The organism is Kocuria sp. KRD140 (genome assembly GCF_017168375.1).
Taxonomy (GTDB): Bacteria; Actinomycetota; Actinomycetes; order Actinomycetales; family Micrococcaceae; genus Kocuria; species Kocuria marina.
Genome location: NZ_JABFAW010000002.1, coordinates 128087 through 185757, shown reverse-complemented (window position 1 = coordinate 185757; position 57671 = coordinate 128087). Strand labels below are relative to the sequence as shown.

The 57671-nt window shown below is 68.3% G+C and carries 51 protein-coding genes, 4 tRNA genes and 1 pseudogene (2 of these 56 running past the window's edge); 38 read left to right on the top strand and 18 right to left on the bottom strand.

The genetic code is table 11. From position 1 onward, the window contains the following. From atpB to murA, 9 genes and pseudogenes are all read left to right on the top strand, one after another. On the top strand, positions 1-786 hold the 3' portion of the coding sequence (gene atpB, locus J1M36_RS03090) for a F0F1 ATP synthase subunit A (RefSeq protein WP_064845326.1). 6 nt of this gene lie to the left of the window's left edge; 786 of the gene's 792 nt are visible here — the last part of the coding sequence; its start codon lies beyond the left edge, outside the window; its stop codon occupies positions 784-786. Positions 787-899: 113 nt separating this feature from the next. Further along, positions 900-1100 carry an ATP synthase F0 subunit C gene (atpE, locus tag J1M36_RS03085; RefSeq protein WP_035964663.1) on the top strand — a complete coding sequence of 67 codons (201 nt, stop codon included), beginning with the start codon at positions 900-902 and terminating at the stop codon, positions 1098-1100. Between the two features lie 49 nt (positions 1101-1149). Then, positions 1150-1701, top strand: coding sequence for a F0F1 ATP synthase subunit B (locus J1M36_RS03080; protein WP_064845325.1), 552 nt, complete (start codon positions 1150-1152; stop codon positions 1699-1701). Further along, entirely contained in the window at positions 1701-2513 is an 813-nt protein-coding gene (locus tag J1M36_RS03075) for a F0F1 ATP synthase subunit delta (RefSeq protein WP_064845323.1), read from the top strand. Before J1M36_RS03080 ends, J1M36_RS03075 begins: the two co-directional genes overlap by 1 nt. Positions 2514-2682: 169 nt before the next feature. Further along, positions 2683-4308 (top strand): F0F1 ATP synthase subunit alpha, encoded by a 1626-nt coding sequence (gene atpA, locus J1M36_RS03070; RefSeq protein ID WP_064845322.1) that lies wholly within the window; start codon positions 2683-2685, stop codon positions 4306-4308. 57 nt (positions 4309-4365) lie between these two features. Next, positions 4366-5277: a F0F1 ATP synthase subunit gamma gene (locus tag J1M36_RS03065; protein ID WP_064845717.1), complete on the top strand. Its 912-nt coding sequence runs from the start codon at positions 4366-4368 to the stop codon at positions 5275-5277. A gap of 42 nt (positions 5278-5319) precedes the next feature. Beyond that, on the top strand, positions 5320-6786 hold the full coding sequence (gene atpD, locus J1M36_RS03060) for a F0F1 ATP synthase subunit beta (RefSeq protein WP_035964656.1): 1467 nt from the start codon (positions 5320-5322) through the stop codon (positions 6784-6786). 2 nt (positions 6787-6788) lie between these two features. Then, positions 6789-7067, top strand: a complete 279-nt coding sequence (locus J1M36_RS03055; protein WP_064845716.1) for a F0F1 ATP synthase subunit epsilon — start codon at positions 6789-6791, stop codon at positions 7065-7067. A gap of 131 nt (positions 7068-7198) precedes the next feature. Then, positions 7199-8464: pseudogene (gene murA, locus J1M36_RS03050) on the top strand (UDP-N-acetylglucosamine 1-carboxyvinyltransferase); the annotation flags it as partial. 238 nt (positions 8465-8702) lie between these two features. Here the strand turns inward: murA and J1M36_RS03045 are convergent. From J1M36_RS03045 to J1M36_RS03035, 3 genes are all read right to left on the bottom strand, one after another. Next, positions 8703-8906: a cold-shock protein gene (locus tag J1M36_RS03045; protein ID WP_064845714.1), complete on the bottom strand. Its 204-nt coding sequence runs from the start codon at positions 8904-8906 to the stop codon at positions 8703-8705. A gap of 292 nt (positions 8907-9198) precedes the next feature. Then, complete coding sequence (nucS, locus tag J1M36_RS03040) at positions 9199-9894, bottom strand: endonuclease NucS (RefSeq protein ID WP_206478634.1); 696 nt, start codon at positions 9892-9894, stop codon at positions 9199-9201. Between the two features lie 199 nt (positions 9895-10093). Beyond that, on the bottom strand, positions 10094-11275 hold the full coding sequence (locus J1M36_RS03035) for an AI-2E family transporter (RefSeq protein WP_342358278.1): 1182 nt from the start codon (positions 11273-11275) through the stop codon (positions 10094-10096). Between the two features lie 150 nt (positions 11276-11425). Between J1M36_RS03035 and J1M36_RS03030 the strand changes: the two genes are divergently transcribed. From J1M36_RS03030 to J1M36_RS03015, 4 genes are all read left to right on the top strand, one after another. Next, a complete protein-coding gene (locus tag J1M36_RS03030) occupies positions 11426-12385 on the top strand; it encodes a tetratricopeptide repeat protein (RefSeq protein WP_206478632.1) in 960 nt (319 codons plus the stop codon). A gap of 186 nt (positions 12386-12571) precedes the next feature. After that, positions 12572-13573, top strand: coding sequence for an ABC transporter ATP-binding protein (locus J1M36_RS03025; RefSeq protein ID WP_206478631.1), 1002 nt, complete (start codon positions 12572-12574; stop codon positions 13571-13573). After that, a complete protein-coding gene (locus J1M36_RS03020; RefSeq protein WP_241246781.1) occupies positions 13555-15300 on the top strand; it encodes a hypothetical protein in 1746 nt (581 codons plus the stop codon). Before J1M36_RS03025 ends, J1M36_RS03020 begins: the two co-directional genes overlap by 19 nt. Before the next feature lie 24 nt (positions 15301-15324). Further along, complete coding sequence (locus J1M36_RS03015; protein WP_206478630.1) at positions 15325-15675, top strand: DUF3039 domain-containing protein; 351 nt, start codon at positions 15325-15327, stop codon at positions 15673-15675. A gap of 58 nt (positions 15676-15733) precedes the next feature. Here J1M36_RS03015 and J1M36_RS03010 read toward each other — a convergent pair whose 3' ends face one another. Continuing rightward, positions 15734-15913 carry a hypothetical protein gene (locus J1M36_RS03010; RefSeq protein WP_193519867.1) on the bottom strand — a complete coding sequence of 60 codons (180 nt, stop codon included), beginning with the start codon at positions 15911-15913 and terminating at the stop codon, positions 15734-15736. Here J1M36_RS03010 and J1M36_RS03005 point away from each other — a divergent pair, their 5' ends adjacent. Beyond that, entirely contained in the window at positions 15914-17701 is a 1788-nt protein-coding gene (locus tag J1M36_RS03005) for a DEAD/DEAH box helicase (protein ID WP_206478629.1), read from the top strand. It begins immediately after the preceding gene. 79 nt (positions 17702-17780) lie between these two features. Here J1M36_RS03005 and J1M36_RS03000 read toward each other — a convergent pair whose 3' ends face one another. Continuing rightward, a complete protein-coding gene (locus J1M36_RS03000) occupies positions 17781-18398 on the bottom strand; it encodes an isochorismatase family protein (protein WP_131332682.1) in 618 nt (205 codons plus the stop codon). A gap of 14 nt (positions 18399-18412) precedes the next feature. Further along, positions 18413-19753 carry a nicotinate phosphoribosyltransferase gene (locus J1M36_RS02995; protein WP_085106334.1) on the bottom strand — a complete coding sequence of 447 codons (1341 nt, stop codon included), beginning with the start codon at positions 19751-19753 and terminating at the stop codon, positions 18413-18415. 112 nt (positions 19754-19865) lie between these two features. Between J1M36_RS02995 and clpS the strand changes: the two genes are divergently transcribed. From clpS to J1M36_RS02955, 8 genes are all read left to right on the top strand, one after another. Continuing rightward, positions 19866-20168 carry an ATP-dependent Clp protease adapter ClpS gene (gene clpS, locus J1M36_RS02990; RefSeq protein WP_183085797.1) on the top strand — a complete coding sequence of 101 codons (303 nt, stop codon included), beginning with the start codon at positions 19866-19868 and terminating at the stop codon, positions 20166-20168. Next, a complete protein-coding gene (locus J1M36_RS02985) occupies positions 20168-20743 on the top strand; it encodes a DUF2017 domain-containing protein (RefSeq protein ID WP_193519865.1) in 576 nt (191 codons plus the stop codon). Before clpS ends, J1M36_RS02985 begins: the two co-directional genes overlap by 1 nt. 68 nt (positions 20744-20811) lie before the next feature. Next, a complete protein-coding gene (murI, locus tag J1M36_RS02980; protein WP_098054744.1) occupies positions 20812-21702 on the top strand; it encodes a glutamate racemase in 891 nt (296 codons plus the stop codon). A gap of 25 nt (positions 21703-21727) precedes the next feature. Then, a complete protein-coding gene (locus J1M36_RS02975; protein WP_064845704.1) occupies positions 21728-22567 on the top strand; it encodes an MBL fold metallo-hydrolase in 840 nt (279 codons plus the stop codon). 10 nt (positions 22568-22577) lie between these two features. Beyond that, positions 22578-23387 carry a ribonuclease PH gene (rph, locus tag J1M36_RS02970; RefSeq protein ID WP_085106331.1) on the top strand — a complete coding sequence of 270 codons (810 nt, stop codon included), beginning with the start codon at positions 22578-22580 and terminating at the stop codon, positions 23385-23387. Next, positions 23377-24078: an RdgB/HAM1 family non-canonical purine NTP pyrophosphatase gene (gene rdgB, locus J1M36_RS02965; protein ID WP_206478628.1), complete on the top strand. Its 702-nt coding sequence runs from the start codon at positions 23377-23379 to the stop codon at positions 24076-24078. Before rph ends, rdgB begins: the two co-directional genes overlap by 11 nt. A 3-nt stretch (positions 24079-24081) precedes the next feature. After that, positions 24082-24942 (top strand): phosphotransferase, encoded by an 861-nt coding sequence (locus J1M36_RS02960; RefSeq protein WP_206478627.1) that lies wholly within the window; start codon positions 24082-24084, stop codon positions 24940-24942. Positions 24943-24981: 39 nt separating this feature from the next. Continuing rightward, entirely contained in the window at positions 24982-25563 is a 582-nt protein-coding gene (locus J1M36_RS02955) for a 3'-5' exonuclease (protein WP_193519864.1), read from the top strand. Positions 25564-25591: 28 nt separating this feature from the next. Here J1M36_RS02955 and J1M36_RS02950 read toward each other — a convergent pair whose 3' ends face one another. From J1M36_RS02950 to J1M36_RS02940, 3 genes are all read right to left on the bottom strand, one after another. Next, positions 25592-26800, bottom strand: a complete 1209-nt coding sequence (locus J1M36_RS02950; RefSeq protein WP_206478626.1) for an ADP-ribosylglycohydrolase family protein — start codon at positions 26798-26800, stop codon at positions 25592-25594. Positions 26801-27010: 210 nt separating this feature from the next. Beyond that, positions 27011-28120 (bottom strand): hypothetical protein, encoded by a 1110-nt coding sequence (locus J1M36_RS02945; protein WP_241246779.1) that lies wholly within the window; start codon positions 28118-28120, stop codon positions 27011-27013. Further along, positions 28117-28623, bottom strand: a complete 507-nt coding sequence (locus tag J1M36_RS02940) for a DUF6318 family protein (RefSeq protein WP_206478625.1) — start codon at positions 28621-28623, stop codon at positions 28117-28119. The genes J1M36_RS02945 and J1M36_RS02940 overlap by 4 nt, the downstream gene beginning before the upstream one ends. Before the next feature lie 586 nt (positions 28624-29209). Between J1M36_RS02940 and J1M36_RS02935 the strand changes: the two genes are divergently transcribed. The 3 genes from J1M36_RS02935 to J1M36_RS02925 are packed head-to-tail and all read left to right on the top strand — an operon-like array spanning position 29210 to position 35013. Continuing rightward, entirely contained in the window at positions 29210-30433 is a 1224-nt protein-coding gene (locus J1M36_RS02935) for an exonuclease SbcCD subunit D (RefSeq protein ID WP_206478624.1), read from the top strand. Between the two features lie 11 nt (positions 30434-30444). Continuing rightward, a complete protein-coding gene (locus tag J1M36_RS02930; protein ID WP_206478623.1) occupies positions 30445-33717 on the top strand; it encodes an AAA family ATPase in 3273 nt (1090 codons plus the stop codon). Between the two features lie 9 nt (positions 33718-33726). Beyond that, on the top strand, positions 33727-35013 hold the full coding sequence (locus tag J1M36_RS02925; protein ID WP_342358277.1) for a hypothetical protein: 1287 nt from the start codon (positions 33727-33729) through the stop codon (positions 35011-35013). Positions 35014-35092: 79 nt separating this feature from the next. On the opposite strand, the gene J1M36_RS02920 is transcribed toward J1M36_RS02925, so the two are convergent. The 8 genes from J1M36_RS02920 to bcp form a co-directional block, all read right to left on the bottom strand. Next, the gene (locus J1M36_RS02920) at positions 35093-35776 is read right to left on the bottom strand and encodes an MBL fold metallo-hydrolase (protein ID WP_131332689.1); all 684 of its coding nucleotides are present in this window, start codon (positions 35774-35776) and stop codon (positions 35093-35095) included. Beyond that, positions 35773-36870: an S-(hydroxymethyl)mycothiol dehydrogenase gene (locus J1M36_RS02915; RefSeq protein WP_206478622.1), complete on the bottom strand. Its 1098-nt coding sequence runs from the start codon at positions 36868-36870 to the stop codon at positions 35773-35775. Before J1M36_RS02915 ends, J1M36_RS02920 begins: the two co-directional genes overlap by 4 nt. 257 nt (positions 36871-37127) lie before the next feature. After that, positions 37128-38207, bottom strand: a complete 1080-nt coding sequence (locus J1M36_RS02910; protein ID WP_206478621.1) for a YihY/virulence factor BrkB family protein — start codon at positions 38205-38207, stop codon at positions 37128-37130. 313 nt (positions 38208-38520) lie between these two features. Then, complete coding sequence (locus J1M36_RS02905; protein WP_231885488.1) at positions 38521-38871, bottom strand: MarR family winged helix-turn-helix transcriptional regulator; 351 nt, start codon at positions 38869-38871, stop codon at positions 38521-38523. Between the two features lie 307 nt (positions 38872-39178). After that, on the bottom strand, positions 39179-40663 hold the full coding sequence (locus tag J1M36_RS02900; protein WP_098054729.1) for a malate:quinone oxidoreductase: 1485 nt from the start codon (positions 40661-40663) through the stop codon (positions 39179-39181). Between the two features lie 115 nt (positions 40664-40778). Then, positions 40779-42386, bottom strand: a complete 1608-nt coding sequence (locus J1M36_RS02895) for an ABC transporter substrate-binding protein (RefSeq protein ID WP_286738145.1) — start codon at positions 42384-42386, stop codon at positions 40779-40781. 52 nt (positions 42387-42438) lie between these two features. Further along, a tRNA-Leu gene (locus J1M36_RS02890) sits at positions 42439-42523 on the bottom strand. Positions 42524-42678: 155 nt separating this feature from the next. Further along, entirely contained in the window at positions 42679-43152 is a 474-nt protein-coding gene (gene bcp / locus J1M36_RS02885; RefSeq protein WP_064845691.1) for a thioredoxin-dependent thiol peroxidase, read from the bottom strand. Positions 43153-43439: 287 nt separating this feature from the next. On the opposite strand from bcp, the gene J1M36_RS02880 reads away from it, so the two are divergent. Next, positions 43440-43955 (top strand): MarR family winged helix-turn-helix transcriptional regulator, encoded by a 516-nt coding sequence (locus J1M36_RS02880; protein ID WP_064845690.1) that lies wholly within the window; start codon positions 43440-43442, stop codon positions 43953-43955. 127 nt (positions 43956-44082) lie between these two features. On the opposite strand, the gene J1M36_RS02875 is transcribed toward J1M36_RS02880, so the two are convergent. After that, positions 44083-44155: transfer RNA gene (locus J1M36_RS02875), tRNA-Lys, on the bottom strand. 165 nt (positions 44156-44320) lie between these two features. Between J1M36_RS02875 and J1M36_RS02870 the strand changes: the two genes are divergently transcribed. The 12 genes from J1M36_RS02870 to J1M36_RS02815 form a co-directional block, all read left to right on the top strand. After that, on the top strand, positions 44321-45298 hold the full coding sequence (locus J1M36_RS02870; RefSeq protein WP_206478620.1) for an NAD(P)-dependent oxidoreductase: 978 nt from the start codon (positions 44321-44323) through the stop codon (positions 45296-45298). Between the two features lie 364 nt (positions 45299-45662). Beyond that, positions 45663-47540, top strand: coding sequence for an acetolactate synthase large subunit (locus J1M36_RS02865; RefSeq protein WP_206478619.1), 1878 nt, complete (start codon positions 45663-45665; stop codon positions 47538-47540). Positions 47541-47543: 3 nt separating this feature from the next. Beyond that, positions 47544-48053: an acetolactate synthase small subunit gene (gene ilvN, locus J1M36_RS02860; RefSeq protein WP_064845687.1), complete on the top strand. Its 510-nt coding sequence runs from the start codon at positions 47544-47546 to the stop codon at positions 48051-48053. A gap of 98 nt (positions 48054-48151) precedes the next feature. Continuing rightward, the gene (gene ilvC / locus J1M36_RS02855) at positions 48152-49177 is read left to right on the top strand and encodes a ketol-acid reductoisomerase (protein WP_085106315.1); all 1026 of its coding nucleotides are present in this window, start codon (positions 48152-48154) and stop codon (positions 49175-49177) included. Between the two features lie 144 nt (positions 49178-49321). Beyond that, positions 49322-50875, top strand: a complete 1554-nt coding sequence (gene metG / locus J1M36_RS02850) for a methionine--tRNA ligase (protein WP_206478618.1) — start codon at positions 49322-49324, stop codon at positions 50873-50875. A gap of 212 nt (positions 50876-51087) precedes the next feature. Next, entirely contained in the window at positions 51088-52176 is a 1089-nt protein-coding gene (locus J1M36_RS02845; RefSeq protein ID WP_131332697.1) for a 3-isopropylmalate dehydrogenase, read from the top strand. A 108-nt stretch (positions 52177-52284) separates the two neighbouring features. After that, positions 52285-53382, top strand: coding sequence for a branched-chain amino acid aminotransferase (locus tag J1M36_RS02840; protein ID WP_206398982.1), 1098 nt, complete (start codon positions 52285-52287; stop codon positions 53380-53382). Between the two features lie 117 nt (positions 53383-53499). Beyond that, a complete protein-coding gene (locus J1M36_RS02835; protein WP_206478617.1) occupies positions 53500-54273 on the top strand; it encodes a fumarylacetoacetate hydrolase family protein in 774 nt (257 codons plus the stop codon). Positions 54274-54467: 194 nt separating this feature from the next. Continuing rightward, positions 54468-55988, top strand: coding sequence for a glutamate--tRNA ligase (gene gltX / locus J1M36_RS02830; protein WP_206478616.1), 1521 nt, complete (start codon positions 54468-54470; stop codon positions 55986-55988). 143 nt (positions 55989-56131) lie between these two features. Further along, a tRNA-Gln gene (locus tag J1M36_RS02825) sits at positions 56132-56203 on the top strand. 164 nt (positions 56204-56367) lie between these two features. Beyond that, positions 56368-56440, top strand: a tRNA-Glu gene (locus J1M36_RS02820). Positions 56441-56560: 120 nt separating this feature from the next. Continuing rightward, a protein-coding gene (locus J1M36_RS02815; protein ID WP_206478615.1) for a dynamin family protein crosses the window boundary here: on the top strand, positions 56561-57671 show its 5' portion. It continues 644 nt past the right edge of the window; the window shows 1111 of its 1755 coding nt (coding positions 1-1111); it begins with the start codon at positions 56561-56563; the stop codon falls past the right edge of the window.

Here is a 57671-nt window from a genome sequence, read left to right as displayed (position 1 = left end):
CCCGCCCTGAGGATTCCGGCCGAATTCGTGGCCCCGTCCACGGAAGATGCGCATCTGCCCCCGTTCTTCGAAGTGGGTTCCTTCGCCCTCGGTAAGCACTCGTTGCTGATCCTGTTGTCGGTGGTTCTGATCGCCGCGTTCTTCATGTACGTGGTGCGGCGGCGAGCGCTGGTCCCCACCAAGGGCCAGTACCTGGGTGAGATGGGCTACGGGCTCGTGCGTAACCACCTGGGTCGCGACATCATCGGCGAGAAGGACTTCCGCCCGTTCGTGCCCCTGCTGTTCACCTTCTTCTTCTTCATCCTGGTGAACAACCTCTTCGGGTCCATCCCCGTCCTGCAGCTGCCCACGTTCTCGCACCCCGGCACCGCGTACGTCTTCGCGGCCATCGCCTACGTCGTGTGGGTCGGGGTCGGCATCAAGCGCCACGGTCTGGGCCACTTCATGGCCAAGATGACCATGCCGCCGAACGTCCCCAAGGTCCTGTACCTCATCCTGATCCCGCTCGAGTTCCTCTCGAACATGATCATCCGCCCCGTGACCCACGCACTGCGTGTGTTCGCCACCATGTTCGCCGGCCACATGGCCATCATGGTCGCGGCGGCCTTCATGGCGTACCTCGCCACCGAGGTGGGCGGCGCCCTGGGCATCGGCGGCTCGATCTTCGGTCTGGTCCTCGGACTGTTCATCTACTTCCTGGAGGTTCTGATCCAGATCCTGCAGGCCTACATCTTCACCCTGCTGTTCGCCGTGTACGTACAGGGCGCACTGCAGGAGGGGCACTAGCCCCACGAAGGAGCGCGACCTCCGGGCCGCTCACGTGACCATCGACCATTCACGGTTTCCCGTAATGGCACCACGGCCCGCTCCAGCGGGCACCCAGAAAGGAAATATCCATAATGGAAGGTTCGCTCAGCGTTATTGGCTACGGTCTCGCTGCCATCGGCGGTGGCATCGGTGTGGGTCTCATCTTCGCGGCTTACATGCAGTCCGTGGCCCGTCAGCCCGAGTCCCAGCGCGTGATCCAGCCCATGCTGTTCATGGGCTTCGCCGTGGTCGAGGCGCTCGCCATTCTGGGCTTCGTCCTGGCGCTGCTCTAAGGGCTCTCCCTTTCGCACTCGCCCTAACTAGAGAACAGGAATCGCGCTCATGAACGCAATGGTGTTGGCAGCTGAAGAGGGGCAGAGCCCTCTGCTCCCCAACGGCTGGGAAATGCTGATTACCTTTGTGGGGTTCGCAATTCTGCTCTTCATCGCGTACAAGTTCATCGTCCCGGCGTTCGAAAAGGTCTTCAGGGACCGCGCTGACGCCATCGAGGGTGGACTGGCCAAGGCCAAGGCTGCTCAGGCCGAGGCCAAGGCCGCTCGCGACGAGTACAACCAGCAGCTCGAAAGTGCCCGGCTCGAGGCCCAGAAGATTCGTGAGGAAGCTCGCTCCGAGGGCGAGAAGATCCTGGCGGACTTCAAGGATCGCGCCAACCTCGAATCCGCGCGGATCACCGAGAACGCGCACAAGGCCATTGAGGCCGAGCGTGCGGCCGCTGTGGTCTCACTGCGTGACGAGGTGGGCACTTTGGCAACACAGCTCGCGTCCAAGATCGTCGGGGAGTCCTTGAACGACGACGATCGCGCCAACCGCGTGGTCGATCGTTTCCTGGCTGATCTCGAGGCCGAGCAAGGTCGCACGGGAGCTGCACGGTAATGGCAGAAGCATCGAACGAACCCTATCGTCCGCTCTCCGTGGACGTTGACCGCTGGGCATCTGCCGCGAGTCCCGAGATCGCACACCAGTTGTTCGAGATCCTGGACATCGTGGACGAGAACGGCGCACTGCGCCGCGCTCTCACGGATCCCTCCCGGCCCGCAGAGGACCGCGCCCGGTTCGTGCACACGCTGCTCGACGGCCGCGCGCACGAGGTGGCCGTGGACGTCGTCGCCGAACTCGCATCCCAGCGCAGCGCCACCGAGCGCCAGCTGGGTGACGGGATCGAACGCACGGCCGTGTTGTTCGCGGCCGCGTCCGCCGAGAACCGCGGCGGCGTGAACGCGCTCGAGACCCTCGTGGACGAACTGATCCGGTTCAAGTCCGTACTGGATCACTCCACCGAGGTGCAGAACGCGTTCTCGGACTCGCGCGCGAGCGCGCAGGCCAAGGTCACCCTGGCCCGTCGTCTCATGACGACGAGCTCGGAGGAGGTGTCCTTGCTGATCGAACGCGCGGCGAGCGAACCCCGGGGCGCACTACCCGGTCGCCTGCTCGGGCACTTTGCCGAGTGGGTCGCGGACCGTCAGCAGCGCTGGATCGCGCGGATCACCACGGCTCGTCCCCTCCGGGAGGACCAGACGGAGAAACTGCGCCAGGGTCTGAACCGGCTGTACGGACGGGACCTGAAGCTCACCACGGAGGTGGACCCGTCGTTGGTGGGTGGCCTGCGGGTGCAGGTGGGCGAGGAGGTCATCGACGGATCGGTGACCCACCGGCTGGAACAGTTGCAGCAGCGGATCGCAGCCTGATCCCCGCGCGCAGCGGGGATCGCGGGGAGTCGGTCGATGCCGGCATCTCGTCACGTTGCCCCCCGACCGCTGGGGCGGCCGCACGGCGATGGGGCAACGCATCGCGACAAGTACAACCGTGGTCATGGCTCGAGCGATGATCACAAGACGTAGAGAGCAGGGACAGTAGATGGCCGATGTGACCATCAATGCCGATGAGGTCCGTAGTGCGCTGAATGAGTTCGCGGCGTCCTACGATCCCGGCAATGTGGAACGAGTAGAAGTCGGACGCGTGTCGTCCGCCGCGGACGGTATCGCGCATGTGGAGGGCCTGCCCTCCGTCATGGCGAACGAGTTGCTCAAGTTCGAGAACGGGGTGCTGGGCCTGGCCCTGAACCTCGACACCCGCGACATCGGCGTCGTGGTGCTCGGTGACTTCCAGGGCATCGAGGAAGGCCAGGAGGTGCACCGCACCGGCGAGGTGTTGTCGGTGCCCGTGGGCGAGGGCTACCTCGGCCGCGTCGTGGACCCCCTGGGCGAGCCCCTGGACGATCTCGGACCCATCGCCACCGAGGGTCGCCGCGAACTGGAGCTGCAGGCTCCGGGCGTGACCATGCGTAAGTCGGTGCACGAGCCGCTGCAGACCGGCATGAAGGCCATCGACGCCATGATCCCGATCGGGCGTGGCCAGCGTCAGCTGATCATCGGTGACCGCCAGACCGGTAAGACCGCGATCGCGGTGGACGCCATCCTGAACCAGCGCTCCAACTGGGAGTCCGGTGACGTGGACAAGCAGGTGCGCTGCATCTACGTGGCCATCGGTCAGAAGGCCTCCACGATCGCCGCGGTGCGCCAGACCCTCGAGGACAACGGCGCCCTGGAGTACACCACGATCGTGGCCGCTCCCGCGTCCGAGTCCGCCGGTCTGAAGTACCTGGCCCCCTACTCGGGTTCCGCGATCGGTCAGCACTGGATGTACGGCGGCAAGCACGTGCTCATCGTGTTCGACGACCTCTCCAAGCAGGCCGAGGCCTACCGTGCGGTGTCGCTCTTGCTGCGCCGCCCGCCGGGACGTGAAGCGTACCCGGGTGACGTCTTCTACCTGCACTCGCGCCTGCTCGAGCGTTGCGCCAAGCTCTCCGACGAGCTGGGCGCGGGCTCCATGACCGGGCTGCCCATTATCGAGACCAAGGCGAACGACGTCTCGGCGTTCATCCCGACCAACGTCATCTCCATCACCGACGGTCAGATCTTCCTGCAGTCGGACCTGTTCAACGCCAACCAGCGTCCCGCCGTGGACGTGGGCATCTCGGTGTCCCGCGTGGGCGGTGCCGCGCAGGTCAAGGCCATGAAGAAGGTCTCCGGCACGCTGAAACTGGACCTCGCGTCCTACCGATCCATGCAGGCGTTCGCCATGTTCGCCTCGGACCTGGACGCCGCGTCCCGTCAGCAGCTGATCCGCGGTGAGCGGCTCATGGAGCTGCTCAAGCAGCCCCAGTACACGCCGTACCCCGTCGCGGACCAGGTCGTGTCCATCTGGGCCGGTACCACGGGCCAGCTCGACGACGTCGACGTCGCCAACGTCGCGGACTTCGAGCGCGCGCTGCTGGACCAGGTCCGGCGCACGACCAACGTGATGGACTCGATCAACTCCACGGGCAAGCTCGAGGACGACGCAGTCGAGGCGCTCAAGACGGCCGTGGCCGAGGTCAAACGGGACTTCCACGGTTCCAAGCACGGGATCGAGGCCGGGGTCGAGGAGCACGAGTCCCTGGGCGCGACCGCTGTGAACCAGGAAACGATCGTCAAGAAGTAACCGTTCTCGTGGTGCGCCGGAATCCGGCGCACCACGGCGGTGCCGAAAGGAAATTTCATGGGAGCGCAGATTCGGGTCTACCGACAGAAGATCGCGTCCACGTCGTCGATGAAGAAGATCTTCAAGGCGATGGAGATGATCGCGACCTCGCGCATCAACAAGTCCCGTCAGAGTCTCGAAGCCGCGTACCCGTACGCCAATGCGCTGACCCGCGCGGTCTCCCAGATCGCCACTCAGCACAACATCTCCCACCCCCTGACCACCGTCCCCGACGATGTGCGGCGTTCGGCCGTCCTGGTGTTCACGTCGGACCGCGGGCTCGCGGGGTCCTACTCCTCCAACGTGCTCAAGCGCACGGAGGAGTTGCTCGAGCTGTTGCGTTCGCAGGGCAAGGAAGCGCGCGTGTACCTCGTGGGCCGCAAGGCCAAGGCGTACTTCGACTTCCGGCACCGTGACTACGACGAATTCTGGACGGGCAACACGGACAACGCCACGACCGAGCGCGCCGAGGAACTCACGGACAAATTGATGCGCGACATCAACGCCCCGTACGAGGACGGTGGCGTGGACGAGGTGCTGCTCGTGTACACGCAGTTCAACTCCATGGTGAACCAGGAGCCCCGGGTGTTGCGCCTGCTGCCCCTGGAGGTCGTGGACGCGAACGACCTCGGGGACGAGATCTCCGAGCGTTACGAGGCCCTCGAAGAGACGCAGAACAACTTCGAGTTCGAGCCGAACGCGGAGGAGCTCTTCAACCAGATCCTGCCCCGGTACGTGAAGGCGCGGATCTACTCCGCCCTGTGCCACGCGGCGTCGAGCGAGCTCGCATCCCGCCAGCGCGCCATGAAGGCCGCCGGGGACAACGCGACCGAGCTCATCAAGAAGTACACGCGCTTGATGAACAACGCCCGCCAGGCCGAGATCACCACCGAGTTGACCGAAATCGTCAGTGGCGCCGAGGCACTGTAGCCCGCGCTGCCCGCCCTTGCCAGCCGAAACGAAGTGAGAGAAATGACTGCCACAATCAACGACCAGGCCACCCAGCCGGTCTCGGAAGGTGCCACCGGCCGCATCGCCCGGGTGATCGGGCCCGTGGTCGACGTCGAGTTCCCCGAGAACCAGGTCCCCGACCTCTACAATGCGCTGACCGCGGACTACGAGTTCAACGGCCAGCCCCGCCGGATCACCTTCGAGACGGCACAGCACCTGGGCACCAACGTGGTGCGCGCGATCTCCCTGCAGCAGACCGACGGTCTGGTGCGCGGGACCCCCGTGCAGGACACGGGCGCCCCCATCTCCGTGCCCGTGGGTGACGTGGTCAAGGGCCACATCTTCAACGTACTAGGTGACGCGCTGGACCTGCCCACCTCCGAGCTGGACATCCAGGAGCGCTGGCCCATCCACCGCAAGGCCCCGTCCTTCGCGGAGCTCGAGGGCAGCACCGAGATGATGGAAACGGGCATCAAGTCCATCGACCTGCTGACCCCCTACATCAAGGGCGGTAAGATCGGCCTCTTCGGCGGCGCGGGCGTGGGCAAGACCGTGCTGATCCAGGAGATGATCACGCGTGTGGCCCGCAACTTCGGCGGTACCTCCGTGTTCGCCGGCGTTGGTGAGCGTACCCGTGAGGGCAACGACCTGTGGGTCGAGATGGAGGAGGCAGGCGTTCTCAAGGACACCGCCCTCGTGTTCGGCCAGATGGACGAGCCGCCCGGAACGCGTCTGCGCGTGGCCCTGACCGGTCTGACCATGGCGGAGTACTTCCGCGACGTGCAGAACCAGGACGTGCTGTTGTTCATCGACAACATCTTCCGGTTCACGCAGGCCGGTTCCGAGGTCTCCACGCTGCTGGGCCGCATCCCCTCCGCCGTGGGCTACCAGCCCACCCTCGCGGACGAGATGGGTGTGCTCCAGGAGCGCATCACCTCGACCCGTGGTCACTCCATCACGTCCATGCAGGCCATCTACGTGCCCGCTGACGACTACACCGACCCGGCTCCCGCGACCACGTTCGCGCACCTGGACGCGACCACCGAGCTCTCGCGTGAGATCGCCTCGCGTGGTCTGTACCCCGCGATCGACCCGCTGTCCTCGACCTCCCGCATCCTGGACCCGCAGTACGTGGGCCAGACCCACTACGACGTGGCCACCCGTGTCAAGGGGATCCTGCAGGAGAACAAGGAACTGCAGGACATCATCGCGATCCTCGGTGTCGAAGAACTCTCCGAGGAGCAGAAGGTCGTGGTCTCCCGCGCCCGCCGCATCGAGCAGTTCCTGTCCCAGAACACCTACACCGCCAAGCAGTTCACCGGCGTGGAGGGCTCCACGGTTCCCCTCGAGGAGACCGTCGAGGCCTTCGGCAAGATCTGCGACGGCGAGCTGGACAACGTCCCCGAGCAGGCGTTCTACAACGTCGGCGGCCTGGACGACGTCATGCGGCGCTGGGACGAGATCAAGGCCGAGACGGGCGAGAAGTAATCATGGCCGAACTCATCGTGGAAATCGTCGCCCTGGATCGCAAGATCTGGACGGGTACCGCGCGCCTCGTGCGGGTACGCACCACCGAGGGCGACATCGGCATCATGCCGGGACACGAGTCCATGGCGGGGCTGCTCAAGCCGGGGGAGTTCGCCATCGACCGTGTGGACGGCGACCGTCTCGTGGGCAGCATCGACTCCGGGTTCGTCTCCGTGGACAACAACCGTGTCACGGTGGTTGCGGACGAGGTCTCCCTGGATTCGGAGGCGCGTTCCGCTTGAGCGGTATCGCGTGACCGGTCGACGTCGACCCTCGTGCCTTCGGGTGCGGGGGTCGACGTCGTTCGCCTACCGTGGTGCGCTGGCCCAGGTGTCACGGCGGACTGTCCCGTACTCGTGATCGAGGAGAATGCATGGAAGAGAAGATCGAAGTACACGGGCCCACGAAGGTCAACGGTGAGCTGCCCGTGTACGGCGCCAAAAACAGTGTGCTCAAGCTCATGGCTGCGGCGCTGCTCGCCACGGGCCGTTCCACGATCACCAACGTCCCCGAGATCCAGGACGTCACGATCATGGCGGAGCTGTTGCGCCGGCTCGGGTGCGAGGTCTCGTACGAGCCCTCGGCGCACAGCGTGACCATCGACGTCCCGGAGGAGCTCGGTCACCAGGCCGACTACGACCTCGTGCGGGCCATGCGGGCGTCCATCTCCGTGCTGGGCCCGCTCATGGCGCGCTGCCTCCAGGCCGAGGTCGCCCTGCCAGGCGGGGACGCGATCGGAACCCGGGGCCTGGATATGCATCGCGCGGGACTCGAGGCCATGGGGGCCCGGCTGACCATCGAACGCGGGTTCCTGCGAGCTAGTGCACCGGACGGTCTGACGGGTGCGACCTATCGACTGGGCTACCCCTCCGTGGGGGCCACCGAGAACCTGATGACCGCAGCCACGACCGCCCGGGGCGTCACGGTGCTGGACAACGTGGCCCGCGAACCGGAAATCGTGGACATCGGCCGGATGCTGCAGGCCATGGGTGCACGGATCGAGGGGCTCGGTTCCACCACGATCATGGTCGAGGGGGTCCCGCGGCTGCACCCGGTCACGCACCGCACGGTCCCGGACCGTATCGTGGCCGGGACGTGGGCCTTTGCCGCCGCGGTCACGGGCGGTCGCGTAGAGATCGCGGGTGCGGAACCGGAACACCTGGACGTGGTGCTGGCCAAGCTGCGCTGCGCGGGTTGCGAGATCAACACCGCCGATGGGCGGTTCGTGGTGCGCGGTCCCGAGCGGCCCAAGGCCATCAACGTCTCGACCCTGCCCTATCCGGGGTTCCCCACGGATCTGCAACCGTTCGTGGTGGCGCTCAACGCGGTGGCCGAGGGTAGTGGGATCATCACGGAGAACGTGTTCGAGGCCCGGTGGGGATTCACTGCGGAGCTTGAGCGGCTCGGTGCGCGTGTGCGCCTGGACGGGCATCACGCCCGGGTGGACGGCGTCCCGTCGAACAAGCTGTCGGGTGCTCCCGTGGAAGCCATGGACATCCGGGCCGGCGCGGCTCTCGTGATCGCGGGGATGGCGGCCCACGGGGTCACAGAGGTCTCCGGGGTGGGGCACATCGACCGCGGCTACGAGCACTTCGTGGACCATCTGGCCGGAGCGGGAGCCAAGGTGCAGCGCCGCATGGCTCGCAGTTGGAACCCCCCACCCCTGCTCCTACTCAGCAAAAGCAGATTTTGGCGCGCTGAGCTGCTTCTGCTCCACTTAACATTCTGTGGAGTGGGATTGCCGCGGCGTGCGAACGTCCCGTGCGTCCCGGCATCTGCCCCTCAGCTCACCCGGCCCCGCGACTCGCTCGCGTCACAGCGGGCACGAGAAAACCCCCGCCACCTCGAAAGGCGACGGGGGTTTCGTCCGGGGAATGTCAGATGACGTTCACGCCGGTGGCCTGCGGGCCCTTCTGGCCCTGACCGATCTCGAACTCGACGCGCTGGTTCTCTTCAAGGGTGCGGAAGCCGCCCGACTGGATTTCGCTGTAGTGCACGAAGACGTCGCCATCAGCGTCGTCCGGCGTGATGAAGCCGAAGCCCTTCTCTGCGTTGAACCACTTAACGGTGCCCTGAGCCATAATGGGGCATCTCCTTCTGGAGTATGTAGTGCGTGCACACGATTGTGCACCTGAACCGGTACCGCGAGAAGGCTGTGGATGCGGCTCACAAGATGTTGTGCCACAGCGCCAGTCAGAACTTCACGCTCGCTACCATTCCTGCGAGCATGTCAAACATGATGCGAGAACAGCTCAAGCATCACACACTGCCGCCCCAGGGTCAATCGGCATCAGGTGATTTACTACGAGGTCCGAGAATATGACCGGTTTCCTCCCACGCGATCCGCAGACGGGTTCCGGCATAGGGGGCTGATCAGAAGAGGCGGGACTGGGTGTCCACGTTGCCGCGCATCTCGTCGTAGTCCAGGGTCAGGCACTCGATGCCGCGGTCGCGCGCGAGGACACGGGCCTGCGGTTTGATCTGCTGGGCCGCGTAGACACCTCGCACGGGGCTCAACAGGGGATCGCGGTTGAGCAGTTCGAGGTAGCGGGTCAGCTGCTCCACGCCGTCGATGTCACCGCGGCGCTTGAGTTCCACGGCCACCGTGGCCCCGCCGGCGTCCCGCGCGAGGATGTCCACGGGGCCGATGCTCGTGGGGTACTCGCGACGCACCAGGGAGAACCCGTCCCCGAGCAGGGTGATCTGCTCCGCGAGCAACCGCTGCAGATCGGCCTCCACACCGTCCTTGACCAATCCGGGGTCCGTGCCGAGGTCGTGGGTGAGCTGGGAGTGGACGGTCATGATGTGGATGATCAGCCGGTCGTCGGACTTGCCCGCCTGGACCTCCCACACCTCGCTCACACCGTCCGCGGAAAGCTCGTCGGAGGGTTCGCGCACGTGCATCGTGGCGGGCGGACTCATCCAGTTCAGCGGTTTGTAGGATCCGCCGTCGGAGTGGATCAGCACCGAGCCGTCCGCCTTGAGCATGATGAGCCGACGAGCCAGGGGCAGGTGCGCGTTCAAGCGCCCTTCGTACCGTACCGAGCAGTCTGCAATCACTAAACGCACCAGGACAGCCTAGCGGTCCGGTTGCCCCCGGCTCACGCGCTCTTATGCACCGGCGACGACGCCGCGCGTCGGCATGGGCGGCAACGGCACGGAGCTGCCGCCGCGGACGACGGCCCGCACCTGCCTGCTCGGACGACGACGCGCCCCCACCTGCACGGGCGACGACGCGGCGCGGCGGGGTGCAGCGGCGTCGCCGCCGTCAGCGCGCGTCCTGGCGCGGGACGAAGACCTCGCGCACCAGCAGCAGTCCCGCGGCCGCGGTGGGGATGGCGATGAGTGCACCGAGGATGCCCCACAGCGCACCGCCGGCGGCCACCGCGATCACCGCGACCGCGCCGGGAACGGCCACCGCGCGGGCCATGATCCTGGGCGAGACCACGTAGGCCTCGAGCTGGAGGTACGCGAAGTAGCACAGGGCGTACGGGATCGCGGTGTCCCACCCGCCGAGCGTGGCCATGAGCGTCACGAGGATGCCGGCGAGCACGCCACCCACCAGGGGGATGAACGCGAGCAGCGCGACGAACAGGACCAGCAGTGTGGCGTAGGGGACCCCCGTGACGTTCATGAGGATGAACGCGACGAGCGCGTTGAGCAGTGCCACGCACGCCTGACCCATGACGTAGTTGCCCACGCCCTTGGTCATCTGGTCGCCCAGGTGCTTTACCCGGGCGCGCTTGCTCGCGGGGGCCAGGCGATAGCACCAGGCCTTGATCATGGGCAGCGAGAAGAGGAAGTACAGGCTCAGCGCCATGACGATGAGCGTCCCGGTCACTGCATTGATCACCACGCCGCTCACGCTCACGACCGAACCGAACATCCCGCCCAGCAGGTTCTCGTCCGTGGCGAGGCGTTCCTGGAAGGCCCCGGTGGTGTGTTGCACGGACGCGGCGATGTCGAAGCGGTCGTCCAGGCCCTGGAACAACTCGGAGTTCATGAACTCGGTCACGAGCTCGGGGGCGCGGGCCACGAGTTGCTGGGCCTGCTCGATCATGCGGGGGACCACGACCATAATGAACGCGGTGATCACCAGGGCCAGGGCCAGGATCACCACCCCGGCGGCCACCGCGCGGGGCAACCCCTTGGTCTCGAGCCGGCGGACCAGGGGATCCATCCCCAGACAGATGAACGCGGCCGTGACGATCCACCCCACGAGTCCGCCCACGTTGGTCAGCACGTAGTAGCCCAGCAGCGCGATCCCCACGCCCACGGTGAGCAGGAAGCCCGTCTGGATGGGATGCGTCCGCGTGTTCACGGGGTGGTCCCACGGCGCACGCCGCACGGGCTCTCCACCCGCAGCGGGTTCGGGCGGCACCTCGAAGCGGTGGCGGGTCGGACGGAAACGCGCGGGGGGCCGACCCTGCGCTCCTGGGGATGTGCTCACGCCGGAAGCGTACAACGCCGGGCCGCCGGGACTTCCAGCGTTCCCGGTGCACATAATGGGAGCAAAAGACACCCGTCCGTGCGCCCGGGAACAGGGCGCACGATCGAGTCCGCGTCCCATGTCGCGGACTCGCCGTCGAAGGAGGTTCCCATGAGCGAATTCCCCCGTTCCACCCCGGACCAGCAGCCCCCACGGGACGAGCAAGCGGTTCCTGCGTCCGTGCGCGGCGCCGTGGATCTCGGCGCGTCGGGCGGTGCCCGGACGGGTGCCCCGAACGACGACGCCGCGGCGGCGTCCGCGGGCGCCGGTAGCTACCGCGTGGAGCTGACCACCGCGAACTTCCAGCGCTACGCCGAGGCGTCCGCGACGTACCCTGTGGTCGTGGTGCTGCACGCGCCCCAGAGCCCGGAGTCGGAGACGTTCGTGGGCGTGGTCGGGCGGGTCGTGGACGAGTTCCGGGGTCGGCTCATGCTGGGGACCGTGGACGCCGCCGCGGAACCGCAGATCGCGCAGGCGTTCCAGGCGCAGACCGTTCCCACCGTGCTCGCATTGCTCGGTGGGCGCGTGGTGCCGCTCGTGAACTCCACGGTCTCGGAACAGCAGTTGCGTGAGCTGCTGACCGAGCTCGTAAGCCTCGCGCAGCAAAACGGCGTCACGGGGACGGCCGAACCGGTCGCGGCGAACGAGCCCAAACCCCTGCCCCCGCTGCACCAGGAGGCCCTGGACAAACTCGAGGCCGGGGACCTGGCCGGCGCGGAGGCCAGTTACAACAAGGCGCTCGCGGAGAACCCGGGTGACCACGACGCCAAGCTCGCACTCGCCCAGGTGCACCTCTTGCAGCGCGTGAGCGCGATGGACGCGACCGCCGTGCGGGAAGCCGCGGCCGCTGATCCCACGAACGTGCAGGCCGCTCTGGACGTCGCGGACCTGGACCTCTCCGGTGGGCACGTGGAGGACGCGTTCCGGCGCCTGCTCAACCTCGTGCGCACCACGGCCGGGGACGACAAGGATGCCGCGCGGGCGCGTCTCGTGGACCTCTTCGACGTCGTCGGCGCGGAGGATACCCGCGTGGTGGCCGCGCGCGCCCAGTTGATGCGGGCGCTCTTTTAGGCTGCCGCTGATGTCCGGGCTGCGGCTGAAGTCGACCGGTACGGGCGGTGGGCCTTGCGGCAACGCGCGGCCCCGGACGGGCGTCGTTCAGCGGCCCCGGTGAAGGGTTAGCGGGATCCTCGGGTCGACAGTGACGAGGTCCGGTGAATCCGCCATGCCACGCGGGTCACTCAGTACATTGGTGACATGAGTAGCCCAGTGAACGGACCCACGACCCCGCGCCGCGAGCCCGCCCCCGGTGCCGGGGGACCCGTGGCGAACGACCCCTCGACCGAGCAGCAGGGAGCACCCCGGCACGCGGCGCCCTCTGAGCATACGGCACCCCCTAAGGCCGCCCAGTGGTATGCGGCGCCCCATGCCACCACGCAGTACGCGCCCCGAGACCCCGCGCCGCACTCCGGCACGGGGACGCCCGCGCTCGCCGTGCGGGACCTCACCAAGTTCTACGGCCAGTCCGGCCGACCCGCCGCGGATCATGTGAACCTCACGGTGCCGCGGGGCTCCTTCTACGGCCTCGTGGGGCGCAACGGCGCCGGCAAGACGACCACGTTGTCCATGGCCACGGGATTGCTGCGCCCCTCCGCGGGCTCGGTGCTCGTGGGCGGGGGAAGCCGCGAGGAGCTCGTGGACGTGTGGCGTGATCCCGTGACCGCCAAGCGACGCATGGGTGTGCTGCCCGACGGTGCCCACCTGTTCGACCGGCTCACGGGACGCCAGCTCGTGACCTACTCGGGTCTGCTGCGCGGGATGGACCGCGAGCTCGTCGCGCAACGGACCGAGGACCTCATCGTGGCCATGGACCTGCAGGACGCAGCGGGGCGCCAGGTGCAGGACTACTCCGCGGGTATGACGAAGAAGATCGCCCTGGCCGCGGCCATGATCCACGCACCGAGCCTGCTCGTGCTGGACGAGCCGTTCGAGTCGGTGGACCCGGTCTCCGCCGCGAACATCCGATCGCTGCTGCACCAGTACACGAATTCGGGCGGCACCGTGGTGGTCTCGAGCCACGTGATGGACCTTGTGCAGCGCATGTGCGATCACGTGGCCGTGATGGACCAAGGCCGTGTCCTCGCGCAGGGGACCATGGACGAGGTGTGCGCCGGCATGTCCCTCGAGGACCGGTTCGTGTCCTTGGTGGGCGGACGCACCGAAGCGGGGGAGGGGTTGCAGTGGCTGCGTCCCGAGTGAACGACCCGCGCGACGCCGCGGCTCCCGACCACCTCGACACCGCATTCGCAGAAGGCCCCGCACAGGACGTCGCGCCCGACGCCGCCGTTCCCGCCTCCGTGCGCCCCTCGCACGGCGGGGGTGAACCCGTCACGCGCAGCATCGGGGCGTTCGAGGAGGCCCGGCGGTTGGCCGGGCTGAAATGGCGCGTGCTCATCAACACCCTGACCCGCAGCACGTGGATCCTGGTGGGCACGATTCTGGGTGGCCTCTACGCACTGTTCCTCCTGGGGATGGCGCTGACCGCGTTGATCGCGCTCGGGGGTGAAGCCCTCGAGACCGTGGTGGTCGCGTCGGTCCTGCTGGGTTCCCTGCTGCTCGTGGGCTGGTGGCTCGTACCGCTGGTCTCGTCCAAGGCCGACTCCACGCTGGACCCTTCCCGGCTCGCCCTGTTCCCCCTGAGCACCACGGGTCTGGTGGCCGGCCAGGTGGCGGGCGCGGTCGTCGGGATCCCGGGGGTGCTGACCGTGATCGCCCTGCTCGGCTGGCTGTTCTCGTGGCGCGGTTCCACGGTGGCGCTCATTGCGGCAATACCGTGCGCGATCATCGGCGCCCTGCTCGCGTTCGTCGGTTCGCGCTGCGCTACGGCCCTGGGCGCGAACGTCGCGAAGGGGCGGCGCACGAACGAGATCATCTCCATGGTCGTGCTGGTTCTCGTTGTGCTGCTGGGGCCCCTCATCTCCTTGTTCGCGACCGGCCTGGGCCAGGTGTGGCAGCTGCTGCCCACATGGGCGGGAGTTCTCGCGTGGACCCCCCTCGGTGCTACCTGGGCGGTCCCCGGCGACGTCGCGTCGGGTCACTGGCTCGCGGCCCTCGCCCGAGTGACGATCTCCCTGGTCACGCTGCTCCTGCTCGTGGTCGTTACGTGTGCGGGTCTGCGCCGCGCCCTCGGCGACGCCGCCGGCGGAGCCGCCCGGGGGACGTCCCGCCCGCAGGAGGGCGTCGGTCTGTTCGACCGGTTCCCGGCGAACCAATGGGGTGCGGTGGCCGCACGGTGTCTCACGTACTGGCTCAAGGACCCGCGCTACTCGGCGTCGCTGCTCATGATCCCCGCGATCGGGGCGGTCTTCTGGTTCATCGCGGGTGAGTCGGGGTTCAGTCTGTGGGCGCTGCCCCTGTTCGTGTCGCTGCTCATGGCGTACGCGATCTCCGCGGACGTCTCCTACGACAACACCGCGTTCAGCCTTCACGTGCTGGCACCGGTCTCCGGGCGTGCGGATCGACTGGGGCGCGTGGTGGCCCTGCTGATCGTGGCCGTGCCGCTGGTGCTGCTCTCGATCGTGCTCTGGCTCGCGGGCGTGCAACGCTGGGACGCCCTGCCCGCCGTGGTGGGCGTGTGCGTGGGGATCCTGCTCGGTGGCGCCGGCGTGGTCTCGATCGTCTCGGCCCGGTACACGTATCCCACGCCGCCCCCGGGCGCGTCCCCCATGAAGACACCCCAGGGGTTCACGATCCTCAACATGGTGGTGCAGTTCGTGATCATGGGTCTGATGGCCCTGCTCGCGCTCCCGGCCGGGATCCTGCTGATCGTGTACCTCGTCACGGGAGCCGCCGTGTGGTGCTGGCTCGCGCTCGCGGTGGGCCTCGTGGAAGGCTTCGTGGTGTTGTGGATCGGCGTGCGTTCGGGCGGTAAGTGGCTGGACGCGCGCGGGCCCGAACTGCTCCAGGAGGTGGCCGCCTACCGGTGAGCCGGGCCCGGTGCTCGGGGTAGAGTGGAGGACATGGAAATCACCGAAGCCCAGGAATTCACGGGTCCTTCCGTGCGCTCCTCCCGGGTGATCAGCAACGGTCTGTTCGGCACGAAGCCCGAGACCGTGGGTGGCACCTCCACGATCGAGCGCGAGGACACCCGGCAGCTGCAGGAACCCGGTGATCACGAGCGGTTCGCGCACTACGTCCGGAAGGAGAAGATCATGGAGTCGGCACTGTCCGGCGAACCCGTGATCGCCCTGTGCGGCAAGGTGTGGACCCCGGGTCGGGATCCCCAGAAGTTCCCCGTGTGCCCGGAGTGCAAGGAGATCTACCAGGGCCTGCGTCCCGGCAAGGACGAGCCCGAGAACTGACCACCCTTCCCTTCTCGTGAGGTCCCGCGCCGGGCGGGACCACCGGCGGCGCCCGCGCTCAGCGGGCGCCTTTGCCGTGCGGGGTCGCGCGGGCGTCGTCGTCCGTGCCTCGTACGACGGCGATCCGAGCGTCGTCGTCCGCGCGAGCGAGACCCCCGATCCGTGTGACGGGACCGGAGTGGATGCGCGCCAACGAGCGCGCGGAGAGGACGAGCACCACGTGTCTGACAGCGATCAAATGTCCCTTTTCGGAGCCGCGGCGGATCTCCCGCCGGCCTATCCGGACCGGGCGGCGTGGGGGACCGCGCCCAAGTTGCGCGCGTGGCAGGCGGAGGCGATCCACCGCTACGAACAAGCCCAACCGCGTGATTTCATGGCCGTGGCGACCCCTGGTGCGGGTAAGACGACCTTCGCGTTGACCGTGGCCAAGAAGCTGCATGACGCGGGGACCGTTCAGCGCGTGACCGTGGTGACCCCCACGGAACACCTCAAGCGCCAGTGGGCCGACGCCGCGGCGCGCGTGGGACTCGCGATCGACCCCAACTTCAAGAACGCGGACGGCCAGCACGGCCGCGGCTACATGGGCGCGGCCGTGACGTACGCACAGGTGGCCAACAAGCCGCTGCTGCATCGCGCGCGCACCGAGGCCGGGCGCACGCTCGTGATCATGGACGAGATCCACCACGCCGGTGACTCCCTGTCCTGGGGCGACGGGCTGCGCGAGGCCTTCGAACCCGCGACCCGCCGGCTCGCCCTTACGGGTACACCGTTCCGCTCGGACACCTCGCCCATCCCGTTCGTGAGCTACGAGGAGGACGGGGACGGGATCCGCCGGTCCACGGCCGATTACACGTACGGGTACGCGGACGCCCTGCACGATCACGTGGTGCGTCCCGTGATCTTCATGGCCTACTCGGGTCAGATGCGCTGGCGGACCTCGGCCGGTGAGGAGATGGCCGCCCAGCTCGGGGAGGGGTTCACCAAGGACATCACGTCCCACGCGTGGCGTACCGCCCTGGACCCGCACGGGCAGTGGATCCCGTCGGTGCTGCGCGCCGCCGATCAGCGGCTCACGCAGGTGCGGCGCACCGTCCCGGACGCCGGGGCGCTCGTGATCGCCACGGACCATCAGGACGCCAAGGCCTACGCCGAACAGTTGCACGCCATCACGGGGGAGCGGCCCACCGTGGTGCTCTCGGACGACAAGACTGCGTCCAACAAGATCGACGAGTTCTCCGAATCCGACAAGCGCTGGATGATCGCGGTGCGCATGGTCTCCGAGGGCGTGGACGTGCCCCGGTTGGCCGTGGGCGTGTACGCCACGTCCACCTCCACGCCGCTGTTCTTCGCCCAGGCGGTGGGTCGTTTCGTGCGCGCCCGCAAGCGCGGGGAGACCGCGTCCGTGTTCCTGCCCTCGGTGCCCACGCTCATGGCGCTCGCCAACTCCATGGAGGAGGAGCGGGACCACGCGTTGGACAAGCCCAAGAACATGCCGGGGGTCGTGGACTTCGACCAGCCCATGGAAACGGGCTGGGACGACGACCTGCTGGATGAGGCCAACCGCGAGGACAAGGCGTCGTCGTCCCTGGCCCAGGGCAACTTCCAGGCCCTGGACTCGGACGCGTCCTTCCACGGTGTGCTCTTCGATGGCGGCGCCTTCGGCGGTGGCGCGGCGGTTGGTTCCGAGGAGGAAGCCGACTACCTGGGGATCCCCGGGTTGCTCGACGCGGACCAGGTCTCGGCCCTGCTGCGGGAGCGGCAATCGCGCTCGGCCCAGCGCAACGGTCGGAGCGGCCATGACGCACCCCAGACCCCCGCGGTGCCGGATCACCGCCGCCTGAAGGACCTGCGCTCGCAGCTGTCCAAGAACGTCTCCGCGTGGTCCGCGCGCACCGGAACACCGCACGGGGTGATCCACAACGAATTGCGCACCAAGTGCGGAGGCCCGGCCGTGGCTCAGGCCTCCGAGGACCAGCTGACCGCACGGATCGCCCTGTTGCAGCGCTGGTTCATCGGCCGGAAGTAGCCGACGCCGCGTAGTGGCCGACGCGGCGACGCGGCCAAGCGACGCAGCGGCGCGGCTCGCACGGCGGCGCGGCGGGCGTTCAGTCCAGGTCGGTCACGACCTCCGCGCCCGCGGCCTCGAGTTCCTCGACCGCCCGCTCACCGGACTCGGCTGCCACGGGCGCGGTGAGCGGCAGCAGCACCCGGGTCTCGTAGCCGGCCTCCACGGCGTCCTTGGCGGTGGCCAGCACGCAGTGGTCCAGCGCGAGACCGACGACGTCCACGGCCTCGACGCCGCGTTCCTGCAGCCAGTCGTCCAGGCTCACGCGTTCTTCGTCGGAGTCCTCCTCCGGTTCCCCCATGGGGACGTCCACGTCCGGGGCGGACAGGCCCTCGAAACCGGAGTAGGCGGCGTCGTATGCGCCCTTACGGAAGTACTCCGTGACGTACTCGGTGTCGAGATCGGGGTGCGTGTCAGCGCCGGTGGTCTCCGCGACGCAGTGCACGGGCCAGCTCGTGACGAAGTCGGGGGTGTCGCTGAAGTGCTCCCCGGGGTCAACATGCCAGTCCTGGGTCGCGGCCACGGCAACGTAGTCGCCGTGGTGGTCCTCGAGGTACTCGGAGACCTGCGCGGCGACCGCCGCCCCGCCTTCGACGGCCAGGCTGCCGCCCTCGCAGAAGTCGTTCTGGATGTCCACGATCAGCAATGCAGTGCGCATGGCTACCTCCCTGGTCAGTGTGCGGTTCCGGGTTCGATCACGGTGGGGATCACGGGCTCGCCCTCGGAGAGTCGGCGCGCCGCGCGGGGCAGTTCGGCCACGGAATCGACGTGGCGCTGCCGGGCACGGGTGACGGCCTCGGGGCCCGTGTAGCCGTCGTGCAGCTCGCCGCCGGTGACGTAGTCCACGAGCAGGGGGCGGTCATCGCCGTCGTCCTCGGGCATGTGCGACACGCCCACGATCTCGTGTGTGGCCACGCCCTGGGGATCACGACGGCGCAGCGCGTACTTCTCGCCGCCCACCGACTTCTTGCCGGAGGACGCCTTGGCCACGGGTTCCATGGCGCCCGAGGCGCCCTCGCGCGAGACGAGCTTGTAGACCATCGACGACGTGGGGGCACCCGAGCCCGTGACGAGGCGCGTGCCCACGCCGTATGCGTCCACGGGAGCGGCGCGCAGGGCGGCGATCGCGTACTCGTCCAGGTCGCTGGTGACCGTGATCCGGGTGTTGGAGTTGCCGAGCTTGTCGAGCAGCGCGCGCACGGACGTGGCCTGCGTCACGAGGTCGCCGGAGTCCAGGCGTACGCCCCCGAGGTCCTTGCCCGCGATCTCGACGGCGAGCGTGACGGCCCGTTCGACGTCGTACGTGTCGACCAGAAGGGTCGTGGACACACCCAGCGCGTCCAGTTGGGCGCGGAACGCCTGCTCCTCGGAGTCGTGCAGCAGGGTGAATGAGTGGGCCGCGGTGCCCACGGTCTTGACCCCGTAGCGGAAACCGGCCTCGAGGTTGGAGGTCGAGTCGAAGCCCGCGACCACGGCGGCGCGGGCCGCGGCCACGGCCGCCTGCTCGTGGGCGCGGCGCGATCCCATCTCGATGCACGGGCGCTCTCCCGCGGCACCCACCATGCGGGAGGCCGCCGAGGCCACGGCGGAATCGAAGTTCAGGACGGAGAGGATGTAGGTCTCCAGGACGCACGCCTCGGCGAACGAGGACTCCACGCTCAGCAGCGGCGAGTGGGGGAAGTACGTCTCGCCCTCGGCGTAGCCGCGGATCTGGCCGGTGAAACGGAAGTTCTCGAGGTACGCCACGGTCTGGGCGTCCACCACGGCGGTGTCCCGCAGGAACCGCAGCTGTTCGTCGGTGAATCGGAACTGCTCGAGCCCCTCGAGCACCCGGCCCATCCCGGCGAACACCCCGTAGCGGCGGCCGTTGGGGAGTCTGCGGGCGAAGACCTCGAACACGCTGCGGCGGGACGCGGTGCCTGCCCGGAGCGCGGCCTGCAACATGGTGAGCTCGTAGTGGTCCGTCAGCAAGGACGTGGGCTGCGGGTGCCAGGAATAGGTGTGCTCGTTCACGTGGCCAGCCTAGTGGGCCGTCCGTCGTGCGCACATCCGTGTCCCCGTGACTACCATGGAGGCGATGTTCACTACGCACCGCGCCGTCCCCGCCCGGATCCCGGCCGTCCTGATGAGCTCCGCGCCGGCGGAGTCCCCCGTGCTCGAACGGGAGGAGCAGGCGGTCACGGCCATGAACGTGCCGTGGAACGTGGTGGTGTGGGACGATCCAGTGAACCTCATGAGCTACGTGGTCTACGTGTTCCGCACCCACTTCGGCTACTCCGACGCCAAGGCCCGCACACTCATGCTCGAGGTGCACAACCGGGGCCGCTCGATCGTGTTCACGGGAACCCTCGAGGAGGCGGAGACGCACGTGAGCTCGCTGCACGGCTACGGCCTGTGGGCCACGTACGAGAAGGCGGGGGAGCACTGATGGCGCACGGGTTCAAGCGCACGCGCAAGGGCATCGTCGGTCGGTTCGAGGCCCCCGAGGTGCGGTTGTTGCAGAAACTGTTCTCGGACGTGGGGGAGACCCTGGCACCCGCAGCGCGCGAGGACGGGCCGGCTCGCAACGACGACCCGCTCGAGGCGCTGCTCGGCTGGGACGAGGACGTGGCCGAACCCACGGACCCGGCGGTGCGCAGGCTGCTGCCCGCGGCGTCGTCGGACCCGGAACAGGCCGCGGAGTTCCGGCGACTCACGGACCGCTCGCTGCGCGAACGCAAGACCGCGGCATTGCGTGCGTCCTCCCTGGCCCTGGAATCCCAGCCCGTGGTGCTGAGCGTGGCGCAGGCACAGGACTTCGCGCGCTCGCTCAACGACGTCCGCCTGGTGCTGGCCTCCCGGCTGAACATCGACTCGACCGAGGCCGCCGAGCGCGTGGCCGAGCTGACCGACTTCGGCCGGGCCGAGGACGTGGAGCAGTACATGGGTGTGGTCTACAACTTCGTCTCCTGGCTTCAGGAGACCCTCATGAACGCGCTGCTGAAGACCCTGCCGCCCCGGTGACCGGGGATCGCCAAGGTCACACGTCTCATGCGCGAGGGCGCGCGCGAAAAGCACTACAGTTTTCCGGTATGCAGGTGCACGAACGTCCCACCGGTCCCAATCCCAACTCGCCCATCGGCGTGTTCGATTCGGGTGTGGGCGGGCTCACGGTGGCGCGGGCGATCATCGACCAGCTGCCCAACGAGGAGATCCTCTACGTCGGTGACACCGCGCACGGCCCCTACGGGCCCCTGCCGATCGCCGAGGTGCGTTCCAACGCCCTGCGCATCATGGACGACCTCGTGGACTCCGGGGTCAAGCTGCTCGTGATCGCGTGCAACACCGCGTCCGCCGCAGTGCTGCGGGATGCGCGCGAGCGTTACACACGCGGTTACAACATCCCCGTGACCGAGGTCATCCAGCCCGCGGTGCGCCGCGCGGTGGCCACCACGCGCTCCGGTCGGGTGGGGGTGATCGGCACCGAGGCGACGATCGGCTCGCGCGCGTACGACGACACGTTCGCGGCCGCACCCCAGCTCGAAATCACGTCCGTGGCGTGCCCCGAATTCGTGGAGTACGTGGAGCGCGGCGTCACCACGGGGCCCGATCTGTTGCGCACCGCCCAGCACTACCTCCAGCCCCTCAAGGACGCGAGCGTAGACACCCTGGTGCTCGGGTGCACGCACTACCCGCTGCTCACGGCGGTGATCTCTTACGTCATGGGCGAGAGCGTGAACCTGGTCTCGTCCTCGGAAGAGGCCTCGCGGGACGTCTACCGCTGCCTGCTGGACAACCACCTCGAGCGGGATCCCGAGCTCGCTCCCCACCACGAATTCCTGGCCACGGGGGACCCCGTGAGCTTCGAGGTCCTCGCCCAACGGTTCCTGGGCCCCGAAGTGGTCCGCGTCCGGCACACGGCGTCCGTCGCGGAGCAGTACCCCACCGGTTCCCTCGCCACGATCCACGCGGCTCAGCGCTGAGTCGGCACCAGAAAGGCGATCACCCATGATCCTCACAGTGATCGGTAACACCGGAAGTTTTCCCGGGCCCGATGCCCCCGCCTCGTGCTACCTGCTCTCCGGCGAGGACGCGCACGGGCGCACGTGGCGCATCGTGCTGGACATGGGCAACGGTGCCCTGGGTGTCCTGCAGCGCCACATCGACCTGCACGAGATCGACGCGATCATGCTCTCCCACCTGCACCCGGACCACTGCGTGGACGTGGGCGGTCTGCACGTGGCTGTGAAGTGGGATCCCCGCGGATGGCAGGGCGGTCGCATCCCGATCTACGGTCCGTCCATGCTGCACGGATACCTCAACCAGCTGCACCTGTTGCCGCCCGAGCACTCGATGGACACCGAGTTCGACTTCCACGTGTGGCAGGCCAACCAGCCCGTGACCGTGGGTCCGTTCACGGTCACACCCCACCCAGTGAACCACCCGTGCCCCGAGCCCTATGCGCTGCGCGTCGAGTACCGCGGGGCCCAGGGCACGGAAGTCCTCACGTATTCGGGGGACACCGACGTGTGCGACGAGCTCGTGGCAGCGGCCCGCGACGCGGACGTGTTCCTGTGCGAGGCCGCCTACCAGGAGGGCCGCGAGGACCATCTGCGCGGGATCCACCTCACGGGCAAGCGCGCGGGAGAGACCGCGACCGCCGCGGGTGTGCGTCGGTTGCTGCTGACCCACCTGCCCGTGTGGAACTCGGTGGACACGGCCACGGCGGAGGCCGTCGGAGCGTTCTCCGGTCCGGTCACGGTGGCCCGTGTGGCCACGAGTTACGACGTTGCCGGGCCGACCGACCAGTCGTTCACTGCATTGGCAAGCGCGGTGACCGGGGACTAGGCTGAAACCCATGACTTCGCCTACCGAGCCGGCACGATCCACCGAGAATTCCACGGGCGAGGGTGGCTCCGCCGCATCGGGGCTGGTACGAGCGGACGGGCGCGCCGTCGACGAACTGCGGCCCATCACCATCACCCGCGGTTGGTCCGAACAGGCCGAGGGTTCCGCCCTGATCGAATTCGGCGGCACCCGTGTGCTGTGCACCGCGTCCCTCACGGAGGGCGTGCCTCGCTGGCTCAAGGGTGAGGGCCGGGGTTGGGTCACCGCGGAGTACGCCATGCTCCCGCGCGCCACCTCCACGCGCTCGGCCCGCGAATCGGTCAAGGGCAAGGTCGGTGGCCGCACCCATGAGATCTCGCGTCTGATCGGCCGCTCCCTGCGTTCGATCATCGACCTCAAGGCCCTCGGGGAGAACACCGTGGTCCTCGACTGCGACGTCCTGCAGGCCGACGGCGGTACGCGCACCGCGTCCATCACCGGCGCGTACGTCGCGCTCGCCGAGGCCATCCGCTGGGCCCACGACAACGGCATCCTCAAGCCGCGGGTCAACCCCCTCATCGACACGGTCTCGGCCGTGTCCGTGGGGATCATCGACGGTGTTCCCATGCTGGACCTGCCGTACGTGGAGGACGTGCGCGCGGAAACCGACATGAACGTCGTCGTGACCGGCTCGGGGGACTTCGTGGAGGTCCAGGGCACGGCCGAGGGCGCACCGTTCAAGCGCGCCGAACTGGACGTGCTGCTCGACCTCGCCGTGGCTGGGTGCGCCCAGCTGGCCGAGATCCAGCGGGAGACCCTGGAGGCCACCCGTGGCCGATGACGTACGCGGTGCCCGCGTGGTGCTCGCGACACAGAACGCGGGCAAGGTGCGCGAGCTGCAGGCCATGCTCCGCGACGCGGGGCTGACGGATCCCGGGATCGTGGTGGACGCGCGCACGGCCGGGCTGAGCGACGTCGTCGAGACGGGCGTCACGTTCCAGGAGAACGCGCTGCTCAAGGCGCGTACTGCCGCCGCGGAGACGGGACTCATCGCGCTCGCGGACGACTCGGGACTCAGCGTGGACGTCATGGGCGGCGCCCCGGGCATCTTCTCCGCGCGGTGGAGCGGGGTCCACGGCGACGACGCCGCCAACCTCCAGCTGCTGCTCGCCCAGCTCGGGGACATCGCCCCCGAAAACCGCCGCGGCTCCTTCCTGTGCGCCGCCGCGGTCGTCGCACCGGACGGCGCCGAGCACGTGGTCACGGGTGAGCTGCCCGGGAACATTCTGCGCGAACCCGCGGGGGAGAACGGGTTCGGCTACGACCCGATCTTCGCCCCGGACGGCCAGGACGGCCTCAGCTGCGCGCAGTTGAGCCCAGAGCACAAAAACAGGATCAGCCATCGTGCGCAGGCCATGGCCGCCGTGTTGCCGCACTTGTTGCAGCTGCTCACGGGTTCGAGTGGGACCGCGCGGCAGGACGGGCCGGAAGCCGCAGTGGCGTCCCCCCTGGAACCGGAGCCAGAGGACTGACCCATGACTTTCGCGTGCGGACACCTACCTTTCGCTCCGGCTGTCGAGGCCGTGTTGGCGGAGGCCAGGGTGCGCGTGGATCGCTCCGAGTGGGAGCTGCACGCCGGCGGGTCCGCGCACATCGTGGTCAACGCGGGGCACGTGATGAGCGTGCGGATCGCCAAGAACCCGACCTCGGGGGAGAACGTGCGCAGGCGTACCCGTGCGCTGTCGCGGCTACCGGAGTTCGACTTCGCCGTGCCGCGCCCCCTGACCCCCGTGCTGCAGGACGGGCGGTACACCGCGGTGGGGATGACTTGGATCCCGGGCAGCCCCCGCCCGCCGGGGCACGCGGACCCGCGGGAGCTGCGCAGGGTCCTCGAGCAGGTACATGATGCGGACGCGCGCGCGGCGGAACCGTGGCTGGACCGGCCCGGTCAGCACTGGGGCGGTCACCGCCGTCGCCACGTCCTGCTGGACCAGGTGCTGCCGCTGCTGCTCCCGCGGAACCGGGACCGCGCCATGAATGCGATTGAGGACCTCGTGGCCCTGGACAACGTCCCGCCGCGGCTCGTGCACGGGGACCTCATGGGCTCCAACATGCTGTGGCAGGACGATCACCTGGTGGGCGTGATCGACTGGGACCATGCGAGCATGAGCGATCCCGCGTACGACGTCGCGTCCCTGGGACTCTGGTTCGGCTGGTCCAGCGTGCGCCAGGCGACGGACGAGGAGAACTGTCTGCGCGCGCGGTTGCACTCCCGGATCTTCCCGCTGCAGGCCGTGGCATACGCGCTGCACCATGAACTCGACACCGCCCAGATCCGCCAGGCCGTGGAGAAGGCGGACGCGTGGTACGAGACCCGCGCCATGGCCTCCGTGTGAGCGACATGCCATGTCGGAGGCGTTGCCTACCCTGATCGGGTGCCCGTCAGTTTCACCGCCATAGATTTCGAGACCGCCAATCGCAGCCCTGCGTCCGCGTGCGCCCTGGGGGTGGTACGCGTCCGGGACGGCCAGGTGGTGGACACCCGGTACTCACTCATCCGTCCGCCGCTCGGCCACGACGGGTTCGAGCCCGGCAACGTCCGGATCCACGGCATCCGGCCCGCGGACGTCGCCCACGCGCCCACGTTCGACCTGCTGTGGGACTGGATGTGCGAGAACATCAGCCCGGAGGATCCGGATTCGGTTCTGGTGGCACACAATGCCGTCTTCGACACCGGCGTGATCAAGGCGGCGAACCGGGCGTGCGGCGGAACCGCTCGGAACTGGGACTACGCGTGCACTCTCCGCTTGGCCCGTGCGGCCTACACGCTGCGTTCCTACGCTTTGCCGTCGGCGTCCCGCGCGGCGGGGGCGGAGGTCGTGGAGCACCACAATGCGCTCAGTGACTCCCTCGCGTGCGCCGGGATCGTGCTCGATCTCGCGCGCCGCAGTGGGGCGCACAGCATGGCCGAACTCACGGCGCACTACGGGGTCAGGCTGCAGCGCGCGACCCTGTGACGCGACGCGCCTCCGATCGGGGTGATTCTCAGGCGTGCGGCCGCCACAGGGTGAGCCAGCGATCGGCCAGGGCGAGCAGTTCACGGCGGGACGCCGCGCGGGTTCCGGAGGGATCGGTGCCGGATGTGTCCGTGCCGCTGTGCGTTTTTGTGGTGCGGCTGTTGTCGTCGGCCACGGCGTCCTGCCGGGCCATGCGGTCGTCGCCGGCGGCGCCGTTGCCGCCGGGCGCGCCGTTGCCGCTCTCCCCGATGTCCTCGCCGTGTGTGGCGTCGCCGAGCCCCCAGCGCGCGGCAGCAACACTGACCGCGACGGTACGTGCCGCGTCGTTCGCCGCCAGGTGACCGGACAGCAGCGAGAGAGCCCGCTGAGCGACGTCGTCCCCCGAGTTGTCCGCGTGCGGCGCATCCTCGGCGCACAGCACCGCCGCGAGCCCCAGTGCCAGGGCCGACGACGCCGCGGTTCCGTCCCCCACGGCCCGCGTGAACGCTCCCGCGGGTTCCGTCATCCCATCGAACAGGGAGTCCCGGGCGGATCGGTCCGCGCACAGGTCGAGCAGCTCCCGGGTGAGGGGCGCGGGCCGGGTCATGAGTGTGACCACTCGGCCGGTTTCCTCGACTACGTCCTGAAGTGAGGCCCCACTGCCCCGCGCACGGCCCGCCGCGTGAACGGTCAGGGCCGCACCAACAGCCGCGGTCTGTGCCTCGGCGCTGCCGTGGGTGATCGCGGCCGAGTCCACGGCGAGGGCCACGAGCGACTTCCACCCGATGTGGGGCACCAGTCCATAGGGCAGCGTGCGGGCCAGGATCTCGGCGCTGTCCGCGAGTGGCAGGACCGGACGAGTGACCTCGCCCAGGCGGCCCATGGACAAGGCGGTGAAACCGTCCCCGGCGTGCTCACCCGGTGCGGTGAGGAGGGGGTAGTGGTGGTCCAGGTCGTCGTCGGGCGGGTGCGGTGCGTCGCCGGGGAGCTTCGCGCCGTTGCGCACGGCCCAGCGCAAGTACGCGAGCCACGCGCACGCCGTGGGATCCGCGGCCTGACCGTCATTCGCCCAGTGGGCCACCTCGTTCAGCGCCCCCGCGGTGCGCGCGAGGAGCTGGGTTCCCTCGCCGGGTCGTTCGGCCGCGGTCGCGCGCCACGGCGAGAGGAACACGCTCCTCACGAGCGACGGATACCACGACGACGCCGCGTCCAGACCGCGGTCTTGTTCCAACAGTTCGGGCGTGTGCGGTGAGGTCATGGGATCAGTCTATGAGGGTGGCAATGGATCGTGCGGGGTGATGCAGCTCGGGCATGGGGCCGTTCAAGAGGTCCGGGCGGCATAGGAGCCTGCCCGGGCTGGGAGCGCCTCGGGTACGGGACGGATCAAGTCGGCCGGGTGTCTCAGGAGATTGCGAGGGCTAACGGGCATGTCCGGCCTCGAGAGCGTGGGGGCCTTCCCTGGACTCGGCTATTTGTCGGCGCCGGGGCAGCCGATGCCGGTGGGGTTGGTGTGGCAGTCATCGGCGACGTTGTGCACGGTGGCCCGCCACACACTCAGCGCCACCGGGGGTGAGGTGACTTGGTTGTAGCCGGCGACCGGTTGCCACCCGGTGTCGGCGATGTTGTATTCCCCGTAGAACGAGGTTGTCAGGGTCACGGTGAAGTCCCCGGTGGTGGTGTACACGTGGGAGGTGTCGGTGGGCTCATCCCACGCACCGTCGGGTAGGGGTGCCCCGGTCAGGGGTGTGGGGCCCAGGGTGGTGCCGTCCCCGTAATACCAGGTGTATTGGACGGGGTAGGCCCTCACCTGGACGGGGTAGCCACCCAGGGTCGTGGTGAAGGTCTGGGGTTGGGCCTGCGCATAAACATTGGTGTGCATGTTCTTCAAGGTGTCCGGGGCGGGTTGGACGTGACTGGCGGCGGGGGCGACGGCCAGTTGTTGGAAGTCCTGGAGGGTGAACACCGGCAGCGGCACGTACCCGTCGTCGCTGGCTTGATCGGCTTGGGTGTTGCTGACGCACAGTTGGGTACCGCGCGCGGCGCGGGTCCTGTCATTGGCCCCGCCAATGACGATGTCCATGTTCACACCGGCGGCCCCGGTGTCGTCGGTGCATTCCTGGGTGGTACGGCACCGTGTGAGTGCTGCCCCACGTTGGTCGGTGCAGGGGTCTTGGAGGCCGTAGACGGTTTTGTTCTTAGCGGTGTCCATCAGGCGGGCGTTGAAGAAGATTGAATCCTCGTTGGACATGAGCCGATCACGCAGCGCCTTCTGGAACGCAGGATCGGTATCCGGATCCCAATCGCTAGTTTCTGCCGTGGCCGGCTGCTGGCCCCTCGTCCCCGCTTGGATCCCTCGCTGCGGTGCTGTGGCGCCATTACGCCGGGATTCCAAGGACATGCGGATAAGTGATCCGTGTGCATCGGCGGTGGTGTTTTCGAAACCTGCGAAATAGCCCTGTCCCCAAGAGTCAGCCGATTCGGCTGCGGTGGCCTGATTGACGCCTATATAAGTCGGCGCGAGTAGAAATAATGCAAATATTATCGCGAGGAATCTCTGATATCCAGTATGGATTGTCATAGCGATCCCCTGGGGGAGGCGGTAATGTAAATCCATCGGCCACTTTCATACATCAACGTCACGTCCAGGGCGTCCGCGCTGTCGTATGGCATTTGTCGGCTGACGACCTGATGGTCGTTGATTACCAGAATTCCGGAACTCGTTGCTTCAACCGGTATCGTGTACTCGCCCGTTGGACGCTGCCTGAAGGAGTTTGGCAGGAATTCGGACGTCTCATTTCCCCCGGCCATCCATTTCTGGGAATCGTAACTGTCCGCAATTCTCGAAAATTGATCTGTGCACCTGCTACAAGTCTCAGAAGTCACCTCTCGAGCATAGGAGGTGTTCCCCGTCTGAAACGCATACCATTGCGCGGTTAGCCAATAGTTCAGGAACGCCTGCGCGCCGGCCTCGGTTTCGTCCCTGGCCTCCGCGGGCATCACGGGCTTGGGAACATTGCGGGCCGGATGCTCCAGGGTGGCGGGTTCGTAGTCCTCCGGGACCTTCTGGCCCGTGGCCAGCACCGTGGGTTCCTCCGGACGCCAGTCATCGGGCAATGCGCTGTCGGACCCGCTCGGGGACTCGCTCTGCGGCGTCGTCGGGGATGCGGGGGAGGCGTCCGGCGCGGGGGACGTGGGCTGCGCCGTCGTCCCCGCGGAAGTGACTCCCGTGGGCGCGGCGCTGTCACCCCCACCCGCTCCGGGCGAGCCGTTACCGCACCCGGTGAGTAGCAGCGCTGCGAGCAGGGCGAGGGTCGTTCCCCGGCCGGCCGTGGCGATCAGTCGTGGTGAATGCATCCCGGTGAACCCCCTCGTGCCACACCGTTGTGTGACGTACCCGACATTCCCCAGAGCATAGAGGCGCAAGACGGCGCGGGCCATGGCCGGGCCGTAGCTTGTGGACGACGAAGAACATGCGCATGCATGACCCCTGGTCACGGCGTGGAAGAGGGAACTAGCGAGTAGAAACAATCCGCCACGTGGCGCGCCGCCGGCCTAGCGAAGCGGTGGCGGCCGCGGTGGATCACACCGTCAGGGGGCCTGCGCCGTGTGACCTGTACATGTGCGGGAGGTCGCTGTGGGTGTCCGAGACCGCGGTTACATTGACCCCATGCTGATCTTGCACACCTCCGACTGGCACCTGGGGCGTACCTTCCACGGCGTCGACATCCTGGACGTCCAGGCGCAGGCCATGGCCGAGATCGTCGAGTGGGTGCGGCACCACGGTGTCTCCGCGGTCCTGGTCTCGGGGGACGTGTACGACCGCGCCCAGCCCCGCACGGAGGTGGTGGAGCTGCTCAGCACCACCCTGGCGCAGATCCGCGAGGCGGGCGCGTACGTGATACTCACGAGCGGAAACCACGACTCCCCGGCGCGGTTGGGTTTCGGCTCCGGCATCATGTCCCACGGCGGCGTCCACCTGTTGACCCGCGTGCCGGACGCCCATGTCCCGGTCCTGCTCTCGCAGTCGACGGACTCCACGATCACGGTCGCCCGGGCGACGGCGCCGCCCGCCCCCGACCCGCGCGGTGCCACCCTGTCGGGGGCGTTCACGGTGGCCGTGTACGGCATCCCGTACATCGAACCGCGCGCGGCCGCGCCGTCGCTCGACTGTGCACCCACGCACCAGGCCGTGCTGGGCACCGTGATGGAGCGCATCAATGCGGACAGGAAAGAACGAGGCGACATCCCGTCCGTCGTCATGGCGCACGCGTTCGTGACGGGGGCGCAACCCACGGACTCGGAGCGCGTCGTCGATTCCGGGGGCCTCGGCACCGTCCCGGCGGAGGTCTTCGCCCGTCATGACTACGCGGCGCTCGGCCACATCCACCGCCGGCAGCGAGTCGCGGACGTCGTGCGCTACAGCGGCTCGCCCGTGGCCTATTCCTTCTCCGAGGCCGGACACCCCAAGGGAGCGTGGCTCGTGGACGTCCAGGAGACCGGGGTCCATGAGGTCACCGGCTTGGACCACGCCGCGCGCATGGATCTGGCGTGCCTGCGGGGGACACTCGACGAGTTGCTACGGGATCCGGCGCACACCTCGGCGGAGGGTGCCTGGTGTCAGGTGGTCCTCACGGATCGTGACCGCCCGGCATCCGCGATGGATCGGATCAGGACGCGGTTCCCCCGCACGGTGGAACTGCGCTGGGAACCCGAGGGCGGCCGGACTCTGACCCAGCAGGCGTACAGCGCGCGGGTCGCGGAAGCCGCCGGTGCCGAGGAGCTGTGCGCCCAGTTCTACGACCACGTGCGGCATCGGGGGCTGTCCGGGCCGGAACAGGACGAGATCGCGGACGCGGTGGCCGCCGCGCGCAGCAGGGGAGTGGAGCAGTGAAGCTGCATCGGATGGAGATCACCGCCTTCGGGCCGTTCGCCAAGCGGGAGACGGTGGATTTCGACGTCCTGAACGAGGCAGGGGTCTTCCTGCTCAACGGCGAAACCGGGTCGGGTAAGACCAGCGTGTTGGATGCCATTTGCTTCGCGCTCTACGGATCCGGGCCCACGACTGCCGCCAAGGGCGGGCGCAAGGCCCAGCACAGTGATCATGCGGATCCCCGCACCGGGCCGCGCGTCGAGTTGGAGTTCACGGCGGGCGGCCGGCGGTGGCACGTGAGCAGGACGCCCGCGTGGCGCGAACCGTCCTCCCGGGCTGCGTCCGGGTGGAGCGACCGTCACGCCACGGTGTCATTGCGGGAACACGTGGCGGGGGAATGGGTGGACCGTGGTTACCGCCCGGACGACGTGGGGCAGACCATCCACCACGTCGTGGGTCTGGACCGTGAGCAGTTCACCCAGGTGATGATGCTTCCCCAGGGCCAGTTCGCCAGGTTCCTGCAAGCCGGTTCCAAGGAGCGGGAAGACCTCCTGGAAACGCTGTTCGGCACGGACGTCTACGCGGACATCCAGGATGAGCTGAAAACGCGCTCGGATCGAGCCAAGAGCGTCCTGTACGAGGCGGAACGCGAGGCGGAACGAGCGGACGAGGTCCTCGCCCGGCTCAGGGAACGCGTGGCCCACACGGTCGCCCGGTTACCGGTGGACGTCCTATCGGACCTCCCCGGGGCGCTCCGGACCCGATTGGATCTCCCATCGGACGAGGGGTCGGTCGGCGACGTCGCCGTGGGCACTGCGGCGGACCCCAACGGTGGAGAAACTGACGCGGGTTCGTCTGACCAGGGCCGAGCCTCGACCAGTGCTGCGTCGGCCGCTTCGGAGGAGGGGCCTGCGGACGGGAAATCGGGGGACGCCGACAACGAAGGGGGCCCGGATCGATGGCGTGAGCTGGTCGACGACTGCGACACCCTCGTAGACACGGTGGGCCGGGCACGGGACGGCGCGGCGTCGTCGTACACAGGGGCCCAGCAGCGCTACGCACAATTGGAGACCCTGCATTCGCTGGTCAGGAGGCGCGGCGAACTCACGCGGCGCCGGGATGAACTCGCGGAGTACGCGGAGCAGTCGGAGGACGCGGCCCGACAACTGCGCGAGCACGAGGCGGCACAGGAATTGCAAGTACCGCTCGTGGAACTGCGTGACGCCCGACGGCGCGTCGCGACCCTTGACGTTGCCGTCACCGACCTGCGTGCCACTGTCACGGGGGACGCGCCGTCGGCCCGCGTGGCTCAGCACATTCTGGGTCCGGACGCGAGCCTCATGGACGCCGTGGACGAGTCCGGGCAGGTGCCCGCGGGTCTGCGCGATGCAGTCGTGACCGCGCGCGAATCCGCCAGGGGCGCCGTGGCCCAGGAGGAGTCGCTCACGAGGGACGAGGAGGAGGCGGCTCGTGAACGCAAGGCCCTTTCGGCGCTCGAGGAGCGGGCGACGCACCTCACCCGGGACCTCGCCTCCGCGCGGGACGCCTTGACCCGCAGCGAGGAATCGCATCGCGAACTCCTGGGGGAGGTCAAGGACGAGGCCCTCGTGCGCGAACGGGCCCGCACCGCGCGGGAGGCCGTGGCCGCGAGTCGGGAATACGCACGGGCCCGGGCGGAGGAGCAGGAACGGGCGCGCCGGTACCGGGAGGATGAAACCGCACGGCGGGCTGCCGCCCAGCACGTGGAAGCGCTCGAAGCGCAGCGCTACGCGAGTGCGGCCGCGACCCTCGCCGCCGGGCTGGAGCCGGGGGATCCGTGCCCCGTGTGCGGAGCCACGGAGCACCCGCACCTCGCCGGCGCCGGAACCGAGGACGAGGTCACCGATGACGCACTCGATCGCGCACGCGCCGCCCGGGACACCGCACAGGACACCGTGGATGCATCCCACGCAGCGTGGCAGCGGGCGCAGACCGGTGCGGCCGAGGCGCTCGCGCGCGGCGCGGACACGGACGTCGACGCCGCCGTGGACCGGCGTCGCCACGCCGATGAGGAACTGGCCCGACTCGAGCAGAGCCTGACCCGGGTGCGCCGGGGTGAGGCCGAGATCGCGGCTGCTCGGCGGGAGGTCCAAGATCTCGAGGGGGAGGGGACGCGGATCAACGGTGACATCGCGGGGACCCGTGCGCGCCTCGAGGGACTCCTGACACGGTGCGACCGGGTGCGTGAGGAGTTGGCCCTGCGCATCAGGGGTTTCGATTCGGCCACCGAGTTCCTCGAACGGTCCGAGCACCTCGTGCGCACGGTGAGCGAGTGGGAATCGCAACAGCGGGCGCTGGAGGCCGCGCAACACGAGGTCCGCACCGCGCAGGGTGCCGTGGAACGTGCCCTTGACGCGTCCCCGTTCGAGACCGAGAGCGCCGCGGACGAGGCTCTCATGGACCCGGCGGACGCGGCCGGACTCTCCGAGCGGCTCACCGCCCTGCAGGAGGAGCGGGACTCAGTCTCGGCGGAACTCGCGACCCAGGACATGCAACGCGCCGAGGGGCTCAGCGCCGAGGAACGCGCGGGCTTGTCCGAGGAAGCACTGGCTCGCACCGCCGCCGAACGGGACGGGTACGAACAGTTGCGGGATGCATTGAACCAGAAGCTGGGCGGACTGCAGACCCTCGCGGCCGACGCCGCATCCCACGCCGAGCACATGCCCGCCCGACACGCCGAACTCGAGCGCGCTCGAGAGAACGCCCAGCGCCTGAGCGGACTCGCGGACGTGGCCACCGCGAATTCCCCCGAGAACGCCCTGCGGATGACCCTGACCTCGTTCGTGCTCGCCGCGAAACTCGAGCACGTGGCCGCGGTGGCGTCCGAACACCTCGCACGGATGTCCTCCGGCCGCTTCACACTGGTGCATACGGATCGCACCCGAGGGGGTGGCAAGTCCGGGCTCGGACTCGAGATCGACGACTCGTGGACCGGTGTCCGCCGCGGTACGGAGACACTGTCCGGCGGGGAATCCTTCTTCACCTCGCTCGCGCTCGCCCTGGCTCTTGCGGATGTCGTCCGGTCCGAGGCCGGGGGACGGGAGATCGACACGCTCTTCGTGGACGAGGGTTTCGGCTCCCTTGACGAACAAACCCTCGAGCAGGTCCTCGAGACCCTGGACGGATTGCGCCGCACGGGGCGGGTCATCGGTGTGGTGTCCCACGTGAGCGAGATGAAACAGCGCATCGACACCCAGCTCGTGGTCACCAAGACCCCCGGTGGCTCGCATCTGTCGGTCGTCGCGGGGCCGTGGGATGCCGCGTAGGCTGAGGTCGTGAGTACCGCCATCCGCCGCCCCGCGCCCGAGAAGCCCGGCAAGGTGCTCACCCCGCGTGAACGCACCGTGCGCAGTGATCGCGGGCTGGGCGCGATCACCATGTTGCTCCGCCTGCCCCAGGTCATGGCCCCGTTGGGCCTGCTCACGCTCGTGGCGGTCTCGTCCTCCTCCGCGTGGACGGCCGCGTTGAGCTCGGCGTCCCTGTGTCTCGGCATAGCCGTGAGCGGCGTGGGTGTGGCCGCGCTGGCCAACGCCCGCTGGCGATTGTGGGCCCTGGTCGCGTTCTCCCTGATCCAGGGGATCATCCTCTGGGTGCTTTCACGAGCCCAGGTCACCGAGATCCCGGTCTCGTGGGATGCCGTGTCCGCGCTCGCGCCGTTCTTCGTGGCCGGCGTGGTCATGACACCCATGGGACTGGCCGCGCGGCTCCGCTGGGCCTCCGTGTTGCGAGCACAGGACCGGTCACAAGCGTTCCCGGCGGCCATGCGCCGTGAATCCGTGAACGAGGGACTGGCCACGGTGCTGGGTGCCGCGCTCACGGGACTGCTCGCTGTGACCATGGGCCCGGCGGTGGTGCTGCGTTTCGCCGCCGTGTGGACCGTGCTGATCACGGCGGCATTCGTCCTGCATTCCTCCGCCCGCTGTCCCCGCGCGGATATGCCCCTCTGGTCCTGGCGACGCCCCCGCGGCGCGCCCGGGCGCAGCCGTGCCGTGTTCCGGCTGAGCCATGGATTGATCTACGGTGTGGCGGCGCTGAACGCCCTCATGGGCGCGGTACTCGGGTGCCTCGTGGTGTACTCAGTGTCCCTGGACAGCGTGGAGACCATGGGGGTCATCTATGCGTTGCTGGGGTTCGGGGCCGCCGTGGGGTCGAGCCTGGCCGTGCGTTTCCGCCGCCGGTTGAGCGCTGAGAACATGTGGATTCTCGCCGCCACGGGTGCACTGCTGGCATCCATGCTCATGTCCGGGCCGTCCGGTTTCGTGGGGTATTCCCTCGTGCTCCTCGCGCTCGGGTTGTTCTCAGGCCCGTGCCTGCTGTGCCTCCACAGCAGTGCCGGTTACGTCACTGCGGGCAGCGACTTCCTGGGACTCGTGGCACGCATGACTGTGACGTCGAGCATCGCCACGGCGCTGGGACTCACGCTCAGCGCGTACCTGGGCGTACACTTCGACGACATGACCGCGGCCATGGTCCCCATGGCGGCCGCTATGGTGCTGTTGGCCACCGCCCTCATCTTCAACTACACGCAACGCCGCAGCCCCGGGCCCAGGCCCCGCATCTGACGCTGCTCACACGACGACGCCGCCCGGGCCGGTTCGCAGGGGACCGGGCCGAGCGGCGTCGTACCGCGAGCGCGATCACTCAGTGGCCGCGGGCGATCCATTCGCTCAGGTGTGGCTTCTCCTGGCCGATGGTCGTGGAGTCGCCGTGACCCGTGAGCACGAGGGTGTCCTCGGGCAGCGTGAGCAGCCGTTTCTCGATGGAGTCGATGATCGTGGGGAAGTCCGAATAGGACCGCCCCGTGGCACCCGGGCCGCCCTGGAATAATGTGTCCCCGGTGAAGACCACCCCGTTCTCACCCAGGTGCGGGGCGTGGAACACCACGGACCCGGGAGAGTGGCCGGGGGTGGCCAACACGGTGAACATCACGGTGCCAGCGAGGATCTCCTGTCCGTCTCGCAACGGCTCGGGCTCGGGCCCCTCCGGGTAGACGGCGCGCCACAGCATGAGGTCCTCGTGGTTCATCATGATCGGGGCGTCCGTGCCCGCGCGGTCGGTGAACTCGCGCACCGCCGCGATGTGGTCGTCGTGACCGTGGGTCAGCAGCACGTGCGTGATGGTGCGGTCCGCGACGGCGGCGAGCACGGCGTCGGGGTCGTGCGCGGGATCGATCACGACGCACTCGGCCTGGTTACCCACGACCCACACGTTGTTCTCCACGTCGAAGGTCTCGCCGTCCAGGCTGAACGTGCCCTCCGTGACGCAGTTCGTGACGGTGACGCCGCCGCGCGGGTCGGTCAGGACGGTCTGCGGTGCGCGCGTCATCGGGCCAGTTCCACGACGGAACGCAGGACCTTGCCGGACTTCATGGTCCCGAACGCGGCGTCCACGTCCTCGAGGGCGATGCGCTCGGAGACGAAGGCATCCAGGTCCAACCGGCCCAGGAGGTACTGGTCCACGAGCATCGGGAAGTCGCGCGAGGGCAGGGTGTCCCCGTACCACGCGGACTTGATGGACCCGCCGTGGGAGAACACCTGGTCCAGCGGGATCTCCGCCACGGTCCCGGGATCGGGAACGCCCACCAGGACCATGCGACCTGCGAGGTCACGCGCCTGGAAGGCCTGCATGAAGGTGTCGGCCACGCCCACGGCGTCGATCACGAGATCCGCACCGTGACCGCCCGTGAGCTCGCGGATGGTCTCCACGGGATCCACGGAACGAGAATTGACGGTGTGGGTCGCGCCGAGCTGCTGCGCGGTGCTCAGCTTGTCGTCGTCCACGTCCACCGCGATGATCGTCGTCGCACCCGCGAGCGCCGCACCCGCGACCGCGGCGGTTCCCACGCCGCCGCAGCCGATGACCGCTACGGACTCTCCGCGCTTGACCGCACCGGTGTTGATCGCCGCGCCGATCCCGGCGGTGAGGCCGCAGCCTAGCAGACCCACCGCGGCGTACTGTTCGCCCTCGAGCGGGGATTCGATGAGGGTGCACTGCCCGGCCGCGACCAACGTCTTCTCCGCGAACGCACCGATCCCCAGGGCGGGCTCGAGTTCTGTGCCGTCCTCGAGGGTCATCTTCTGCTCGGCATTGTGGGTGTTGAAGCAGTACCACGGTTCACCGCGGCGGCACGCCCGGCATTCGCCGCACACCGCGCGCCAGTTGAGGATCACGTGATCGCCCACGGCGACCTCCGTGACACCCTCGCCCACGGCGCTGACCACGCCTGCGGCCTCGTGCCCCAGGAGATAGGGGAAGGCGTCCCCCACGCCGCCCACCTTGTAGTGCAGGTCCGTCTGACACACCCCGCACGTGAGCACGTCCACGAGTGCCTCGCCCGGCCCCGGATCGGGGACCAGGATGGTTTCAACGGTGGCGGGCTCGTTCTTGGCCCGCACCACCACGCCTTTGACCTTGTGCATACGGTTGCCTCCGTCGTCTCGTAGCTTCCTAGCGTCCTTCCAAGTATGCATGGTGGCCGCCACGCATCGTACGACGACGCCGCGTCGTTCGCCCCGCGACGAAAACCGGGTGCGGATGACGAGCCGGGAGATGATCCGGGTCGACGAGAAACCGGATGACGAACCCGCTCGGCGACACCGGGTGCCAGGCCCTGAACATGAGAACGCGGGCCCGCACGATGGTGCGGGCCCGCGTTGCCAAGGATCGTCGTGGGGACTCAGGAGTCCTGGGAGTAGTCCACGTGCTCGGTGCGCAGCCGGATCTTGCGCCCCTCGGCCTCGAGCTTCTCCTCCTTCTCCTTCTGCTTCTTCACCTGGGTGGTGTCCCGGGGAGGCAGCTGGACGGCGTGCTCGGCACGGATCCCGCCCTGCAACTGGCGGCCACGCTCGAGTTCGGCGTCCACCTCGGCGCCGAAGAGGAGCACGTTGTTCATGATCCACAGGCCCAGGAGCAGGATGATCACGGAGCCGATGACGCCGTAGGTCGCGTTGTAGCTCGAGAAGTTCGCCACGTAGAAAGCGAACCCGAGCCCGGCGATGATCATGAACACGAGCGCGATGGCCGCACCCGGGCTCAACCACTTGAACTTGGGCTGCTTCACGTTGGGCGTCGCGTAGTACAGGATCGCAATGAGCAGCACGAGCAGGAACAGGATGACGGGCAGCTTGGCCCAGTTCCACACGGTCACGGTGGTGGAACCCAGACCCACCAGGTCACCCACGGTCTGCGCGAAGTCACCGGAGAGCAACACCATGAACATCACGGCGGCCACGATCAGCACGATGATCAGGGTGATCAGCAGCATGATGGGCTTGAGCTTCCAGAAGGGGCGGCCCTCGGAGATCTCGTAAATGCGGTTCATGGCGCGGGCGAACGCACCGGTGTAACCCGACGCGGTCCACAGGGCACCCACGACACCGACGACCAGGGCGAGCCCGGCCCCGGACTGCGTGGTCAACTGGGAGATGGGCCCGGACAGCAGGTTCACGAGGGCCGCGGGAGCGTAGCGGTTCAGGAAGTCCAGGATGGCGTTCGTGGTGGCCTCACCCTGACCGAACACACCGAGCAGGGACACCAGCGCCAGCAGCGCTGGGAAGATCGAGAGCACCGCGAAGTACGTCAACGTGGCGGCCAGGTCGGTGCACCCGTCCTTGCTGAACTCGGACACGGCCCGCTTGAAGACGTAGCCCCACGACTGCCCCTTGAGTTCGGTGGGGGAGTCGGGTTTGGCGTCGTGGTCCGGGTCAGGGGCGGCGTTCTCACGACGTGCCGTGGACTCCAGGTGCTGACTGGTCATGGGGGTCCTCTCCAGGAGCGGATGTGGTGGCTGCGCAAAGCAGGTACTCCCAGAAGTTTAGCGACCTCCCGGCCCCTGCCCACGCACCGTGCGCCTCTACGGCGCCGGCCCCGGTACTGCCGACGACGCCGCCGCACGGCGCAGCGCCATCGGGCGCGGCACTGCATCATATGGTATCGGGGCATGCGGCACCGCCGGGGCGCGACTCCGCTGTACGCGACGTCGCCGGACACGACACCGCGCCCACGACAAATCGTGGGCGCGGTGTGGGCCGCCGTACGGGCGGGTCAGTGCGTGCAGCGGTGCGGATCGGTCACCGTGACAACGACAACGCGTACTGATGGATGCGTTCACTCAGTCGCGTGAGCACCCTGATCTCCTGGGCGTCCAGAGCGGTGCTCATGACGTCCGCGACCATCTGGTCGTTGTCCTGCGAGATCTGCTCGTAGAGCTGGGTCCCGGCATCGGTCAGGGCGACCCGCACACCGCGCAGGTCCTGGGAATCCTGGCGCCGGGTCACGAGCCCCTTGTTCTCGAGACGCTCGAGCATGCGTGAGAGGCTCGATTGCGTCAACAGCACGTGGCTGTTGAGATCGCGTAACCGCAGGCCACCCCGGCCGGTGGTGCACAGCGCGGCCAGGACCTCGAACTCACGACGAGACAAGCCGCGTAAATCCACTCCGCGTTGGAGCTGACGTGTCACCGACACATGGCAGCGGCTTAGTGCATCCCACGCTTCGACACTCCCCCTTGATGTCATTCTTCCCCCTTTGACAACGTCCACCCCCTATGGACGTTATCTACATGTTACGAGAGGGGATGAGCGCGCCCCCAGCGAGCGGTGTCCACACTTGTGGCCGGGAGGACAGAGCCTGTCCACGCATTGGGGCACAGCTGATCAGAGGTGGAGACGACGGAGGGTCTTTGTGCGCAGTGCATAAAGACCCTCCGTAACGCCCGCCGGAACGGGACTACTTGATGCCGAGCACCTGGGCGGTGTGACCCATGATCTCGTCCGCGAGCTGCGGGTTCTCATCGAGCTTCTTGCCGTAGGAGGGGATCAGCTCCTTGATCCTGGGCTCCCACTCGGACATCTTTGCCGGGAAGCAGCGGGAGAGCAGGTTGAGCATGATCGGCACGGCCGTTGACGCGCCGGGGGAGGCGCCCAGCAGAGCACCGATCGAGCCATCCGCGCTGGTCACGAGTTCGGTGCCGAACTGCAGCACGCCGCCCTTCTGCCGATCTGACTTCATGACCTGCACGCGCTGACCGGCCTCGATGAGCTCCCACTGGGACTCCTCGGCGGCGGGGTAGTACTCCCGTAGGGCGTCCATGCGTTGGGACCGGGTCTTGGTCAGTTCGCCCACGAGGTACTTGACTAAGTCCAGGTTGGCCAGACCCGCACGGGTCATGGGGTAGAGGTTGTGTGCGCGCACGCTCTTGGGCAGGTCCAGCAGGGAACCGTGCTTGAGGAAGTTGGGCTTGAACCCGCCGTAGGGCCCGAACATCAGGGTGCGCTCGCCGTGGACGTAGCGCGTGTCCAGGTGGGGCACGGACATGGGCGGGGCGCCCACGGAGGCCTGGCCGTAGACCTTGGCGTTGTGCTGGGACGTGACGGTGGGATCGGTGTTGCGCAGGAAGAGACCGGAGACGGGGAACCCGCCGAAGCCCTTGGCCTCCCGGATCCCCGACTTCTGCAGCAGGGACAGCGCGCCGCCGCCGGCACCCAGAAAAACGAAACGCGCGTGGATGACGCGGTTGTTGTCGCTGTTGAGCCTGTCCTCGACCGAGACGTTCCAGGAACCGTCGCTCTGGCGTTTCAGCGTGGTGACCTCCTGGCCGTAGCGCACGGTCAGGTTGCGCCCGGTCAGGTGGGTGAGCAGCTGGTTGGTGAGGGCACCGAAGTCCACGTCCGTGCCCTCGGGGGCGAAGGTCGCCGCCACGCGACCGGCGCCGCGGCCGTGCATCGTGAGGGGCGCCCACTCGGCGATCTGGTCGCGGTTCTCGGTGAACTCCATGCGCTCGAACAGCTTGTGAGGCTTGAACGCGTCGTAGCGGGCGCGCAGGTAGTCCGCGTGGTCCTCACCGAACACCATGGAGATGTGGGGCACGGGGTTGATGAACGTGTCGGGGGACTCGAGCGTGCCGTTCTCTACGAGCGAGCTCCACAGCTGGCGCGTCACCTGGAACTGTTCGTTGATGTTCAGTGCCTTCTTGGCGCTCACAGTGCCGTCCGCGGCCTGGGGTGCGTAGTTCAGTTCGCACAGCGCAGAGTGTCCGGTGCCCGCGTTGTTCCAGGCATTGGAGCTCTCGAGACCCGCGGCGTTGAGGCGCTCCAGGACGGTCATGGACCAGTCCGGCTGCAGGTCGCTGAGCAGGGTCGCGAGCGTGGCGCTCATGATGCCGGCGCCCACCAGGACGACGTCGACGGATTCGGTGGGTTGAGATGAAGTCACATTGTCTCCCGTGCGTGCATGATCGACGCGGCACTGCGCCGAGGCTTTCCGTTGTCCAGGGTATCCCCAGCTCCAGTCAACTCCCAACGGAGCCGCCGGGCACACATGGTGCGGTTCAGGCCAGGCGCAGCTCGTTGAAGCGTTCGAACCCCGTGGAGGTCAACGGGAAGGACGCCACGCGCGAGTTCACAGCCACCGCCGAGACGGGGTGCGCGAGCGGCACGGCCGGGATCACCGCCGAGACGCGGTCATTGAGCGTGCGGTACGCGGCATTGCGGGCGTCGCCCTGGGGCATGGTGGCGGCGCGGTTGACCGCGGTGAGCAACCCGGCGTCGTCGTCCCCCAACTGTGCGTCGGGGGTGCCCAGCAACGGGCCCATGAAGCCGTCGGGGTCGCGGAAGCTCCCGCTCCAGCCCAGGAGGCTGAACGCGTGGCCCGCGGTGGGGTCGGTCACGGCGTCCACGTACCCGTCGTCCCAGTCCATGGGGACGGGGTCCAGACGGAAGCCCGCACGGGTGAGCTGCGCCGAGATCTGCGCGTACACGCGCTCCGGTTCCTGCAGGTACATCCGGGACGTATTGCGCGGGTAGTAGAAGCGCAGGGCCTGCCCCCGGTAGGAACTGGCCCGCAACTGGTCCCGGGCGCGCTGGGGGTCGTAGCCGGGGATCTGCAGGTTCTCGCCGTCCACGTTGAACCGGGCGGGGACGAACTGGTCCGCCACGTTGGTCCCGCTGGGGTACAGCTGGGACGCCAGGGCACCGCGGTCGATCGCGGAGGCGACGGCGCGGCGTACCGCGACGTCCCGCAGCACGGGGACGGAACGGTTGAACCCGAGGTAGGACACGGAGTAGGGGTCGCGGTAGAGCACCTGCACGCCGCGGCGCGCGAGGGGCGCGAAGGCGTCGAGCCCCACGAGGTCGTACGCGTCCACCTCACCCGTGAGCAGGGCCGCACAGCGCACATGTGCGTCACGGATGACCCGCATCTCGAGGGTGCCCACGTCCCCGAGCTCGCCCCAGTAGCCCTCGTGGGCGGAGAGCTTCACGGTGTCGGCGGTCGCCGAGTCGAAGCGGAAGGGGCCCGTGCCCACGGGGTGCTCGTTCTCCGTCCCCGCCTCGATGCTCGCGGGGGAGGCGATCCCGAACGCCGGCTGGGTCAGGGCGGCCAGCAGCGGCGTGTAGGGGCGGGTGAGCTTCACCACCACGGTGCGCTCGTCCGTGACCTCCGTGCCGGCGTAGGCCGAGGCCACGAGCGGGCTCGACGTGCCGTGGCGGAAGGCCGTGGCGAACGCACAGCGCGAGGCCCACGGTTCGGAGGACTCGGCCTGGGCCTGCCACTTGTCGAAGTTCGCCTTGACCGCGGCGGCGTCCAGCGCGGCACCGTCATGGAAGCGGACCCCCCGGCGCAGGGTGAACGTCACGGACCGACGATCATCCGCGAGCTCCCACGACTCCGCGAGGCCCGGCGCGGGCTCACCGGTCGAGCGGTCCGCCGTAACGAGCCCCTCCAGGATCTGCGTGGCGATCCGGGCCGTCTCCTGCGAGTTCCTCCGGGAGGGGTCCAGCCCCGCCGGTGCCGCGGCGTGCGCCAGAACAAACGTGTTGCGGGGTGCGGTGGCGCTCGCCGAGGGGCGGGCGGTCGTGGACCCGCAACCGGTGAGCATGAACCCCGCGCCCGCGAGGGAGAGGAAGGAACGCCGTCCGAGGCGGTTCTCAGCAACCACGGCGCATCCTTTCTCTGGCCGCCGCGTCGTCGCACGGCAGTACGCGGCATCATGGTGCGCAAGACGGGAATCGAACCCGCACGCCGTGAGGCACAGGAACCTAAATCCTGCGTGTCTACCAGTTCCACCACTCGCGCTGACATCGGGACCCGGACCCGGCCTGAACGCGGAGGGGGTGCCCGGAATCGTCCACCATACTAACCAGTGACTAACCAGTGCTTCCTCCGCGCTCGCCGAGAAGCGCGCGGTGCGGCCCCGGTTCCGGGTCCCAGGCCGGGCGGCGGCCGCCCGCTCAGGTGTCGAGGCCGAGGTCCCGGCGCAGCTTGGCCACGTGCCCCTTGGCGCGCACGTTGTACTGGACGAGGCTCACCGTCCCCTGTTCGTCGAGCACCACGGTCGAGCGGATGAGACCCTCATAGACCTTCCCGTAGTTCTTCTTCTCGCCCCACGCGCCGTACGCCTCCGCCACGGCGTGGTCCTCGTCCGAGAGCAGCGGGAAGCCCAGACCCTCGTTCTGTGCGAAGCGCTCGAGGGCAGCGGGAGCGTCCGGCGAGATCCCGAGCACACGGTAACCCTCGGCACCGAACGAGGCCATGTTGTCCCGGAAGTCGCACGCCTGCGTGGTGCAGCCGGGGGTCTCGGCGCGGGGGTAGAAGTACAGGATGACCTTGCTACCGCGCAGGCCCGCCAGGACGACGGGCTCCCCGTGGGCGTCGGGCAGGGTGAAATCGGGAGCGGCGTCCCCGGGGGACAGACGAACGGTCATGGCGTGATCCTTCCTGGTGAGTGACAGGTGTTCCCTAAGGACGCGTTCTCACGTACAGTTCAGGGATGCACCCGAGCATGCCATGCTTCGGGTTCGCGCACCGGCTCCGGTCTCGGTCCCGCCGTACGACGTCGCTGCGTCCGCCCCGCGCCCAGCGCGCACGGTCCCGGGCGGTTCCCGCAGTCGCACGAGAGGGGGTCGCAAGACGATGTTCGGCGCGGGGATTTGACTGGCGGGGTGCCCCGTAGTATTGTTCAGCGATTTCGTCGAGCGGATACGATAGTCCTATGTCCTACAAGAACCAGTGGCCCACGAACCGTCTGCTGTCCACGGCGGCTCGCCTCGTGGAACACGCGTGGAACGAGAACCTCGCGTCTCTCGGTATCACCCACGCGGGCGTGATGGCCCTGGACGTCCTCCGCTCGGAGGGCAGCATGACGCAGGCGCAACTGGCCCACCAAGTGCGCGTCCAGGCCCAGACCATGGGCAAGACCCTGCACCGGTTGGAGGTGCATGGTCACATCACGCGTTCCCGCAACGCGCTCGACCGCCGTTCCCACATGGTGAGCATCTCCCCGGCGGGGGAGCGGGTCCTCGTGGACGCCGCGCGGTTGGAGAAGGGGTTGCTGGGTAGCGACCGTGACACGGACGAGCAGTTCCGCCGCAAGCTCATCGACCTGATCTCCACCCTGGGTGGTGCACGCTGGCGCATGGAGGTCGAGGATGGCGCCGAGACCCCGGCCGGTCCCACGGAGGGTGCCGACTCACCGACGGAGTCGGAACACAGCGCCACGTCGCGCTGACCCCGGCGGCGCAGCGGCGTCGTCGTGACCCGGAACACGACGAGCGGCGGGGCGACCGCGCACGCTCGTTGAGTTCAGACAGCGAAAGGACCGGATCACATGTGATCCGGTCCTTTCGGTCGTTCCGTGCGCCCCCAGGGACTTGAACCCTGAACCCATTGATTAAGAGTCAATTGCTCTGCCAATTGAGCTAGAGGCGCGGGCGTTGGACGGGTCAGCGGGCGGTGTTCGCCGTTGCTTTCTCCCTCGCAACGAGAGATTACTTTAGCACCACGGCGGGGGGAGTCAAATCGGGCTGCGGGGTGCCGATGGCCACGTCCGTAGTACGGGTCCTACGGCGTATACCGGACCGTAGAATCGGGGGCATGAGCCACTCCCAGGATGTTCCGCTGTCCGACCTGCGTGTGATCTCCTTGCCCGAGCAGCAGCTCTTCGACGAGATCAGCGCCGAAACCACCGATTTCACGTGCGTGCTGTGGGATCTGGAGAACGAGCCGGAGGGCTGCGCCCGGGAGGACGTGGACATCGCCGTGGCCCCCTACTACAGCGGGCGCTGGCTCAAGGACCCCTCCGTCGTGCGGGACGTGAGCCTGGTGCAGTTGCAGTCCACGGGCTTCGACGGCGTGCCCGAGAAGATTGGTGAGGACGTGGCCCTGGCCGCCGGCGGTTGGGTGCACGCGGCCGGGACCGCGGAGATCGCCCTGGGACTGATCATCGCCGCGCAACGCAACCTGGACCGGGCCGTGTTGCAACAGCACGAGGGAGTCTACAAGCGGTACTTCTCGCGCGCGGTGGCTGACTCTCGCGTCACCGTGGTGGGCGTCGGGAAGATCGGAGGCGCGGTCATCTCCCGACTCGCACCGTTCGAGGTGAAGCTCACTCGAGTGGCTTCCCACGCCCGCGAGGACGAGGCCGGCCGTATCCACGGCATCGACGAACTCGACGAGATCCTGCCGCGCACCGACATCCTGGTGCTCGCGCTACCCCTCGGCGATGCGACCCGCGACCTGGTGGGCGAGCGGACCCTGGCACTGCTGCCGGACGACGCCCTCGTGGTCAACGTGGGCCGGGGTCCCGTGGTGAACACGGACGCCCTGACCGCGGAGGTCGTCTCGGGCCGTCTTCGCTGCGCGCTGGACGTGGTGGACCCTGAACCGCTTCCCGGTGACCACTCCCTGATGAGCGCGGCGGGCTCGATCGTGCTGCCCCACGTGGGCGGCTCCAACGTCTCCTTCCGGCCCCGGGTGCGCAAGCTGATCCTGGAGCAGCTGGAACTGATCCGGCAGGGTCGCTCACCGCAGTTCCTCGTGCAGCCGGGCCGACTGGCCCTGCAGGACGAGTGAGCACGGACAACCACGGTCCCGCACGGTCGACCACGGACGGGCTCGCGCACGCGGACGGGGGTGCCACGGTGGGGGACACAATGTTTCACATTGTGAGAAGGGGTGTCCGTAGTTTGACACCCGCGTTCTGTGGGTCACACCATGGTCGGTATGACAACGGCACTGCGCATCGTGGTAGACCTCGTACCGGTCGTCCTCATTGGACACCGGGCCTGAGGAGTACTCGACGCGCGTACCCGCCAGGCCCTCAGCCCACGGAACCCGTGGCAAGGGCCTTTTTCCATGTATGACGACCTGTCACCGGCTCGCCCCGCGCCACCCCGCTCGGCATCTCGCACAACACAGCAGGTAAGGACACAGCACTATGAGTAAGGATCAGCCGATCTCACCGGCGGTGATGGCCCAGCGGCGGCCGCCCGCGGCTTCGGTGCCCCGGCCCGCGGAGACGGACCAGGCACGGCTGACGGGTACCGCGGCGGAGGTCGTGGCCCCGGAGGAGATGACCGGTTCCCAGGCGATCATCCGCTCCCTCGAGCAGCTCGGTGTCACGGACGTCTTCGGTCTGCCGGGTGGTGCCATCCTGCCGACCTACGACCCGTTGCTGGACGCCGAGAAGATCAACCATATCCTCGTACGCCACGAGCAGGGTGCGGGGCACGCCGCGGAGGGCTATGCCCTGGCCTCGGGTCGCGTGGGCGTGTGCATCGCCACGTCCGGTCCCGGTGCCACGAACCTCGTGACGGCGCTCGCGGACGCCAACATGGACTCGATCCCCATGCTCGCGATCACCGGTCAGGTAGCCAGCTCCGCGATCGGTTCGGACGCCTTCCAGGAGGCGGACATCGTGGGCATGACCATGCCGGTGACCAAACACTCCTACCTGGTCACGGACGCCCAGGAGATCCCCCGGGTCATCGCGGAGGCTTTCCACCTCGCCTCGACCGGGCGTCCGGGACCCGTCCTGGTGGACGTGGCCAAGGACGCCCAGCAGGCGATGATGACCTTCAGCTGGCCCCCGCAGATGGAGCTGCCGGGCTACCGTCCCGTGACGCGCGGACACTCCAAGCAGATCAAGGAGGCCGCCCGCATGATCGCGGCGGCACAGCGTCCGGTGCTCTACACGGGTGGCGGCGCCATGCGGGCGGACGTGCCCGCGGAACTGCTCGAGCTCGCCGAACTCACCGGCGCGCCGGTGGTCACCACGCTCACGGCGCGGGGGACTTTCCCCGACTCGCACGACCAGAACCTGGGCATGCCCGGGATGCACGGGACCGTGCCGGCGGTGTACGCGCTGCAGCAGTCGGACCTGCTGATCACCCTGGGAGCGCGCTTCGACGACCGCGTGACCGGTCAGCTGAGCTCGTTCGCCCCGAACGCCAAGGTGATCCACGCGGACATCGACCCCGCGGAGATCTCCAAGAACCGCGTGGCGGACGTGCCCATCGTGGGGGATCTCAAGTACGTGATCCCGGACCTCACCCAGGCCGTGCGCCAGGAGTTCGAGGAAACCGGCACGCCGGATCTGGGTCTGTGGTGGGATACCCTGAACTCCCTGAGCGAGACCTATCCGCTGGGCTACACCAAGACCGATGACGGTCTGGGCAGCCCCCAGTACGTGATCGAGCGGATCTCCGAGCTGACCGGGCCGGATGCGGTCTACGTCTCCGGTGTGGGACAGCACCAGATGTGGTCCGCGCAGTTCGTGGACTACGAGCGGCCCCGGCAGTGGCTGAACTCCGCGGGCCTGGGCACCATGGGCTTCGCGGTCCCCGCGGCCATGGGTGCACAGGTGTCCCAGCCGGACCGCGTGGTGTGGGCGATCGACGGTGACGGGTGCTTCCAGATGACCAATCAGGAACTTGCCACGTGCGTGATCAACAATATCCCCATCAAGGTCGCGGTGATCAACAACTCGTCCCTGGGCATGGTGCGCCAGTGGCAGACCCTGTTCTACGACGGTCGCTACTCCAACACGGAGCTGAACACGGGTCACAACTCCCGCCGCATCCCCGACTTCGTCAAGCTCGCGGACGCCTACGGCTGTGCCGCCCTGCGCTGTGAGAAGGACGAGGACGTGGACGAGACCATCAAGAAGGCGCTCGAGATCAACGACCGCCCCGTGGTGATCGACTTCGTGGTCTCCGCGAACGCGATGGTGTGGCCCATGGTCCCCGCCGGGGTCTCCAACGACCAGATCCAGATCGCCCGCAACATGACGCCCGAGTGGAACACGGAGGACTGATCGATGAGCCGACACACTCTTTCCGTCCTGGTGGAGGACAAGCCGGGCGTGCTGACCCGCGTGGCGGGGTTGTTCGCGCGGCGCGCGTTCAACATCCACTCGCTCGCGGTGGGCCCCACGGAGCTGAACGGGATCTCCCGGATCACCGTGGTGGTCGACGCTGAGGGTGAGCTGCTCGAGCAGGTCACCAAGCAACTGAACAAGCTGATCAACGTGATCAAGATCGTGGAGCTGTCGCCGGAGTCCTCCGTGCAGCGGGACCACATCCTGGTCAAGGTCCGCGCGGACGCGGCCACCCGGTTGCAGGTCACGCAGGCCGCGGACCTGTTCCGCGCCACGATCGTGGACGTCTCCACGGAATCCGTGGTCATCGAGTCCACCGGATCGCGCGACAAGATCCACGCCCTCATGGACGTCCTGGAACCCTTCGGGATCCGGGAGATCGTGCGAGCCGGCACCGTGGCCCTGGGCCGCGGCCCCAAATCCATGTCCGATCGCGCCCTGCGTCACTGACCGCTCGGCCGCAGGACACCGCATCTCGCGCAACGCCCGTGCCGTTGCGCCCCGACGTGCAATGCCCATCCGCTATTCGAAGGAGATAGAGCAAGCCCATGGCAAAGATCTACTACAACGACGACGCCGACCTGTCGATCATCCAGAACCGCTCCGTGGCCATCATCGGCTACGGCTCGCAGGGCCACGCCCACGCGCTGAACCTGCGTGACTCGGGCGTGGACGTCCGCATCGGCCTGTCCGAGAACTCCAAGTCCCGCGCCAAGGCGGAGGCCCAGGGCCTGCGCGTGCTGACCGTGGCCGAGGCCGCCAAGGAAGCGGACGTCATCATGATCCTGACCCCGGACCAGGTCCAGGCGCAGGTGTTCGAGGAGTCCATCAAGGACAACTTGGACGAGGGTGACGCGATCTTCTTCGCGCACGGCTTCAACATCCGTTTCGGTTACATCACGGCCCCCGAGGGCGTGGACGTGGCCATGGTCGCCCCCAAGGGCCCGGGCCACACCGTGCGCCGCGAGTTCGAGGCCGGGCGCGGGGTCCCGGACCTCGTGGCCGTCGAGGTGGATGCGTCCGGTCAGGCGCTGCAGCTCGCGCTGTCCTACGCCAAGGGCATCGGTGGCACGCGCGCTGGCGTCATCAAGACCACCTTCACCGAGGAGACCGAGTCGGACCTATTCGGTGAGCAGGCCGTGCTGTGCGGCGGCATGTCCCACCTGGTCCAGTACGGCTTCGAGACGCTGACCGAGGCCGGCTACCAGCCAGAGATCGCGTACTTCGAGGTGCTGCACGAGCTCAAGCTCATCGTGGACCTCATGGTTGAGGGCGGCATCGCCAAGCAGCGCTGGTCCATCTCCGACACCGCCGAGTACGGCGACTACGTCTCCGGCCCGCGCGTGATCGACCCCTCCGTCAAGGAGCGCATGCAGGACGTTCTCAAGGACATCCAGGAGGGCGTCTTCGCGGACCGCTTCATGAAGGACCAGGCCGCCGGCGGCAGCGAGTTCAAGGAGTTGCGCGCCAAGGAGGAGAAGCACCCCATCGAGACAACGGGCCGCCAGCTGCGCTCGCTGTTCGCGTGGGAGCAGACGGACGAGGACTACACCGAGGGCACCGCCGCTCGCTGATCCCTCCTTCCGTTGCCTCCTCGCCGACAGGGCGTGACATAACTGACGACGACGCCGCGGTGCCCCTCCCACGGGAGGGGCACCGCGGCGTCGTACCCACTTCAAGGACGACGGGCACGGTGCGCGGGTCGATAGAGTGGTGGGGTGACTGAGCAGACTCCCTTCTACGTGACCACGGCCATTTCCTACCCCAACGGCGCGCCGCACATCGGCCATGCCTACGAGGCGATCGCCGCGGACACCCTGGCCCGGTTCAAGCGGCTGGACGGCTTCGACGTCCGCTTCCAGACGGGGACGGACGAGCACGGCCAGAAGATGCAGCAGACCGCCGAGAAGCTGGGCGTGAGCCCTCGTGACCTCGCGGACGCCAATTCCGCGCGCTTCCTGGCCATGGACGACAAACTGCAGATCGGTTACGACCGCTTCATCCGCACGACGGACGAGGACCACTACGCGGCGTCGCAGGAGCTGTGGCGGCGCATGGAGGCCAACGGGGACATCTACCTGGGCAAGTACGCCGGGTGGTACTCCGTGCGGGACGAGGCCTACTACGCCGAGGACGAGACCGAGGTGCGCTCGGACGGTCAGCGCTACTCGATCGGTACGGGCACGGAGCTCACGTGGACCGAGGAGGAGAGCTACTTCTTCCGGCTCTCCGCGTACCAGGACCGCTTGCTCGAGCTCTACCGCACCGGGTTCGTTCAGCCCGAGACGCGCTCGCACGAGATCGCGTCCTTCGTGAGCGGCGGACTGCAGGACCTGTCCATCTCCCGCGCCACGTTCGACTGGGGCGTGCCCGTGCCGGGCAACCCCGAGCACGTGATGTACGTGTGGGTGGACGCCCTGACCAACTACCTCACGGGTCTGGGCTACCCGGACACGGACGTCGAGCTGTTCCGGGCGTTCTGGCCCGCGGACGTGCACCTGATCGGCAAGGACATCGCGCGCTTCCACGCCGTGTACTGGCCGGCGTTCCTGATGTCCGCGGGGCTCGAGCTGCCCCGGAAGGTCTTCGCGCACGGGTTCCTGTTCAACCAGGGCGAGAAGATGTCCAAGTCCGTGGGCAACGTGATCGATCCCCACGCCCTGATCGGCGAGTACGGGCTGGACCAGTTGCGCTTCTTCCTATTGCGAGAGGTCCCGTTCGGCCAGGACGGCAACTACTCGCACGACGCGATCGCCGGACGCATCAACTCGGATCTTGCCAACGACCTCGGCAACCTGGCCCAGCGCAGCCTCTCGATGATCGCCAAGAACCTCGGGGGTGCGGTGCCGGAACCGCGGGACTTCACTGCCGAGGACCTCGAAATGCTCGAACAGGCGGAGTCGGCGGTGGGGGACTACCGCGCGGCGTTCGACGAGCTCGCGTTCCACCGCGGTCTGGAGACCGTGTGGCGGGTCATCGCATCGGCCAACCGTTACTTCACGGCGCAGCAGCCGTGGGTGCTGCGCAAGACCGATCCCGAACGGATGGCCACCGTGCTGTACGTGACGGCGGAAGTGCTGCGCATCGTCGCGATCCTCGTACAGCCGGTCATGCCGGATTCCATGGCCAGGCTGCTGGACCAGCTCGGTCAGCCCGAGGGGCAGGCGCGGCAGTTCTCGGCCCTGGGGACGCGGCTCGCCGCGGGGACCGAATTGCCCAAGCCCTCCGGCGTGTTCCCGCGCTACGAGGCCCCGGAGGCGCTCCAGGACTGAGGTACTGCGGTATCGAGGTGCGGTGGCCGGGTCGTCGTCGGTCGGCTCGGCCGTTGCCTGTCCGCACGACGCCGCAGCGACCGTTGCGGGCCGGCCGAGCGTCGTCGGGCCGGTCGGCTGTCAGCGGATCTCGCGCCCACTGTTCGTCTCGCTATATGAAACCCGGGTTCACCATGTGGAAGGCCGCGGCGGGCGCACCTAAGCTGGCCTCCATGAGTCCGACGTCACCTTCCGCACCCGCCCGCAGCCACTCGATCGCCGTCCTGCCCGGTGACGGTATCGGCCCGGAGGTCGTGGCCGAGGCCGTCAAGGTCCTCGACGCCGTGACCCGCCCCGCGGGGGTGACCCTCGAGAAGACGAGCTACCCGCTCGGCGCCGAGCACTGGCTCGAGACCGGTGAGGTGCTCAACGAGGACACCATGGAACGGTTGCGTTCCCACGACGCGATCCTGTTCGGTGCCGTGGGTGCCGCCCCCAACGACAAGCGCATCCCCTCCGGGATCCTCGAACGCGATCTGCTGCTCAAGCTGCGCTTCGGGTTCGACCACTACATCAACCTGCGCCCCGCGGTGCTGTACCCCGGTGCCACGAGCCCTCTGTCGGACCCGGGAGAGATCGACTTCGTGGTCGTGCGCGAGGGCACCGAGGGGCTCTATGCGGGTAACGGTGGCACGCTGCGCACGGGCACCGAGCACGAGATCGCGACCGAGGTGTCCGTGAACACGGCCCACGGTGTCCGCCGCCTGGTGCGCTACGCGTTCGACCTCGCGAACAGCCGCACGCGCAAGCGGCTGACCCTGGTCCACAAGCACAACGTCCTGGTCAACGCCGGGCGGCTCTACCAGCGAACCGTGGACGAGATCGGGGAGCAGTACCCGGACGTCACCGTGAACTACATGCACATCGACGCCGCCACGATCTTCATGACCACCGACCCCGCGCGCTTCGACGTGATCGTGACCGACAACCTGTTCGGGGACATCCTCACCGACCAGGCCGGCGCGGTCACCGGGGGTATCGGTCTGGCGCCCAGCGGCAATATCAACGCGGACCGCACCGCGCCGTCCATGTTCGAGCCCGTCCACGGCTCCGCCCCGGACATCGCCGGTACCGGCACCGCCCAGCCCACGGCCGCGATCCTCGCGGGCGCCATGATGCTCGAGCACCTGGGCCACCCCGATCTCGCGGAACAGGTCAACGCCGCCGTGCGCGCAGACCTGGAGGCGAACGGTTCCGCGCAGCGCAGCACGTCGCAAGTGGGCGACGACGTCGTGGCGCAGTTGGGTGCGCGCAGCGCCTAAGGTCCGCGTCCGGGCCACCGCGGGCGGGATACTGGGAGCACATCATCACGTGCCAGCGCACCGCCTCAGCAGGGATGCCCGGCAGCACGCCGTCGAAGGAGAACACCAGTGAGCACTGAATTCGTTAAGCAGCTCAACCCTCACCCCGCAACCGATGAGGTGCGCGAAGCCGTGTTGCGGAACCCCGGTTTCGGCAAACACTTCACGGACCACATGGTGTGCATCGACTGGCAGGGGGACGTGGAAGCGAACACCGGCCGCTGGGACAACGCACGGCTGCAGCCGTACGGCCCGCTGAGCCTGGACCCGTCCACCGCCGTGCTGCACTACGGCCAGGAGATCTTCGAGGGACTCAAGGCCTACCGGCACGCGGACGGATCCGTGTGGAGTTTCCGCCCCGAGGTCAACGCCGCGCGGCTGAATCGCTCGGCGCAGCGGCTGGCCCTGCCCACGCTGCCCGAGGAGACGTTTGTAGATGCCATCCGCGAGCTCGTGGCCCAGGACGAGAAGTGGGTTCCTTCCGGGGAGGGCGAGTCCCTCTACATCCGTCCGTTCATGATCGGTACGGAGCCGTTCCTGGGGGTGCGTCCGTCCAGGGAGGCGCTGTTCTCCGTGATCGCGTCCCCGGCGGGCAATTACTTCGGCACGGTCGAACCCGTGGACATCTGGCTCTCGCGCACGTACGCCCGCGCGGGCAAGGGCGGCACGGGCTCCGCGAAGTGTGGTGGCAACTACGCGGCGTCGTTGATCGCCCAGATGGAGGGGGACGCGCACGGGTGCAGCCAGGTGCTCTTCCTGGACCACGAGCGCGGGGACGCGGTCGAGGAACTCGGTGGCATGAACGTGTTCTTCGTCTTCGACGACGGCCGGCTCGTGACCCCCGAACTGACCGGGACCATCCTCGAGGGGATCACGCGCGACTCCGTGATCCAGCTGGCCAAGGAGCGCGGGCTGCAGGTCGAGGAACGCGCCTTCACCCTGGACGAGTGGCGCGAGGGCGTGAACTCGGGTCATCTCACGGAGGTCTTCGCGTGCGGCACGGCCGCGGTGATCGCACCCGTGCGGCGGCTCGTGAGCCACGACGAGACCATCGGCCCGGAGGACGCGGCTCCCGGCGAGGTGACCATGTCCATCCGCAAGCAGTTGCTGGACATCCAGACCGGTAAGGCGGAGGACACGCACGGTTGGTTGACCCGCTTGGCGTGATCCACGTGGCGTGAATCCCTCGGCACGCTTCGCGTGGCGGGGTCCGTGCCACCCGTTCGACCAGCCGCCCCCGGTCCGACCTCGGTTGCACCGGGGGCGGCTGTGTAGCCTGTGAGCATGCGCATCGCACGGTTCACACACGACAACGAAATCCACTTCGGCACGGTGCACGGGGAACCCGGCGTCGAGACGCTGCGGTACCTCACCGGCGACCCTCTGTACGTGGGGATCCAGGAGCTCGAACGCACCGTGGCCGTGTCCGAGGCCCGCTTGCTCGCCCCGGTGATCCCGCGCTCCAAGATCGTGTGCGTGGGGCGCAATTACGCAGCGCACGCGAAGGAGCTCGGCAACGAGCTGCCGCCCGCTCCCATGCTGTTCTTCAAACCGAACACCGCGGTGTCCGGTCCCGGCGATCCCGTGACCCTACCCAGCTGGGCCGAGGAGGTCTCGTACGAGGCCGAGCTCGCCGTGGTGATCGGGCGCATGTGCAAGGACGTCCCCGTGGAACGCGTTCCCGAGGTCGTGTTCGGCTACACCGCCGCGAACGACCTCACGGCCCGCGACGCCCAGCGCACCGACGGCCAGTGGGCCCGGGCCAAGGGGTTCGACGGCGCGTGCCCGATCGGCCCGTGGATCGAGACCGAGCTGGACACCTCCGCCCTGTCCGTGCGCTCCACCGTGAACGGGCAGCTCAAGCAGGACGGCAACACGCGGGACATGATCTTTGACGTGGCCACGCTCGTCTCCTACGCGTCCGAGGCCTTCACTCTGTTGCCCGGTGACGTCATCCTCACGGGAACCCCCGCGGGGGTCGGGATCGTGGACGAGGGCGATCAGCTCTCCGTGCAGGTCGAGGGGATCGGCGAGCTCACCACGGTGCTGCGGCGCTGACCCGGCGCGCCGCCAGCCCACCCCCCCGGGGTGCGCCGTCGCCTGACGACCCGGGGCGCACGCGTTGCCGAGCCGTCCCTCGGCGCGCCGTCGTCGGAGCCGACCGGGGCGGTGCGGCAGCGCTCGCCGACGCCCGCGCGGGCAGTCCCCGTACCCGCCGCGGGGATGACTCCTACCCGTAGAATAAACGCATCATGACTGACGACGCAGCGACTTTGCACCCCACCGTTCCCGCCGACGCACCCGTGCGCGTGCGCTTCTGCCCGTCCCCCACGGGCACCCCGCACGTGGGTCTGATCCGCACGGCCCTGTTCAACTGGGCGTGGGCCCGCCACACGGGCGGCACGCTGGTGTTCCGGATCGAGGACACGGACGCCGCCCGCGATTCCGAGGAGAGCTTCCAGCAGATCCTGGACGCCCTGGGCTGGCTGGGCATCACGTGGGACGAGGGCGTCAACGTGGGCGGACCCCACGAGCCCTACCGGCAGTCCCAGCGCGGCGAGACCTACCAGGACGTCCTGACCCGGCTCGTGGCCGGCGGCTACGTCTACGAGGACTTCTCCACGCCCGAGGAGGTCGAGCAGCGTCACCGTGCCAAGGGTGAGGATCCCAAGCGCGGGTACGACAACTTCGATCGCGACCTCACAGAGGAGCAGAAGGATGTGTTCCGGGCCGAGGGCCGCAAGCCCGTGCTGCGCCTGCGCATGCCGGACGAGGACATCACGTTCACGGACCTCGTGCGCGGTGAGATCACCTTCAAGGCGGGCTCGGTCCCGGACTTCGTGGTGGCCCGCGCGAACGGCCAGCCGCTCTACACACTCGTGAACCCCGTGGACGACGCCCTCATGGGGATCACCCACGTACTGCGCGGCGAGGACCTGCTGTCCTCCACGCCCCGGCAGATCGCGCTGTACCGCGCCCTCATGGGCATCGGGGTCGCCGAGTTCATCCCCGAGTTCGGGCACCTGCCCTACGTCATGGGGGAGGGCAACAAGAAGCTCTCCAAGCGGGACCCGGAGTCCAACCTCTTCCACCACCGCGACAACGGGTTCATCCCCGAGGGTTTGCTGAACTACCTGGCCCTGCTCGGGTGGTCGCTGTCCGCGGACGAGGACATCTTCACCGTGGACCAACTCGTGGCGAACTTCGACATCCACGACGTCCTGGCCAACCCTGCGCGCTTCGACCTCAAGAAGGCCACGGCGATCAACGGCACGCACGTGCGCATGCTGGACCCCTGGGACTTCCGGGACCGGCTGATCCCGTACCTGCGCTCCGCCGGCCTCGTGGGGGAGACCCTGACCGAGAAGGAGAACGACGTCCTGGATCGGGCCGCCCCGCTCGTGCAGGAGCGCATGAACCTGCTCGGTGAGACCCCCGGCCTGCTGGGCTTCCTCTTCCTGCCGGACGAGCAGATCGAGATCGCCCCGGACGCCGCCAAGCAGCTCAAGGACAGCGCACCCCAGGTGCTCGACGCCGCTCTCACGGCTCTCGAGTCGCTGGAGGAGTTCTCGGCCGAGAAGATTGAGATCGCCCTGCGCGAGGCAATCGTGGATGGCCTGGGGATCAAGCCGCGCCTGGCGTTCGGCCCGGTCCGCACGGCAGTGTCCGGCCAGCGGATCTCCCCGCCCCTGTTCGAATCCCTCGAAATCCTGGGGAAAGAATCGTCGCTCAAGCGCATTCGCGCGCTGCGCGAGCACCTCGCCGCGTCCTGACCCGATCCGTCCGCGACGGGTGGGTGTCACCCGGGAGGCGACCCCCACCCCGCGGACCGGTTTGGCAGCCGCGGGTTCCCCGGGTATAGTTATTGCTCGTTGCGCGGCCGATCCGGTGCGGACCGGGTGGGCAGCGAGACCATTGGGATATGGTGTAATTGGCAACACAACGGTTTCTGGTACCGTCATTCTAGGTTCGAGTCCTGGTATCCCAGCGCTTTCTGGCATCGGACGGACCACGGTTCGAACGGACCGAGCATCGCTGTTCCACGGCGGGTTTTCCCGAATTGGAGCATGACCGCGAAGATGTTACTGTTTGGTGCGTCAACGCGGGACCGCACAGGAACGAGTTTCCGACAGCGGTCCACGGAAAGTACACGGCCCCATCGTATAGCGGCCTAGTACGCCGCCCTCTCACGGCGGTAACGCGGGTTCGAATCCCGCTGGGGTCACTACGGAAGAGCCTCGGTTTCCACGGAAACCGGGGCTCTTCGCATGTCTGCCACCCACTGCTCCCGTCCGTTCCCGGCGCGCTGCCGCGACGCCCGCGTGACGGCTGGCACAATGATCGTGTGAACACCGAGAACGCACCGGCCGTGCCGCTCATCGAGTCCCTCGAGACCGCGCGTGAGCTCTTGCGCTCCACGACCCTGCCGCTCGCCACGGCGAGCGCGGCGCAACAGCGCGAGAACGCGGCGCGTGCCGTGGCCCAGTTGGACGACTACGTCCTGCCGCGTGTCCGTTCGTTGGACGCCCCGCTGCTGGCCGTGGTGGGCGGTTCCACGGGCGCGGGAAAATCGACCCTGGTCAACGCCCTCGTGGGCCACCCGGTCACACGCTCCGGGGCCATTCGCCCCACCACGCGCAGACCCCTGCTGATCCATCACCCGAGCGACGCGGGGGCGTTCACCACTCAGCGTGTGCTGCCGCACCTGGCCCGGGTCCAGGGGACCCTCGTGGATCCCTCTCGCCCCGCGCCGGCGCCCGACGACGGTGGGACGGCCGTGGAGGACATTGGGTCCCTCGTGTTGCTCGCGGACCAGAACATCCCCAAGGGCCTCGCGATCCTGGACGCCCCGGACGTAGATTCCGTCTCGGACAATAACCGGGCCCTGGCCGCCCAGTTGCTCTCCGCCGCGGACCTGTGGCTGTTTGTCACGACCGCCAATCGCTACGCGGACGCCGTGCCGTGGCAGCTGCTGCGCAACGCTGCGGGGCGCGACATCACGGTGGCCGTGGTGCTGGACCGGGTGCAGGCGTCGTCGGCCGCGGAGATCGAGGAGGACCTGCGGCGGATGCTCAATGAGGAGGGACTGGGTGGCGCCCCGATCTTCGTGGTCGAGGAGTCCCCGCTCAACGAGCTGCGCATGCTGCCCCCGGCCGCCGTGGAACCGCTGCGTGAGTGGCTCGAGACGCTCGGCGCGGACGCGCAGGCCCGCTCGGAGATCGCCGCGCGCACCCTCGGGGGAGCGGTGCGGGAACTCGCGGACACGACCGACCGCACCGCGGAGGCCGTGGCGGGCCAGCAGCACACGGAGGAGCACCTGCGCCGCGAGGTGACCACGTCCTTCGACGAGGCGCTGCGCGCGATCATCGACTCCACTCGGGACGGGACCCTGTTGCGCGGTGAGGTGCTCGCACGCTGGCAGGACTTCGTGGGAACCGGCGAGTTCTTCCGCAGCC

Coding starts and splice junctions, on each gene's coding strand:
- atpE (WP_035964663.1), top strand. CDS start 900: ATGGAAGGTTCGCTCAGCGTTATTGGCTACGGTCTCGCTGCCATCGGC.
- J1M36_RS03080 (WP_064845325.1), top strand. CDS start 1,150: ATGAACGCAATGGTGTTGGCAGCTGAAGAGGGGCAGAGCCCTCTGCTC.
- J1M36_RS03075 (WP_064845323.1), top strand. CDS start 1,701: ATGGCAGAAGCATCGAACGAACCCTATCGTCCGCTCTCCGTGGACGTT.
- atpA (WP_064845322.1), top strand. CDS start 2,683: ATGGCCGATGTGACCATCAATGCCGATGAGGTCCGTAGTGCGCTGAAT.
- J1M36_RS03065 (WP_064845717.1), top strand. CDS start 4,366: ATGGGAGCGCAGATTCGGGTCTACCGACAGAAGATCGCGTCCACGTCG.
- atpD (WP_035964656.1), top strand. CDS start 5,320: ATGACTGCCACAATCAACGACCAGGCCACCCAGCCGGTCTCGGAAGGT.
- J1M36_RS03055 (WP_064845716.1), top strand. CDS start 6,789: ATGGCCGAACTCATCGTGGAAATCGTCGCCCTGGATCGCAAGATCTGG.
- J1M36_RS03045 (WP_064845714.1), bottom strand. CDS start 8,906: ATGGCTCAGGGCACCGTTAAGTGGTTCAACGCAGAGAAGGGCTTCGGC.
- J1M36_RS03030 (WP_206478632.1), top strand. CDS start 11,426: ATGAGCGAATTCCCCCGTTCCACCCCGGACCAGCAGCCCCCACGGGAC.
- J1M36_RS03025 (WP_206478631.1), top strand. CDS start 12,572: ATGAGTAGCCCAGTGAACGGACCCACGACCCCGCGCCGCGAGCCCGCC.
- J1M36_RS03005 (WP_206478629.1), top strand. CDS start 15,914: ATGTCCCTTTTCGGAGCCGCGGCGGATCTCCCGCCGGCCTATCCGGAC.
- J1M36_RS03000 (WP_131332682.1), bottom strand. CDS start 18,398: ATGCGCACTGCATTGCTGATCGTGGACATCCAGAACGACTTCTGCGAG.
- clpS (WP_183085797.1), top strand. CDS start 19,866: ATGAGCTCCGCGCCGGCGGAGTCCCCCGTGCTCGAACGGGAGGAGCAG.
- J1M36_RS02985 (WP_193519865.1), top strand. CDS start 20,168: ATGGCGCACGGGTTCAAGCGCACGCGCAAGGGCATCGTCGGTCGGTTC.
- murI (WP_098054744.1), top strand. CDS start 20,812: ATGCAGGTGCACGAACGTCCCACCGGTCCCAATCCCAACTCGCCCATC.
- J1M36_RS02975 (WP_064845704.1), top strand. CDS start 21,728: ATGATCCTCACAGTGATCGGTAACACCGGAAGTTTTCCCGGGCCCGAT.
- rph (WP_085106331.1), top strand. CDS start 22,578: ATGACTTCGCCTACCGAGCCGGCACGATCCACCGAGAATTCCACGGGC.
- J1M36_RS02960 (WP_206478627.1), top strand. CDS start 24,082: ATGACTTTCGCGTGCGGACACCTACCTTTCGCTCCGGCTGTCGAGGCC.
- J1M36_RS02950 (WP_206478626.1), bottom strand. CDS start 26,800: ATGACCTCACCGCACACGCCCGAACTGTTGGAACAAGACCGCGGTCTG.
- J1M36_RS02945 (WP_241246779.1), bottom strand. CDS start 28,120: ATGACAATCCATACTGGATATCAGAGATTCCTCGCGATAATATTTGCA.
- J1M36_RS02935 (WP_206478624.1), top strand. CDS start 29,210: ATGCTGATCTTGCACACCTCCGACTGGCACCTGGGGCGTACCTTCCAC.
- J1M36_RS02930 (WP_206478623.1), top strand. CDS start 30,445: ATGGAGATCACCGCCTTCGGGCCGTTCGCCAAGCGGGAGACGGTGGAT.
- J1M36_RS02920 (WP_131332689.1), bottom strand. CDS start 35,776: ATGACGCGCGCACCGCAGACCGTCCTGACCGACCCGCGCGGCGGCGTC.
- J1M36_RS02915 (WP_206478622.1), bottom strand. CDS start 36,870: ATGCACAAGGTCAAAGGCGTGGTGGTGCGGGCCAAGAACGAGCCCGCC.
- J1M36_RS02910 (WP_206478621.1), bottom strand. CDS start 38,207: ATGACCAGTCAGCACCTGGAGTCCACGGCACGTCGTGAGAACGCCGCC.
- bcp (WP_064845691.1), bottom strand. CDS start 43,152: ATGACCGTTCGTCTGTCCCCCGGGGACGCCGCTCCCGATTTCACCCTG.
- J1M36_RS02880 (WP_064845690.1), top strand. CDS start 43,440: ATGTCCTACAAGAACCAGTGGCCCACGAACCGTCTGCTGTCCACGGCG.
- J1M36_RS02870 (WP_206478620.1), top strand. CDS start 44,321: ATGAGCCACTCCCAGGATGTTCCGCTGTCCGACCTGCGTGTGATCTCC.
- J1M36_RS02865 (WP_206478619.1), top strand. CDS start 45,663: ATGAGTAAGGATCAGCCGATCTCACCGGCGGTGATGGCCCAGCGGCGG.
- ilvN (WP_064845687.1), top strand. CDS start 47,544: ATGAGCCGACACACTCTTTCCGTCCTGGTGGAGGACAAGCCGGGCGTG.
- ilvC (WP_085106315.1), top strand. CDS start 48,152: ATGGCAAAGATCTACTACAACGACGACGCCGACCTGTCGATCATCCAG.
- J1M36_RS02845 (WP_131332697.1), top strand. CDS start 51,088: ATGAGTCCGACGTCACCTTCCGCACCCGCCCGCAGCCACTCGATCGCC.
- J1M36_RS02835 (WP_206478617.1), top strand. CDS start 53,500: ATGCGCATCGCACGGTTCACACACGACAACGAAATCCACTTCGGCACG.
- gltX (WP_206478616.1), top strand. CDS start 54,468: ATGACTGACGACGCAGCGACTTTGCACCCCACCGTTCCCGCCGACGCA.